The sequence below is a fragment of the Fontimonas sp. SYSU GA230001 genome (assembly GCF_040066175.1).
Taxonomy (GTDB): Bacteria; Pseudomonadota; Gammaproteobacteria; order Nevskiales; family Nevskiaceae; genus Solimonas.
Genome location: NZ_JBEAAM010000015.1, coordinates 1 through 57,671 on the forward strand (window position 1 = coordinate 1; position 57,671 = coordinate 57,671).

The 57,671-nt window shown below is 68.2% G+C and carries 48 protein-coding genes (1 of these 48 running past the window's edge); 16 read left to right on the forward strand and 32 right to left on the reverse strand.

Going from position 1 to position 57,671, the window contains the following annotated elements; genetic code table 11:
• Positions 1 to 323: 323 nt before the first annotated feature.
• The 3 genes from pgsA to uvrY are packed head-to-tail and all read right to left on the reverse strand — an operon-like array spanning position 324 to position 3,436.
• Positions 324 to 884 carry a CDP-diacylglycerol--glycerol-3-phosphate 3-phosphatidyltransferase gene (pgsA, locus tag AAG565_RS09090; protein WP_348819267.1) on the reverse strand — a complete coding sequence of 187 codons (561 nt, stop codon included), beginning with the start codon at positions 882 to 884 and terminating at the stop codon, positions 324 to 326.
• A 49-nt stretch (positions 885 to 933) separates the two neighbouring features.
• Entirely contained in the window at positions 934 to 2,751 is a 1,818-nt protein-coding gene (gene uvrC / locus AAG565_RS09095) for an excinuclease ABC subunit UvrC (protein WP_348819268.1), read from the reverse strand.
• 22 nt (positions 2,752 to 2,773) lie between these two features.
• Positions 2,774 to 3,436 (reverse strand): UvrY/SirA/GacA family response regulator transcription factor, encoded by a 663-nt coding sequence (gene uvrY, locus AAG565_RS09100; protein ID WP_348819269.1) that lies wholly within the window; start codon positions 3,434 to 3,436, stop codon positions 2,774 to 2,776.
• Positions 3,437 to 3,592: 156 nt separating this feature from the next.
• Between uvrY and AAG565_RS09105 the strand changes: the two genes are divergently transcribed.
• A complete protein-coding gene (locus AAG565_RS09105; RefSeq protein ID WP_348819270.1) occupies positions 3,593 to 5,707 on the forward strand; it encodes a PhoX family phosphatase in 2,115 nt (704 codons plus the stop codon).
• 96 nt (positions 5,708 to 5,803) lie between these two features.
• Here the strand turns inward: AAG565_RS09105 and AAG565_RS09110 are convergent, their stop codons facing one another.
• From AAG565_RS09110 to AAG565_RS09155, 10 genes are all read right to left on the reverse strand, one after another.
• Complete coding sequence (locus AAG565_RS09110; protein WP_348819271.1) at positions 5,804 to 6,835, reverse strand: BtrH N-terminal domain-containing protein; 1,032 nt, start codon at positions 6,833 to 6,835, stop codon at positions 5,804 to 5,806.
• The gene (locus AAG565_RS09115) at positions 6,832 to 7,227 is read right to left on the reverse strand and encodes a hypothetical protein (RefSeq protein WP_348819272.1); all 396 of its coding nucleotides are present in this window, start codon (positions 7,225 to 7,227) and stop codon (positions 6,832 to 6,834) included. Before AAG565_RS09115 ends, AAG565_RS09110 begins: the two co-directional genes overlap by 4 nt.
• On the reverse strand, positions 7,224 to 8,375 hold the full coding sequence (locus tag AAG565_RS09120; protein WP_348819273.1) for a beta-ketoacyl-ACP synthase III: 1,152 nt from the start codon (positions 8,373 to 8,375) through the stop codon (positions 7,224 to 7,226). Before AAG565_RS09120 ends, AAG565_RS09115 begins: the two co-directional genes overlap by 4 nt.
• On the reverse strand, positions 8,368 to 9,318 hold the full coding sequence (locus AAG565_RS09125; RefSeq protein WP_348819274.1) for a dialkylrecorsinol condensing enzyme: 951 nt from the start codon (positions 9,316 to 9,318) through the stop codon (positions 8,368 to 8,370). Before AAG565_RS09125 ends, AAG565_RS09120 begins: the two co-directional genes overlap by 8 nt.
• A gap of 86 nt (positions 9,319 to 9,404) precedes the next feature.
• Positions 9,405 to 10,991 (reverse strand): malate synthase A, encoded by a 1,587-nt coding sequence (gene aceB / locus AAG565_RS09130; protein ID WP_348819275.1) that lies wholly within the window; start codon positions 10,989 to 10,991, stop codon positions 9,405 to 9,407.
• A gap of 108 nt (positions 10,992 to 11,099) precedes the next feature.
• Positions 11,100 to 11,582: a ribonuclease E activity regulator RraA gene (rraA, locus tag AAG565_RS09135; RefSeq protein ID WP_348819276.1), complete on the reverse strand. Its 483-nt coding sequence runs from the start codon at positions 11,580 to 11,582 to the stop codon at positions 11,100 to 11,102.
• A gap of 39 nt (positions 11,583 to 11,621) precedes the next feature.
• Positions 11,622 to 12,143 (reverse strand): disulfide bond formation protein B, encoded by a 522-nt coding sequence (locus AAG565_RS09140; protein WP_348819277.1) that lies wholly within the window; start codon positions 12,141 to 12,143, stop codon positions 11,622 to 11,624.
• A gap of 69 nt (positions 12,144 to 12,212) precedes the next feature.
• Positions 12,213 to 13,745, reverse strand: coding sequence for a fumarate hydratase (locus AAG565_RS09145; RefSeq protein ID WP_348819278.1), 1,533 nt, complete (start codon positions 13,743 to 13,745; stop codon positions 12,213 to 12,215).
• Positions 13,746 to 13,804: 59 nt separating this feature from the next.
• Entirely contained in the window at positions 13,805 to 15,142 is a 1,338-nt protein-coding gene (locus tag AAG565_RS09150; protein WP_348819279.1) for a sigma 54-interacting transcriptional regulator, read from the reverse strand.
• Positions 15,143 to 15,235: 93 nt separating this feature from the next.
• The gene (locus tag AAG565_RS09155; RefSeq protein WP_348819280.1) at positions 15,236 to 16,639 is read right to left on the reverse strand and encodes a class II fumarate hydratase; all 1,404 of its coding nucleotides are present in this window, start codon (positions 16,637 to 16,639) and stop codon (positions 15,236 to 15,238) included.
• An 89-nt stretch (positions 16,640 to 16,728) separates the two neighbouring features.
• Between AAG565_RS09155 and purB the strand changes: the two genes are divergently transcribed.
• The 8 genes from purB (at position 16,729) to AAG565_RS09195 (ending at position 24,954) form a co-directional block, all read left to right on the forward strand.
• A complete protein-coding gene (gene purB, locus AAG565_RS09160) occupies positions 16,729 to 18,096 on the forward strand; it encodes an adenylosuccinate lyase (protein WP_348819281.1) in 1,368 nt (455 codons plus the stop codon).
• An 8-nt stretch (positions 18,097 to 18,104) separates the two neighbouring features.
• Positions 18,105 to 18,605 carry a hypothetical protein gene (locus tag AAG565_RS09165; protein WP_348819282.1) on the forward strand — a complete coding sequence of 167 codons (501 nt, stop codon included), beginning with the start codon at positions 18,105 to 18,107 and terminating at the stop codon, positions 18,603 to 18,605.
• A 117-nt stretch (positions 18,606 to 18,722) separates the two neighbouring features.
• Positions 18,723 to 19,262 carry a GspH/FimT family pseudopilin gene (locus AAG565_RS09170; protein WP_348819283.1) on the forward strand — a complete coding sequence of 180 codons (540 nt, stop codon included), beginning with the start codon at positions 18,723 to 18,725 and terminating at the stop codon, positions 19,260 to 19,262.
• A gap of 17 nt (positions 19,263 to 19,279) precedes the next feature.
• The gene (gene pilV / locus AAG565_RS09175) at positions 19,280 to 19,690 is read left to right on the forward strand and encodes a type IV pilus modification protein PilV (RefSeq protein WP_348819284.1); all 411 of its coding nucleotides are present in this window, start codon (positions 19,280 to 19,282) and stop codon (positions 19,688 to 19,690) included.
• Positions 19,687 to 20,751, forward strand: coding sequence for a PilW family protein (locus tag AAG565_RS09180; RefSeq protein ID WP_348819285.1), 1,065 nt, complete (start codon positions 19,687 to 19,689; stop codon positions 20,749 to 20,751). The genes pilV and AAG565_RS09180 overlap by 4 nt, the downstream gene beginning before the upstream one ends.
• Positions 20,748 to 21,347, forward strand: coding sequence for a PilX N-terminal domain-containing pilus assembly protein (locus tag AAG565_RS09185; RefSeq protein ID WP_348819286.1), 600 nt, complete (start codon positions 20,748 to 20,750; stop codon positions 21,345 to 21,347). The genes AAG565_RS09180 and AAG565_RS09185 overlap by 4 nt, the downstream gene beginning before the upstream one ends.
• A gap of 11 nt (positions 21,348 to 21,358) precedes the next feature.
• Positions 21,359 to 24,553 (forward strand): PilC/PilY family type IV pilus protein, encoded by a 3,195-nt coding sequence (locus AAG565_RS09190; RefSeq protein ID WP_348819287.1) that lies wholly within the window; start codon positions 21,359 to 21,361, stop codon positions 24,551 to 24,553.
• Complete coding sequence (locus AAG565_RS09195; RefSeq protein ID WP_348819288.1) at positions 24,550 to 24,954, forward strand: type IV pilin protein; 405 nt, start codon at positions 24,550 to 24,552, stop codon at positions 24,952 to 24,954. The genes AAG565_RS09190 and AAG565_RS09195 overlap by 4 nt, the downstream gene beginning before the upstream one ends.
• 12 nt (positions 24,955 to 24,966) lie before the next feature.
• Here the strand turns inward: AAG565_RS09195 and AAG565_RS09200 are convergent, their stop codons facing one another.
• From AAG565_RS09200 to AAG565_RS09230, 7 genes are all read right to left on the reverse strand, one after another.
• Positions 24,967 to 25,413 (reverse strand): thioesterase family protein, encoded by a 447-nt coding sequence (locus AAG565_RS09200; RefSeq protein WP_348819289.1) that lies wholly within the window; start codon positions 25,411 to 25,413, stop codon positions 24,967 to 24,969.
• Positions 25,410 to 25,613 (reverse strand): DUF1289 domain-containing protein, encoded by a 204-nt coding sequence (locus AAG565_RS09205; protein WP_348819366.1) that lies wholly within the window; start codon positions 25,611 to 25,613, stop codon positions 25,410 to 25,412. The genes AAG565_RS09200 and AAG565_RS09205 overlap by 4 nt, the downstream gene beginning before the upstream one ends.
• Positions 25,614 to 25,669: 56 nt before the next feature.
• Complete coding sequence (locus AAG565_RS09210; RefSeq protein ID WP_348819290.1) at positions 25,670 to 26,890, reverse strand: OmpA family protein; 1,221 nt, start codon at positions 26,888 to 26,890, stop codon at positions 25,670 to 25,672.
• Positions 26,891 to 26,971: 81 nt separating this feature from the next.
• A complete protein-coding gene (locus tag AAG565_RS09215) occupies positions 26,972 to 27,982 on the reverse strand; it encodes a quinone-dependent dihydroorotate dehydrogenase (protein ID WP_348819291.1) in 1,011 nt (336 codons plus the stop codon).
• Between the two features lie 2 nt (positions 27,983 to 27,984).
• The gene (locus AAG565_RS09220) at positions 27,985 to 29,979 is read right to left on the reverse strand and encodes an AarF/ABC1/UbiB kinase family protein (protein ID WP_348819292.1); all 1,995 of its coding nucleotides are present in this window, start codon (positions 29,977 to 29,979) and stop codon (positions 27,985 to 27,987) included.
• Complete coding sequence (ribA, locus tag AAG565_RS09225) at positions 29,979 to 30,581, reverse strand: GTP cyclohydrolase II (protein WP_348819293.1); 603 nt, start codon at positions 30,579 to 30,581, stop codon at positions 29,979 to 29,981. Before ribA ends, AAG565_RS09220 begins: the two co-directional genes overlap by 1 nt.
• Positions 30,582 to 30,685: 104 nt before the next feature.
• Positions 30,686 to 32,098: a 3-oxoacyl-ACP reductase gene (locus AAG565_RS09230; protein ID WP_348819294.1), complete on the reverse strand. Its 1,413-nt coding sequence runs from the start codon at positions 32,096 to 32,098 to the stop codon at positions 30,686 to 30,688.
• Between the two features lie 259 nt (positions 32,099 to 32,357).
• Between AAG565_RS09230 and AAG565_RS09235 the strand changes: the two genes are divergently transcribed.
• Positions 32,358 to 33,140, forward strand: a complete 783-nt coding sequence (locus AAG565_RS09235) for a hypothetical protein (RefSeq protein WP_348819295.1) — start codon at positions 32,358 to 32,360, stop codon at positions 33,138 to 33,140.
• A 75-nt stretch (positions 33,141 to 33,215) separates the two neighbouring features.
• On the opposite strand, the gene AAG565_RS09240 is transcribed toward AAG565_RS09235, so the two are convergent.
• Positions 33,216 to 34,517, reverse strand: a complete 1,302-nt coding sequence (locus AAG565_RS09240; RefSeq protein ID WP_348819296.1) for an adenylate/guanylate cyclase domain-containing protein — start codon at positions 34,515 to 34,517, stop codon at positions 33,216 to 33,218.
• 124 nt (positions 34,518 to 34,641) lie between these two features.
• On the opposite strand from AAG565_RS09240, the gene AAG565_RS09245 reads away from it, so the two are divergent.
• The 3 genes from AAG565_RS09245 (at position 34,642) to AAG565_RS09255 (ending at position 39,986) form a co-directional block, all read left to right on the forward strand.
• Entirely contained in the window at positions 34,642 to 36,501 is a 1,860-nt protein-coding gene (locus tag AAG565_RS09245; protein WP_348819297.1) for an ATP-binding cassette domain-containing protein, read from the forward strand.
• A 56-nt stretch (positions 36,502 to 36,557) separates the two neighbouring features.
• On the forward strand, positions 36,558 to 37,709 hold the full coding sequence (locus AAG565_RS09250; protein WP_348819298.1) for an aminotransferase class V-fold PLP-dependent enzyme: 1,152 nt from the start codon (positions 36,558 to 36,560) through the stop codon (positions 37,707 to 37,709).
• A gap of 108 nt (positions 37,710 to 37,817) precedes the next feature.
• Entirely contained in the window at positions 37,818 to 39,986 is a 2,169-nt protein-coding gene (locus AAG565_RS09255; protein ID WP_348819299.1) for a diguanylate cyclase, read from the forward strand.
• Positions 39,987 to 39,990: 4 nt separating this feature from the next.
• Here AAG565_RS09255 and AAG565_RS09260 read toward each other — a convergent pair whose 3' ends face one another.
• A complete protein-coding gene (locus tag AAG565_RS09260; RefSeq protein ID WP_348819300.1) occupies positions 39,991 to 42,300 on the reverse strand; it encodes a Tex family protein in 2,310 nt (769 codons plus the stop codon).
• A gap of 174 nt (positions 42,301 to 42,474) precedes the next feature.
• Between AAG565_RS09260 and AAG565_RS09265 the strand changes: the two genes are divergently transcribed.
• Both AAG565_RS09265 and AAG565_RS09270 read left to right on the forward strand, forming a co-directional pair.
• Positions 42,475 to 43,710 (forward strand): NADH:flavin oxidoreductase/NADH oxidase family protein, encoded by a 1,236-nt coding sequence (locus AAG565_RS09265; RefSeq protein ID WP_348819301.1) that lies wholly within the window; start codon positions 42,475 to 42,477, stop codon positions 43,708 to 43,710.
• Positions 43,711 to 43,717: 7 nt separating this feature from the next.
• Complete coding sequence (locus AAG565_RS09270) at positions 43,718 to 44,716, forward strand: hypothetical protein (protein WP_348819302.1); 999 nt, start codon at positions 43,718 to 43,720, stop codon at positions 44,714 to 44,716.
• Between the two features lie 45 nt (positions 44,717 to 44,761).
• On the opposite strand, the gene AAG565_RS09275 is transcribed toward AAG565_RS09270, so the two are convergent.
• From AAG565_RS09275 to AAG565_RS09320, 10 genes are all read right to left on the reverse strand, one after another.
• Positions 44,762 to 46,252, reverse strand: coding sequence for a hypothetical protein (locus AAG565_RS09275; RefSeq protein WP_348819303.1), 1,491 nt, complete (start codon positions 46,250 to 46,252; stop codon positions 44,762 to 44,764).
• The gene (locus AAG565_RS09280; protein WP_348819304.1) at positions 46,215 to 46,625 is read right to left on the reverse strand and encodes a hypothetical protein; all 411 of its coding nucleotides are present in this window, start codon (positions 46,623 to 46,625) and stop codon (positions 46,215 to 46,217) included. Before AAG565_RS09280 ends, AAG565_RS09275 begins: the two co-directional genes overlap by 38 nt.
• 14 nt (positions 46,626 to 46,639) lie before the next feature.
• Entirely contained in the window at positions 46,640 to 48,841 is a 2,202-nt protein-coding gene (locus AAG565_RS09285; protein ID WP_348819305.1) for a peptidase M19, read from the reverse strand.
• 98 nt (positions 48,842 to 48,939) lie between these two features.
• Positions 48,940 to 50,649, reverse strand: a complete 1,710-nt coding sequence (gene recJ / locus AAG565_RS09290; protein ID WP_348819306.1) for a single-stranded-DNA-specific exonuclease RecJ — start codon at positions 50,647 to 50,649, stop codon at positions 48,940 to 48,942.
• 9 nt (positions 50,650 to 50,658) lie between these two features.
• A complete protein-coding gene (gene thrC / locus AAG565_RS09295; RefSeq protein ID WP_348819307.1) occupies positions 50,659 to 51,780 on the reverse strand; it encodes a threonine synthase in 1,122 nt (373 codons plus the stop codon).
• Positions 51,781 to 51,873: 93 nt separating this feature from the next.
• Positions 51,874 to 53,184 (reverse strand): homoserine dehydrogenase, encoded by a 1,311-nt coding sequence (locus tag AAG565_RS09300; protein ID WP_348819308.1) that lies wholly within the window; start codon positions 53,182 to 53,184, stop codon positions 51,874 to 51,876.
• Positions 53,184 to 54,410 carry an alanine transaminase gene (gene alaC / locus AAG565_RS09305; protein ID WP_348819309.1) on the reverse strand — a complete coding sequence of 409 codons (1,227 nt, stop codon included), beginning with the start codon at positions 54,408 to 54,410 and terminating at the stop codon, positions 53,184 to 53,186. Before alaC ends, AAG565_RS09300 begins: the two co-directional genes overlap by 1 nt.
• A 70-nt stretch (positions 54,411 to 54,480) precedes the next feature.
• Positions 54,481 to 55,065, reverse strand: a complete 585-nt coding sequence (locus AAG565_RS09310) for a TlpA disulfide reductase family protein (protein WP_348819310.1) — start codon at positions 55,063 to 55,065, stop codon at positions 54,481 to 54,483.
• Between the two features lie 7 nt (positions 55,066 to 55,072).
• On the reverse strand, positions 55,073 to 56,437 hold the full coding sequence (gene ffh, locus AAG565_RS09315) for a signal recognition particle protein (protein ID WP_348819311.1): 1,365 nt from the start codon (positions 56,435 to 56,437) through the stop codon (positions 55,073 to 55,075).
• Positions 56,438 to 56,480: 43 nt separating this feature from the next.
• The gene (locus AAG565_RS09320) at positions 56,481 to 57,251 is read right to left on the reverse strand and encodes a 3',5'-cyclic-nucleotide phosphodiesterase (RefSeq protein WP_348819312.1); all 771 of its coding nucleotides are present in this window, start codon (positions 57,249 to 57,251) and stop codon (positions 56,481 to 56,483) included.
• A gap of 95 nt (positions 57,252 to 57,346) precedes the next feature.
• Between AAG565_RS09320 and ccsA the strand changes: the two genes are divergently transcribed.
• A protein-coding gene (gene ccsA / locus AAG565_RS09325) for a cytochrome c biogenesis protein CcsA (RefSeq protein ID WP_348819313.1) crosses the window boundary here: on the forward strand, positions 57,347 to 57,671 show its beginning. It continues 458 nt past the right edge of the window; only the first 325 of its 783 coding nucleotides appear in the window; its start codon is at positions 57,347 to 57,349; its stop codon lies beyond the right edge, outside the window.

The following is a 57,671-nucleotide window of genomic DNA, read 5'->3' on the forward strand; positions in this document are numbered from 1 at the left end:
CAGTTGTTCCTTTCCATCAGCAAAGCCCAGCGTCCCGCCGCCTGACAGCCCCTCACTCAGACCCACCCTTCAGGCTCATCTCTGGATTGGAAAGGACTGCACAGGATCGCATCGATCCGTCAGCTCGACTCCCGCATCAGCGGCCATGCCGCGCGCAGGTGCGCCGGCGACACGGTGTCGCGTAGCGTGGGAGCGGGAGCCGGCGCATTGACCTGCGCCGATCAGCCCGACTCCCGCATCAGTGGCCATGCCGCGCGCAGGTGCGCCGGCGACACGGTGTCGCGTAGCGTGGGAGCGGGAGCCGGCGCATTGACCTGCGCCGATCAGCCCGACTCCCGCATCAGTGGCCATGCCGCGCGCAGGTAAACCGCCATGCTCCACAGGGTCAGTGCGGCAGCGACGAACAGCAGCACATAGCCCAGGTCGTACCAGTTGATGCCGAAGGTCTCGATCTTCCAGATCATCATGCCGATCGCCGTCATCTGGAACGCGGTCTTCCACTTGCCGATCCAGCTGACGGCGACGCTGGTGCGCTGGCCCAGTTCGGCCATCCACTCACGCAATGCCGAGATCGTGATCTCGCGGCCGATGATGATGGCCACGATCAGCGCCAGCATGCCGCTGGGCTGGGCGTGCAGCAGCATCACCAGGCAGACGGCGACGAGCAGCTTGTCGGCGACCGGATCGAGGAACGCGCCGAACTTGCTGGTCTGGTTCCAGCGCCGCGCCAGCCAGCCGTCGAACCAGTCGGTGATGCCGGCCAGCGCGTAGAGCACGGTGGCGACCTGACGCGCATACGGCAGATCGACGTAGAACAGAACGAGTACCACCGGGATCACGGCAACCCGCATCAGTGTCAGGAACAGCGGCAGCGTCAGCTTCACGTCGGCGGCAGGATGGTGGCGTCCGGCAAGGATAGCGGAGCGCTGCCCGCTAGTGAAAATGCGCGTAGATGCGTTCGGCCAGCGTGCGTGAGACGCCTTCGACCCGCGCCAGCTCGTCGATGCCGGCGCGCTTGAGCTGCGCCAGACCACCGAAGGCGCGCAGCAGAGCGCGGCGTCGCGCCGGCCCCAGGCCTTCGACGTCCTCCAGTCCGGAAGTCAGACGCGCCTTGTCGCGGCGGCCGCGATGGCCGGTGATGGCGAAGCGGTGCGCCTCGTCGCGGATCCGCTGGATCAGGTGCAGGGCCGGCGAGTCGGCCGGCAGTCGCAGCGGCTGGTCCTGCTCGGGCAGGATCAGTTCCTCCAGGCCCGGCTTGCGTGTCGGCCCCTTGGCGATGGCGATGACACGCAGGTCGAGAATCTCCAGCGATTCCAGCGCCTCGAGCGCGGCATTGAGCTGGCCCTGCCCACCGTCGATGAACAGCACATCCGGCAGCGTGCCCTCGCCGTTCTTCGCCTTTGCGAAACGGCGCGCCACCGCCTGTCTGATCGCAGCGTAATCGTCACCCGGGGCGATGCCGTCGATGTTGAACTTGCGATAGGCGGCCTTGAGCGGGCCGTTCTCGTCGAAGACGACGCACGACGCGACCGTGCGTTCGCCCTGCGTGTGCGAGATGTCGAAACATTCCATGCGCTGGGGCGCCCGCTCCAGGTCCAGCGCCCGCTGCAGGTCGAGCAGGCGCTGGTCCATGCTCGCCGCTTCGAGCAGATGGGTGGACAAGGCCTGCTGCGCGGTCTGCTGCGCCATCTCCAGCAGGCGCAGTTTCGGGCCCCGCAGCGGACGATGCACGCGGATGCGTCGGTGCGCGTGCTGGCTGAGCGCCTCTTCGAGCAGGCCGGCATCGTCCGGTTCGTGATCGATGAGGATTTCCGTCGGCGGCGCCTGCTGCAGATAGTGCTGGCTCAGGAAGCTTTCCAGCAGTTCTTCCGGCGGCGTCTCCGGCGGATGCCGGGGGAAGTGGCTTCGGTGCCCCAGATTGACGCCGTCGCGCACCGACACCACGGTCACGCAGCTCGTGGCGGGATGCGAGGCGACGGCGACGACATCGACGTCGTCCGCACCGCCGGTCATGGCCTCGTTCTGCCGCACGCGCTTGAGCGCGGCGATCTGATCGCGCAGGCGCGCGGCCAGTTCGAACTCCAGCTTCTCGGCCGCCTGCTCCATTTCCGTGGTCAGCTCGCGCGCCAGCTCGTCGCCCTTGCCTTCGAGCAGGCGCTCCGCCTTGCGCAGTTCCTGGGCGTATTCCGCGGGGCTGACGAGGCCGACGCAGGGCGCGCTGCAGCGCTTGATCTGGTACTGCAGGCACGGCCGGTCACGGTGCGCGAAGAAGCTGTCGCGGCACGGCCGCAGCCGGAACAGCTTCTGCAGCGTCTGCAGGGTTTCGCGCACCGCGGACGCGCTCGGGAACGGGCCGAAGTAGCGGTCGGGCGCATTCCTGGCTCCGCGGTAGTACGAAATGCGCGGATACTCGTGCGCGCTGAAGCGCACGTAGGGATAGCTCTTGTCGTCGCGGTAATAGACGTTGTAGCGCGGCTTCAGATCCTTGATCAGCGTCGCTTCGAGGATCAGCGCCTCGTCTTCGGTGTGGGTCAGCGTGACTTCGACGCGGCGGATCTGCGCGACCATGCTCTCGATGCGCGGATTGCCGCTGGCGCGCAGAAAGTAGCTCGACACGCGCTTGCGCAGGTTGCGCGCCTTGCCGACGTACAGCAGCTCGTCGCCGGCGCCATACATGCGATAGACGCCGGGCAGCGTGGACAGCTGAGAGAGAAACGCCTTGTGGTCGAAAGGCGCTGGCGTCGGCTTCATCCGCCTGGCTGCACCGCTGCGTTCATCCGGCGGAAACGTGTTCGCTGCGCTCTTCCAGCAGGCCGTAGCGCATCGCCATGCGCGTCAGCTCGACGTCGTTGCCGACCCCCAGTTTCTCGAACAGCCGGTAGCGGTAGGTGCTGACGGTCTTCGGCGACAGGTGCAGGCGGTCGGAGATCTCCTGCGTCGAATAGCCCTTGGTCACCATCAGCATCACCTGCGTCTCGCGCTGCGACAGCTGGTCGAACGGCGACGCGCCGCTCGGCCCCTTGACCAGGCTCGCGGCGAGGTTGCCGGCCACGTCCGCGGCGACGTAGTGGCCGCCGCCGTGCACGCGCCGGATCGCGGTGACGACCTCGTCGGCCGCCGAGTCCTTGCTGATGTAGCCCGCCGCACCGGCCGCCAGCATGCGGCTCGGATACGGCTCCTCCAGATGCATCGACACGACGATGACCTTGGTCGCGGGGCTGCGCTGCAGCAGCCGCCGCGTCGCCTCCAGCCCGCCGATGCCGGGCATGTTGATGTCCATCAGCACGACATCCGGTGCCACCGAGCGCACCAAGTCGAGCGCCTCCTCGCCGCTGCTTGCTTCCGCGACCACTTCCATATCGGCGACCTCGGTCAGCACGCGCTTCAGGCCCGCGCGCACCAGACGATGGTCGTCCACCAGCATGATGCGAATCATCCGAATCTCCTTGCCACGGGCCGATCTTAACAGCGATCGGCACGGCCGAAGTCGGCGCGACGCCCCGAACGTCATGGAAACGTCCCTAAACGGTAACGCGTCCTCCCTAGCCTGCGCTTCCCTTTCGACCGTCACCCCTACAGGACAGGAGTCAACGTGAGCCATCACCCCGTGGAAGACAGCAACCGTTCCGACAATCCGCAATTCTCGTCCATCGTCGAATCCCTGATCAGCCGCCGCGGCCTGTTGCGCGGCTCCGCCAGCGCCGTGGCGTTGGGCGCCGCGTCTGGCCTGCTGCTGTCCGGCTGCAGCGACGACGGCGGCGAGCCGCGGCGTCTGGGCTTCGCGCCGGTCGCCAAGAGCCTGGAAGACCGCGTCGCCCTGCCCGCGGGCTACTCGGCGCGTGTGCTCTACGCCCTCGGCGACCCGCTGGCCGCCGGCCTGGCCGAGTATGCCAACGACGGTTCGGACGACGGCAACTGGGATCGGCGCGCCGGCGACCACCACGACGGCATGGCCTACTTCCCGTTCCCCAAGGGCAGCGGCAGCGCCACCGAGGGCCTGCTGGCCGTCAATCACGAGGCACTGACCGACATCTATCTGCACGCGAACGGCCCGACCAGCATCCAGGGCCGACGCCCGCTGGCGGAGGTCGTCAAGGAGCAGCACGCGCACGGCGTCTCGGTCATCAAGATCGCCAAGTCCGCGAATGGCTGGGCGGTGGACCGCGGCGCGGCACAGAACAAGCGCTGGCACGTCAACAGCCCGATGCAGATCAGCGGGCCCGTGGCGGGCAGTCCGCTGCTGGTGACCAAGCTCTCACCGGACGCGACGACCACGCACGGCACGCTCAACAACTGCGGTCATGGCGTGACGCCCTGGGGCAGCTTCCTGACCGGCGAGGAGAACTGGTTCGCCTATTTCACCGTCGATGCGGCGAGCGACACCCCGGAGCTGGCCCGCTACGGCATCAAGTCCAGCGCGCCCGGATTCAACTACCGTGGCTGGGACACGCCGCTGATGGCCGGCGATCTGCAGAAGCGCTTCAACCTCGCGCAGACCGGCGCGTCCGCGGCGACGGACTTCCGCAACGCAGCCCATCACTTCGGCTACGTCGTCGAGATCGACCCCTACGATCCGACGGCCACGCCGAAGAAGCGCACCGCGCTGGGCCGCTTCTCGCACGAGGGCGCGTGGTTCGCGCCGGCCGTCGCGGGCAAGCCGCTGGCGGTGTACATGGGCGACGACGCGCGCAACGAATACATCTACAAGTTCGTCTCGGCGGCCAACTGGGACCCGGCCGACGCCAACGGCGGCCTGGCAGCCGGTGACAAGTATCTCGACGCCGGCACGCTCTACGTCGCCCGTTTCGACGAGGACGGCAGCGGCACCTGGATCCCGCTGACCACCAGCAATCCCGCCCTGGCCGCCTTCAGCGCCGACGAGATCCTCATCCATACGCGCAAGGCGGCCGACGCCGCCGGCGGCACGAAGATGGACCGCCCCGAATGGGGAACGGTCCACCCGCTGACCGGCGAGGTCTATGTCACGCTGACCAACAGCTCCAGCAGCTCCAGCGGTCGTGGCCAGGGCGGCGGCAGCTCGCAGCCGCTCGATGCGGCGAATCCGCGCTGCTACGACGCCGATACCGGCAGCCTGACGGACAGCGTGAACGGCAACGTCAACGGCCACATCATCCGCTGGCGCGAGGCCAACGGCTCGGTGGCCGCGACCCGCTTCCGCTGGGACATCTACCTGTTCGGATCGCGCGCCAGCTATCCCGCCAACGTCAACGTGTCACGCCTGACCGACGACAACGACTTCTCGTCGCCGGACGGCCTGTGGTGCGATGCGCGCGGCGTGCTGTGGATCCAGACCGACGACGGCGCCTACACCCGGCCAACCGCCAACGATCCGAAAGCGACCAACTGCATGATGCTCGCGGCCCTGCCCGGCTCGGTCGGCGATGGCGCGACGGTGACCATCGGCACGCAGAAGACCTATGTCGGCGCCCTGCCCCGCTCGGAGACGCTGGCGCGCTTCCTGGTCGGCGTACCGGGATGCGAGATCACCGGCGTCGATCTGACGCCGGACTACAGGACGATGTTCGTCAACATCCAGCATCCCGGCGAGAACGGCAGCCTGACGGACTTCGAGAGCAACTGGCCCAATGCCAGCCGCAATGCGCTCGATCTCGGCACGCCGGGAGTGCGGCCGCGCTCGGCCACCATCGTCATCACGCGCGACGACGGCGGAGAGATCGGCCTCTGAAACGGCCTTGCCCCAGCCGTCCGGACGGATTCGGGCCCGCACCGCGGGCCCGATTTCTTCGCACCGGCGTGGCACCGACCCACGCCATCGCAGGGATCAGGTCGCTGAGCGCCCCTGCCCGGCCCGCCCTTTCGACCAGCGCTTGAGGTGCTCATAGACCTGCCGCTCGATCGCCGCGCAGCGCCGCAACTGCCCGGCCAGTTCGTGCAGGCCGGGGCCTTCACGTTTGCGCGAAAACTGCGCGCCGAGCAGCGCGAACTGGCGCCACTGGTCACCGGCCTCGGTCATCCGCGCCGAGGCTTCGAGCAGCGCCGGCTGTTGCAGGGCCTCGCCGCAGTCCTGCAGGAACGCGGCGTACATGAAGCGGAAGCCGCCGCCGCCGGTGCCGATCTCCTCCTGCATGCGCACGATGTTGCCGACCCACAGGCGCTGCACGCGCGGATCCGGGATCTTCCGGTCGAGCCCGGCGATACGGTCGGCGACGCGCTCGATGGCGCGCACGCCGACGATCGGCACCGGCGCGTGCAGCATCATCTTCCAGGTCTTGCCGATGCCGCGCCGCACCGCGGCGTCGAGGTCGAAATCCGCCTTGAACGCGAGCGGCCGGTACATCAGGCCCTTGGGTGCGAACACGCCCCGGGCGAAGCGCGCCTTGCGCAGATCCGCCGCCGGGCAGCGCTGCGGCCGGTCGAAGACCGGATCGCTGATCAGGTAATCGTCCCCTTCCCGGCCATAGACGACGAGGTTGTGCGCATTGAAGTGGAAGCGCATCTCCGGCGGGAAGTACGGCAGCCAGTACACCGAGGTCTGCAGACCGACCGGGCGACCGGCGGCCAGCTCGGCGTCGAGCGCCGCTTCCGCAGCGGCCGGGTCGCGGAAGGTGCGGCGCTCCATCGTCAGGCCCAGCGACTTGCGCAGGCCCTTGTAGATGCTGCCGGGCGGCATGCGGTAGGTGGTCAGCGGAAAGCCGCCGACCTTCAGGAACGGCAGATGCGCGAAGGTCAACGTGGCCGACAGGCCCAGCGCCATCGGCTCGCTGATCTTCAGGCCGTAGAAACTCAGCAGGTTGGCCGTGACGCCGCTTTCGCAATGGCCTGCGTGCTTATGCTGAAACGTATTAACAATCAAGGAACTGCCTTTAATTGTTCAAGTGAGATGCCGAGTGCATCGGCATAGCGGCTCAGGAGCCGGTCGGGCAGGCGCGCGAACACCGCCGGACGCAGGTGGCGGCGGATGCGCCAGCGCCAAAGGCCGGTGGTCTGCGCCAGGGTCGGCAGGTCCATGCGGCGGTCGTACATGTGAAATTCCAGCGGCGCGGCCTCCCCGCGCTGCACGCGGGCGCGGGCTTCGTCGGCCAGGCGCCGGAACTCGGCCACGGCGTCGCCGGTGACGGTCGCCTCGACCTCCCAGCCGCTCGAGGCGACGGTCTCGTAGCGTCCCGCACGATCGAGCGCATACATTGCCTTGCGCGCGTCGCCGAAGTGCTGGACGCGGTCCTGCGGGACCTCGTCCTCCCTCATGCGCCCACCACGCTGAAGCAGGCGAAGGCGATCGAGAAGCGCCCGCTCTCCGGCACGTAGCACAGAAGACGCTGGCCGGGGCGCAGCCGGTCCGAATGGAACAGTTCGTCGAGCATCAGGTACATCGACGCGGCGCCGACGTTGCCCTTGGCGCTCAGGTTGGTGAACCAGCGCTCCTGCGGGATCTTGAAGTGATCCGGCATCACTTCCGCCATGACGCTGCGGAAGTGCTCCGACGAGTAATGCGGCAGGAACCAGTGCACGTCGTCGAGGGCCAGCCGGCGACGCTGCAGCATCGCGCGGAACGCCTTGCCGGAGCTGACACGGATGCCTTCCTCGAGCAGGCGCACGTCCTGCTTGACCGACAGCACCGAACGCTGCGCGACCTCTTGTGCCGATCCGTACTCGCGCCAGCCGCGCAGCGTGCCGTCCTCGCGCTTCTCGGCGCCGGCGAACATGCAGGGTTCCAGCTCGTTCGCGTAGGAGTACTGGTCGATCCATTCGATCTTCAGCGACAGGCCGGCCGCGTTCGGCCGGTCCTGCAGCAGCATCGCACCGGCACCGTCGGACAGCATCCAGCGCAGGAAATCCTTTTCGAAGGCGATGACCGGGCGCTTCTCCAGCGCGGCGACGCGGGCCGCGTTCTCGGCCTCGAAGTTGCCGGCGCGCATGAAAGTGGACGCCAGCTCCGAGCCGGTGGCGACCGCGTGGCGCGCCTGGGCGCCCAGCACCGACAGATACGCGTACTTGAGCGCGGTCAGGCCGGACACACAAATGCCGGAGGTGGCCACGACTTCGCAGGGCCGCGAACCGAGCTCGCCGTGCACCATCACGGCGTGGTTGGGCATCAGCTGATCCGGCGAACTGGTCCCGCAGACCAGCACGTCGATGTCGTCCAGCGAAAAGCCGTTGCCGGCGAGCCGGCGCACCGCCTCGGCGGTGAGCTGCGCGTTGCTGTGGGTCTGTGCGCCGGTCGCCGGATCGATCGCGTAGTGGCGCGAGCGGATGCCGTTGCTGCGCAGCACCAGCGCACGTGCGCGGGACGGCCGCCCGCCGACCTGTCCCAGGACCGGCTCGATGTCGTCGTTGGCGATCGGGGCATTGGGCAGGAAGGCCGCAATGCGCGTGACATAGACGCCGTCAGCCACCCGCGTCCTCCGCGAGGCGTCCGCGCCCCGAGCCCGACGGCTGTTCGAAGTAACGTTTCTGCTCGGCCAGGCGCCGGCCGTTCAGCGCGTGGACGATGCGGCGGACCAGCATGGTCACGGGCACGATCGTCAGGATCATCGCGACCAGGAACAGCGCATAGACGGCCAGCACCGGCTTGCGCTGCGGCGCGCCCTGCGGTCCGATCGCGCGCAGCAGCCGTCCCCAGATCAGGAAGCTGCGGCGACCGATCTTCTCGCTCGGCACCAGGCGCATGTCGGCCTCGACCGCACCCAGCCCCTGCAGCACCGGCGCGCGGCCGTCGAGCCGGCCGTCCCGCAGCGCCGCGGCCAGCGCCACGCCGAAACGCGACGCTTCGCGGATGCGCTCCGGCGCGATGCCGGGTGGCGGCAGGCCCCAGAAGCCGTCGGTCCTGCCGGTCAGCATCCAGCGCGGCGTGGTGATGAAAGTCGCCAGGCTGCTGCCGGCATCGGTCAGCACGACGTTGTCGGACAGCCGCGCGCCGGCCTCGGCGAGCAGGCGCTTCACTTCCTCCTGCGCCATGTGCCACATGTTGCGGCAGGCGATGACGGTCACCACCGGCGTATCACGCAGCAGCGCACGGCCCTGGGCGGACTTGAGAAAGGCGGTGACCGGCGGCGCCGGCGACAGGAACCAGACCGTGTAGGCCAGCACGATCAGGTCGTAGCACCGGCCTTGCGGTACCGCCAGCGGCTGCAGCGGAGGCGGATCGAGATGAACGGTTTCCGGGAACTGGTCGAAGAACCGGAAGAACGGCCACGGGAACGGGTACGGCCGCACCGGTACCAGCGGGCACCAGTCCACCTCGACGCCATCGGTCCCTTCCAGTGGCGCACAGACCGAGCGCGCGACGCGCTCCAGCTGCCCCGTCTGGGAGTAATAGACCACCAGAACCCGCTTCATCCCCTTTCCCCGACAGCCTGTGGAAGCGGCAAACGACGAGGGCGCGATCATCGCGCCCTCGTCCTCACCGCATGATCCCGGCCAGTTTAGTCGAGATAGGCGTAGGCCGGCAGGGTGAGGAAGTCCCCGCACTGCGACGCGGTGGACATGCGCGCGAACATGCCGGCGGCCTCGGCGAAACGGCCCTTGTAGTAGCGCTCGTCGCCGAGCTGCTGGCGGACCGTCGCCAGTTCCTCGTCGATCATGCGCAGCACCAGCTCGCGGGTCACGGTGCGGCCGTCGGCCATCTTCACGCCGTACTTGAGCCACTGCCAGACCTGCACGCGCGAGATCTCCGCCGTCGCGGCGTCTTCCATCAGGTTGTGCAGCGGCACGCAGCCGTTGCCGCGGATCCAGGCCTCGATGTACTGGATGCCGACGTTGATGTTGTTGCGCAGGCCGCCTTCGGTGACCTGGCCCTCGGGCAGCATCAGCAGATCCTCGGCCTTGATCCTGCGGTCGGCGAACTTCTTGTCGATCTGGTTGGGCTGCGGCATGTGCTCGTTGAACACCGCCATCGCCACCGGCACGAGGCCCGGGTGCGCGACCCAGGTGCCGTCGTGACCGTTGTTGACCTCGCGCAGCTTGTCGGCGCGGACCTTGGCGAACACTTCCTCGTTCTTCGCCGCGTCCTTGGTCGGGATGAACGCGGCCATGCCACCCATCGCCTGTGCGCCGCGCTTGTGCGTGGTCTGGCACAGCAGCTTGGAGTAGCTGTCGAGGAAGTGACGGTCCATGCCGACGCTGTGGCGGTCCGGGATGATGCGGTCGGCGTGGTTCCGGAAGGTCTTGATGAAGCTGAAGATGTAGTCCCAGCGGCCGCAGTTGAGCGCAACGATGTGGTCGCGCAGTTCGTAGAGGATCTCGTCCATCTCGAACGCGGCCCAGATGGTCTCGATCAGCACCGTGGCCTTGATCGTCTTCTGCGGGATCTTCAGCAGGTTCTGCGCATCCTTGAAGATGCTGTTCCACAGGCGCGCCTCGAGGTGCGACTGCATCTTCGGCAGATAGAAATACGGGCCGGTGCCGCGCTTGAGCAGTTCCCTGGCGTTGTGGAAGAAGTACAGCGCGAAATCGACGATGCCACCGGGCGCCGGCTTGCCGTCGATCAGGATGTGCTTCTCGAGCAGGTGCCAGCCGCGCGGGCGCACGATCAGCGTGGCGATGTCCTTGTTGAGCCGGTACTCCTTGCCTTCCGGCGAGGTGTAGGTGATGCGGCGGCGAACGGCGTCCATCAGGTTGATCTGGCCGTCCATCATCAGCTCCCAGGTCGGCGCCGCCGAGTCCTCGAAGTCCGCCATGAAGCACTTCGCGCCGGAGTTGAGCGCGTTGATGATCATCTTGCGATCGACCGGCCCGGTGATCTCGACGCGGCGGTCCTGCAGGTCGGCCGGGATACCGGCGATCTGCCACTTGCCGTCACGGATCTTCTTGGTCTCCTTGAGGAACCCGAGCTTGAGCTTCTTCGCGTCCACCAGCGCCTGGCGCTGCTCACGGTAGGCCAGCAGCTTCTCGCGGATCGGGCCATGCTTGCGCACCAGCGTGGCGACGAACTTGAGCGCCTCCGGAGTCAGGATCTTCTTGTAGGCCGGGTTCATTGCGCCGAGGATTTCGACGCCCTTGACTGCGCTCATCTGAACAACCTCTCTTGATCTAAGGGGGATACTTGAAACCATAGCGCCCAGAAAAACAGGCGCGGACTTTAGCTTTTTTTGATAGTCGGGACCATGGAGAGTCCCGGCTTACCCATGGATGGGCGCATCGCTCACGACGATGCCATCCGCATCCGCGTACAGCCATGCGCCTGGCTTGAAGGTCACGCCGGCGAAGCTGACGACTTTGTCCTCGACCGCCGAGTGCAGGCCCTTTTCCGACTTGCGCGGATGCGTCCCCAGCGCCTTGACCCCGACGTCCTGCTCGGCGATCTCCTCGGAGTCGCGGACATAGCCATAGACGACGATGCCGGCCCAGTGGTTCTTGACCGCGAGCTGGCCCAGGTTGCCGCCGACCAGCGCACAGCGCGTCGAACCGCCGCCATCGACGACCAGCACCCTGCCCTCACCCGGCTTCTCCAGTGTCGCCCGCACCAGTGCGTTGTCCTCGAACACCTTGATCGTCTTGATCGGCCCGTGGAAGGCGATCCGGCCGCCGAAGTCGCCGAAGATCGGCTCGGCCACCTGGGCCTCGGGATGGGCGTCGGAAAGGTCGGTCGTGGCGTAGGTCATGGCGAGCGGAGCGGACGGGATCGGGAGGAGTGGAATGGGTCAGACGCCGATGAACGGCGAACGCCGGTCGGCGATGCGCGCGACGACCGGCATCGCCAGCGCGTAGAGCACGAAACCGATGAAGGCGATCAGCGTCCACGCCGGCAGCGAGATCCCCAGCCACGCGGCGTCGATCTTGGCGCAGTTGCCGTCGCCCTTGAGCACCATCGTCACGACTTCCATCACCGGCAGCATGCCCAGCAGGTAGTCGAGCGTGGGGCCGCAGGCCGGCACCTGGTCCGGCGGCAGGGACTGCAGCCAGACGTGGCGGCCGGCAATCGCGGCCCCGCCGGCGGAAGCCAGGGCCGCGAGGATCGCGTAGATCCAGCGGCCGCCGCGCCGCGGCGCGTGCAGCGCCGCGATCAGAAACACGATACCGGCGGCGAGCATCGCGATGCGCTGGAAAATGCACATCGGGCACGGCTCGTAGCCGCGGAAGTGCTGCAGGTAGAGCGCGAAAGCCAGGCCCATCACGCAAGCCCCGAAGCCGAGCAGCGCCAGCCTGCGAAACGAAAGGTTCATCGGCGGAAAGGAACGAAGGCGTGTGGACCAATTATCCCGCAAAGCGCACGGCGTGCGAACTGCGGGCACTCAGGCGCCGACGACGGGAATCTTGCCGATCGATGCAGCGATCTTCGCCTGCCACTGCCTGGGGCCGGTCTCGTGCACCGAGGTGCCCTGCGCATCGACGGCGACGGTCACCGGCATGTCCCTGACCTCGAACTCGTAGATCGCCTCCATGCCCAGGTCGGCGAAGCCGACGACTTTCGCGCTGCGGATCGCCTTGGCGACCAGGTAGGCCGCACCGCCGACTGCCATCAGGTAGGCGCTGCGGTGCTTCTTGATGGCCTCGATCGCCGCGGGGCCGCGCTCGGACTTGCCGATCATCGCGATCAGCCCGGTCTGCGCGAGCATCATCTCGGTGAACTTGTCCATGCGCGTGGCCGTCGTCGGCCCGGCCGGGCCGACGACCTCGTCGCGCACCGGATCGACCGGGCCGACGTAATAGATCACGCGGTTGCGGAAGTCCACCGGCAGCGTCTCGCCCCGTGCGAGCATGTCCTGGATCCGCTTGTGCGCGGCGTCACGGCCGGTGAGCATCTTCCCGTTCAGCAGCAGCGTCTGCCCCGGTTGCCAGCGCGCCACCTCGTCCCGGGTCAGCGTGTCGAGATCGACGCGGGTCGCGGTTTTCGTGTCGGGCTGCCAGGTGACCTTCGGCCAGTCCTCCAGGGTCGGCGTCGGCAGCACCGCCGGCCCCGAGCCGTCGAGGTGGAAGTGCACGTGCCGCGTCGCCGCGCAGTTCGGAATCATCGCCACCGGCAGGTTGGCCGCGTGCGTCGGATAGTCGAGCACCTTCACATCGACCACGGTGGTGAGTCCGCCCAGGCCCTGCGCGCCGATGCCGAGCCGGTTGACCTTGTCGTACAGCTCCAGGCGCAGTTCCTCGGCACGGTTCGACGGCCCGCGCACCTTGAGTTCGTGGATGTCCACAGGCGCCATCAGCGCTTCCTTGGCCAGCAGCATCGCCTTTTCCGGCGTGCCGCCGATGCCGATGCCGAGGATGCCCGGCGGACACCAGCCGGCGCCCATCGTCGGCACCGTCTTGAGCACCCAATCGACGATCGAGTCGGACGGATTGAGCATCGCCATCTTCGACTTCGCCTCGGAGCCGCCGCCCTTTGCGGCGCAGATCACCTCGACGTGGTGGCCCGGCACGATTTCGGTGTGAATGACCGCCGGCGTGTTGTCCTTCGTGTTGGTGCGCTTGCCGGCCGGATCGGCGAGCACGGAGGCGCGCAGCTTGTTGTCCGGGTGGTTGTAGGCGCGGCGCACGCCCTCGTTGACCATGTCGGTCAGCGACATCGTCGCGTCCCAGCGCACGTCCATGCCGACCTTGAGGAAGACCGTGGCGATGCCGGTGTCCTGGCAGATCGGACGATGCCCCTCAGCGCTCATGCGCGAGTTGGTCAGGATCTGCGCGATGGCGTCCCGCGCCGCCGGATTCTCTTCCCGTTCATAGGCTTCGCCGAGCGCCTTGATGTAATCGAGCGGGTGGTAGTAGCTGATGTACTGGAACGCGTCGGCGATGGACTGGATGAAATCGTCCTGGCGGATCGTGGTCATGGTCGGTAGTCGCGCGATGAACCGGGGGCGCGCATGCTACCCCGTTTTTGCGCGCCGGTTCAGGCCGCCGCGTACAGGCGATGGCTGTGATGCGTCGTCGGTTCCCAGAGGGCGATGCCGTTGTCGATCGCCGCCGCCGACAGCAGCGGCGAGGCACCCGACGCCGCGCTTTCGACGAAAGCGGCTTCGATCACGCGCACCAGCGCGCGCACGTTGCCGTGCCAGCGGCACTCGCGGATGCGTTTCCACGCCGCCTCGTCGATGCCGCCCGGCGCATTCCACGTCGTGCAGTTTTCGCCGAGGCGCGCCAGTGTCGCGGCGACCACTGCGATCATCTCCTCCTCGCGGCGACGCAGTTCGGGGACTTCGAGCACCGCGGCACCCAGGCGCGTGAACTCGTCGATGTTCACCGCCGCCTGCAACTGCGACCAGGTCCGGTTCGAGGCGAACAGCAGCGCGCACTCGAGCGGGCGCTTGGCGGAGGCACCGAACGGCAGGTACTGGCCGTTGTCCAGGGCCTCCATCAGCACTTCCATGACCGGGCCGCTGACGCCGTGCGCCTCGTCGATGAAGCAGACGCCGTCGCGGGCCTGCGTGAACGCGCCGTGACGGGCGCCGGCGCCGGGAAACGCACCGGCGACATGGCCGCACAGCAGCGACTTCACCGCCGCCTTCTCGCCGGTGTTCTCCGCGGCGAGGTTGACCGACACGAACTGCCCGCGGCCGCGCACCAGGTGATAGAAGTAGGCCAGTGAGGTCTTGCCGCTGCCGGGCCCGCCGAGCAGGTAGGCGCGTGCGATGCCGTTCTCGGCGAACGCACGGATGCGTCCGACCACCGCCTGCATCTCCGGACTGAAGACGAAGAAACTGCGGAATGCGGGACGCTCCACCTCGGCGGCCACCGGCATGCGGATGATGTTGTCCTCGATGCCATGGCGCAGCCGGTCGGGCAACTGGCGCATCGCGTCCTCGACCGTCGGCGCCAGCAGCAGACGCAGCCCGACCAGTCGGCCGCTGCGTGCGCGGGATTGCAGCCAGCGTCCCAGCACCGCGAGTTGATGACCCTGCACCGCGACGACCAGCGTCGCCGTCCTGCCCGCCTCGCGCGCGGCCAGCACACGGTCCGCGAGCGGATCGAGACGTGCGGGGTCCACGAACAGGCTCAGCGCGAATTCCTCGTCGAGCACCGCTCCGGCCGAGGCCGGTGTCCGGATCTCCTCGGCGCTGCGCAACACGCAGCTGCGCCCTGATGGCAACAGCTGCGTCACGACGCCCTGCAGCGCGGTATCGCGCAGGCCCCATTCGGCCGGGGTGTAGATCGCGAGAAACGGTACCGGCTGGCCCGTGGCGGGATCGGTGACGCGGCGGCGCAGACCGCGCCAGCTGAGGTCGAACATGAAGGCCCCGTTCGGGTCGAGACTGGCACCGCAGCCTACGCGGGCACAGGACTCGTGCCCGGCGACGGCGGCGGATCGTGCCCGTCGGGCCGATCAGCGGCGCTTGCGTCGTCCGCCGACGCCACCACGGGTCAGTTGCGCGGGATCGAGCATGCGGCGCAGCTCGGCCAGCGGGAGACCGGTTTCCTCGGCGGCGACTTCGACGATCGGCCGGTTCTCGCGCCAGGCACGCTTGGCGATCGCCGCGCCCTGTTCGTAGCCGATCACCGTGTTGGCGGCAGTGATCAGCACCGGGTTGAGCTGCAGCGCCTGCGCGATGCGATCCGCGCGGATGCGGAAACCGTCGATCGCCCGGTCGGCGAGCAGGCGCGAGGCATTCGCCAGCAGACCGATACTGTCGAGCAGACGGTCCGCGACCAGCGGCAGCATCACGTTGAGCTGGAAGTTGCCGGACTGCGCCGCGACGGTGATGGCCGCATCGTTGCCGATCACTGCCGCCGCGACCATGCACACCGCCTCCGGGATCACCGGATTGACCTTGCCGGGCATGATCGACGAACCCGGCTGCAGCGCCGGCAGCTCGATCTCGCCCAGACCGGCCAGCGGCCCGGAGTTCATCCAGCGCAGATCGTTGGCGATCTTCATCAATGCGCAGGCGAGCACGCGCAGCTGGCCGGACAGCTCGGCGGCCGTGTCCTGGCTGGACAGTGCCTCGAAGTAGTTGGTCGCGGGGCGGAAGCGGATGCCGGTGTGGCGGTACAGCCCGGCGCACACGCGCCGCGCGAACTGCGCAGGCGCGTTGATGCCGGTGCCGACGGCCGTGCCGCCCAGCGCCAGCGCGTGCAGCCGCGGCCGCGTCGCCTCGATGCGCTCGACGGCGTGCCGGACCTGCTGCGCCCAGCCGGACAGCTCCTGCTCGAAGCGCAGCGGCATCGCGTCCATCAGGTGCGTGCGCCCGGTCTTGACCTGCGTACCGACGCTGCGTGCCTTGCGCCGGATCGACGCTTCGAGCCGGCGCAGCGCCGGCAGCAGATCCTGCTTCAGCGCCAGCGCGGCGGCGACGTGGATGGCGGAAGGAATCACGTCGTTCGACGACTGGCTGCAATTGACTGCGTCGTTGGGATGTACGGGCCGCCCCAGCCTGCGTCCGGCGAGATGTGCGATCACCTCGTTCGCGTTCATGTTGCTCGACGTACCCGAGCCGGTCTGGAACACATCGACCGGGAACTGCGCATCGTGGCGGCCGTCGGCCACCTCGAGCGCCGCCGCGACGATCGCCGCGGCCTCGCGTGCGTGCAGCAGGCCCAGATCGGCGTTGACCTCCGCGGCCCTGGCCTTGATCAACGCCAGCGCGCGCAGGAAGCCGCGCGGCATGTGCCTGCCGGACACCGGAAAATTCTCGACGGCACGCTGCGTCTGCGCACCCCACGCGGCGTCCGCGGGCACGCGCAGTTCGCCCAGAGTGTCGTGTTCGATGCGGAACCTTTGGCTGGCCATCGCGTTTCTCCCGAGCGTCGCTCGGATAAAATAGCGCCGTTCGTCCAGCTCCACACCGGCTGGGCGCCACAGCCCCACCGGCATCCTTCATGAACCTGACCTCGCTGTCCGCCATCTCCCCCATCGACGGCCGCTACGCCGAGAAGACCGTCAAGCTGCGCGAAATCTTCAGCGAGTACGGTCTGATGCGCTATCGCGTGCTGGCCGAGATCCGCTGGCTGGAGACGCTCGCGGCGCACAGCGGCGTCGCCGAGATCCGCGCACTCTCGCCGTCCGCGCGCGAGAAGCTGGAACGCATTGCCGAGAACTTCACGCTGGAGGAAGCGCAGCGGGTCAAGGCGATCGAGGACACGACCAACCACGACGTCAAGGCGGTCGAGTACTACTTGAAGGAAAGGATCAGCTCGCATCCCGAGCTGAGTGACATCAAGGAATTCATCCACTTCGCCTGCACCTCCGAGGACATCAACAACCTCGCGCACGCGCTGATGCTCAAGGACGCGCGCGAGAAGGTGCTGCTGCCGGCGATCGACCGGCTGATCCAGGCCATCGTCGGACTGGCCCACGCCTACGCCGAGCAGCCGATGCTGTCGCGCACGCACGGCCAGCCGGCGTCACCGACGACGCTGGGCAAGGAGATGGCGGTTTTCGCGCAGCGCCTGCGCCGCCAGCGCGCGCAGTTCGCGCAGGTACAGATCCTCGGCAAGATGAACGGCGCCGTCGGCAACTGGAACGCCCACTACGCCGCCTACCCGCATGTCGATTGGCCGGCGATCACGCGCCGGTTCCTCGCCGATCTGGGCATCGACGAGTCGCCGGCGACGACACAGATCGAGCCGCACGACTACATCGCCGAATACTTCCACGCGCTGTCGCGCCTCAACACGATCCTGATCGACTTCTGCCGCGACATCTGGGCCTACATCTCGGTCGGCTACTTCAAGCAGAAGACCGTCGCCGGCGAAGTCGGCAGTTCGACGATGCCGCACAAGGTCAATCCGATCGACTTCGAGAACGGCGAAGGCAACCTGGGCCTGGCCAACGCGATCCTGCAGCACCTCGCCGAGAAACTGCCGATCTCGCGCTGGCAGCGTGACCTCACCGACTCGACCGTGCTGCGCAACCTCGGCGTCGGTGCCGCACACGCGCTGGTCGCCTACCAGGCGATCGGCAAGGGCATCGGCAAGCTCGAAGCCGACGCCTGGCGCATGGGCCAGGACCTCGAAGCGAACTGGGAAGTGCTCGGCGAGGCGATCCAGACCGTCATGCGCCGCTACGGACTGCCGGAGCCCTACGAGCAGCTCAAGCGCCTCACGCGCGGACAGAAGATCGGCCGCGACGCGATCCGTGCCTTCGTGTCCGAGCTGGCGCTGCCAGAGGCCGAAAAGCAGCGCCTGCTGCAGATGACCCCGGCCAGCTACACCGGCAATGCGGCCGAGCAGGCCAAAGCCGTCTGAGGATCGTCATGGCCGTCGCCGGAACACACGAACCGCCGCAGCCGCAGATCGTCGTCGGCCTTGCCGGGGCGATCGCGGCCGTCGGCGGCGTGATCGGACGGACGCGCAACGAATTGGCGATCCTGAGTTGCCGTCTCGAACCGGTGCTGTACGGCGATCAAACGGTGGTGGATGCCTTGCGTCGGCTCGCGCTGCGCCACGAGCGCGTGCGTATCCGTATCCTCGTCAATGAACCCGACCTTGCGATGCGCCGCGCGCACCGATTGGTGGAGTTCGCACGCAGAGTCACCAGTCGCATCCAGTTCCGCCAGCTGCCGGACGACCAGCGGGGGCTGGTCGAGGACTGGGCGATCGCGGACAGCTCCGCCGTCTGGCACCGCGACAATCCGGAACAGCTCGAATCACGCCTGATCGACTCCAGCCTCGAAGCGCTTCTGCGGCTACGCCGCTTCGACCCTCTGTGGGAGTCTTCGGTGCCGGCGCGGGCCTTGATGGAGTTGCACATCTGAGGCGTTGAGGCGACCGAGTCCGCCGCGTCGGCCTCCGCCCCCCCCCAAGAAAGGGGGTACCGGCCGCTGGCCGCGTGGGTTAGTGTCCCGACCATCGTGGACCGATCCATCAGGCGCATGACGCGCAGCAGCGGGTTGAACGACAGCAGGGCGCAAGGCTACACCGCCATCGAACTGCTGGTCACGATCGCCGTCCTGGCGATCATCACCGCCTACGCGATTCCCGCCCTTGGCGAGATCGTCGTTCGGAACCGGCTCGCCGTGCAGGCCAATGAACTGGTTGGAGCGCTCAATTACGCCCGCAGCGAGGCGGTCAGCCGCGGCGGGACGGTGGCGCTCTGCCCGTCTCGGCCGCCCTATACGGCTTGCGACATTTCGAGCAGTTGGTCCGAGGGTTGGGTCGTGTTCGCGGATGGCGGTGTCACCGGCGCGATCGATGATGCCGCCGATGTGCTCCGAGTCTTCGATGCACTCCAGAGCGGCAGCACGCTCGACGCGTCCGGAACGCAGGCCGTGCGCTACCTGCCAGACGGCTTTCTCGACGCCAGTGCCCCGTCCACGTTCACCCTGCGCCCTGGCCAGTGTGCTGGTCACGACCTGCGGATCATCCGGATCACGCCGCAAGGACGGCCGCAGGTCCGCACGGCTTCGTGTTGAGCGGGGCTCATCCGACGATGAATATCCACCGCGGATTCACCTTGATCGAGGTGCTGGTGACGGTCGTGATCCTCGCGATCGGCCTGCTGGGACTCGCCGGCATGCAGATCGTCACGCTGCAACGCGAGAGCGGCTCCACGCAGCGCATCGAAGCGGTCAACCGCGCCTACGACCTGCTCGACCGCATGCGCGCCAATCGCTCGCAGGCGCTGGCGGGCCGATACAACGTCGAGCTCGGAGCGACGCCGTCGGGGGCCACGCTGGCGGATACCGATGTACGCATCTGGAAGCAGACGTTGGCGGCCGAACTGCCAGACGGCGACGCCAGCGTCCTGGTCGAAGACAGCGTCGTCAGCATCAACATCGTCTGGAGTGATGCCGGCGATGCCGGCAATCCGGTGACGCTGAATCTGCGCACCCAGCTATGACCTTCAAGTCTGCCCGGTTGCGTCAACGCGGCGTTGGCCTGGTCGAGTTGATGATCGGCCTCGTGCTGGGGCTCGTGGTGATGGCCGCGGTTTTCCAGATCTATCTATCCAGCCGTCGCAGCTTCGTCGTCTCCGAGTCGCTGGCTGCACGCCAGGAAGCGGTGCGCTACGTCACGACGGTGGTGTCCAGAGACGCCCGCATGGCTGGTTACTTCGGCTGCCTGCGTCGAGGCGCCGAAATCACCAATACGCTCGATGCGGACGCCGGCGACTTCGCTTATCGATACGGGCGCTACGTCGATGGCTTCGACGCCGACGCCGAAACCTGGTCTCCTGCCCTGCCAGGTGTGCTCGTGAATGTGACACCCGGAACCGACGTGTTGACGCTGCGCGGAACGTTCGGGCCGGAGGTGTATATCGTCAAGGAGATGCCCAATACCTCGGCGGACCTCAAATCCAATCCAGTCAACCCGGCACCGTTCGCGGATGGCGACATCGCTCTGGTGACCGACTGCGCGCACGCCGCGGTCTTCCAGATCACGAGATACAACCTAAACAACTCCGGCGGGCCGAACGCGCACTTCGGCAATATCGTTCACAACACCGGCAATGCATTCACGCCGGGCAACAGGACCAAGGATCTGGGACGCCGTTACCCGGTCGGCTCACAGATCGCGCGCATCGACACCATCACGTACTTCGTCCGCGACAGCGCGAGTGGCACGGGGCCTGCCCTGTGGCGCCGCACCGAGGGTGAAGATCCTGCCGAGCGCGAACTGGCCGAGGGTGTCGAAAACCTGCAAGTGCTGTACGGAGTCGATGTCAACGGCGACCGTGCCCCGGACGCATACCGGACGGCTGCCGAAGTTGACGCTGCCGGGGACTGGGGCGCGATCGTGACACTGCGCGTCGCCATGCTCGTCGCTGGAACACGTGACCGCGCGGGTGAACGTGACCCGCGCAGCTTCGACTTGCTGGGAACGTCCGTGGGGCCGTTTTCCGACGGGCGCCTGCGCGACGTCGTCGAACTGACTCTGTCCCTGAGGAACCAGCTGCCATGACTGACATCTGCGCAACACGTGGGAGCCATCGGCAACGCGGCGTGGTCCTCGTCGTCGGGCTGGTACTCCTGCTGGTGCTGACGCTGATCGGTGTCGGCGCGATGCGCTCAGCGGTACTCGAAGAGCGTATGACCAACAACACACAGGACCTGCAGATTGCGTTCCAGTTTGCCGAAGCCGGGCTGCGCGAAGGCGAAGCTCTGCTGCAGCTGCCGACCCTACCGACGTTCAATAACACCAACGGGCTGTACGTCTATCACCCGCCGACGGACGCAGACACCCGCTATGTGGCGTTGTGGAACGACGCCGGCACACAGTGGCGCAATGCCACGATCACCGGCGATGCCGCTCTCGGCCTCGCCCATGCCCAGTACCTCATCGAACAGGTTCAACCACCGCCACCGCCTGCGGAGCCCCCGCTATCCTGCGAAGCCGCGGCGGGAGGCGGGGCGGCGGGCGGCGGCAGCTTGGCGGCGGACAGTGAAGTCCAAATCCGCACCGCGACCTGCTACCGGATCACCGCCCGCGCATGGGGCGCTACCGGTGCCAACAATGCCGAACCGATGGTCATCCTGCAGTCCACGTTCCAGCGCTGAGGAGCCCCGCGATGAAGCCCCGTTCGTTCCTTCTGCGCCTGCTCGCCGCGTTGACGGTGGCCATTGCCTCCGGACGATCCGCAGACGCGCAGATCACGCTCGCCGACACGCCCTTGTTCCTCTCCACCTCGGTCACGCCCAACGTCATGCTGCTGTTCGACAACTCCGGCAGCATGGACAACATGATGTGGACGGACGGCTTCGATCCCGGCGTTGCCTACACCGACTGGAGTCGTAGCTGCAATAGCGGGAATTCGTGCTGGAGCGCGAGTGACGGCAACGTGTTCTTAAGCGAGGTTCCGCGCGGCAACTGTCCGAGCGGATACAAGCAGGGACGGCGTTCGAACGGAAGTACGCGTTGCCTGCGTTTGCCGGACCCGGTCGGCAGCGGCAACACCCGCTACAGTGGCGCCTATCTGAACTACCTGTTCGACACCTTTGGACAGAACTGTCCGAACTCCGGCAGTTGCAGCGCCAAAAGCGTGAATCTGACCAGTGGCGTCATTCCTCTTGAAACGCGTCTGATGACCGCCAAGAACGTGTCCACGACGCTGGTCAGTGACAACGCCGAATTGCGCTGGGGACTTGCACGATTCAACCAGCCGGCCGGCAACAACGGCGCTCCAGGCGGCCGTGTCGTGCAGAACTGTGGCGCTCCGATTGCCTCGGTCAACAGCGGCATCAACGGCCTCAATGCCGATTCGAATACCCCGCTCGCCGAAACCTTCTACGAGATCACCCGTTATTTCCGCGGACTGTCGTCCTACTACAACAATGGTGTGAGCTACACCAGTCCGATTCAGTACCGCTGCCAGAGAAACTTCGTGGTCGTCGTGACCGACGGCTTTCCGACCTACGACAATACCTTCCCCAACGACGACCCGGACGATGCCGCCGACACCCTCCGTGCTCTGCCGAACTGGGACAATCTGGCACCGGCGACCACCCAATCGACTTATCCGTTGTTTCCGTCCTATTCGGATGGATTCAAACCATCCGGAGCCGAAAGCGACGAAGCCTACACGCTCTTCCTCGACGATATGGCGAAGTTCGGTTACGACACCGATCTGCGCAAATCCGGCAACGATTTGACTGGCGTCAGCTTCAACGACAGCAGCTTCCGCATCCAACGCTTGCAGACCTTCACCGTCGGGCTCGCCCTCAACAATCAGATGCTGCGCGATGCTGCGGAGTATGGCGGTGGCAAGGCCTATACGGCGAATACTTCAGCCCAACTGCGCGATGCCCTGCAACGTGCGATCAAGGAGATTGCGGCGGTCACCAGCGCTGCCGCATCCATCGCGACCAACTCGACACGGCTGACCGCCGACACGGCGATCTATCAGGCGCGCTTTCGCACCAGCGATTGGAGTGGACAGTTGCTCTCACTACCCATCAGAGCAGACGGCCAGGTCGGCGATCCCTTGTGGGATGCCGCCCAGCAGATGCCATCCGCCAGCGATCGCGTGATCACGACCTACGACCCGACCGCGCCGAACCCAGGAAAACGCTTCCAGTGGAATCAGCTCAACGCCGCACAGAAGGACGCGCTCAACCGCAACACCGCGGGCACCGCCGACGGCAACGGCGAGGCGCGGCTGAACTATCTGCGCGGTGATCGCAGCAACGAGGGTGCAGGGCTGAACTTCCGTGTGCGCAGCGCGATTCTCGGCGACATCGTCAACTCCGATCCAGCGTACGTCGGACAGCAGGATTATGGTTTCGACAAATTGCCGGCCGCTGCCGCAGAGGGCGCAAGCTACGCCGCCTTCCGCAGTAGCGCAGCCTACCGGGGGCGCCCCTCGATGATCTACGTCGGCGCCAATGACGGCATGCTGCATGGATTCCGGACGACCGACGGACGTGAGTTGCTGGCCCACGTACCGAGCCCGGTGTACGGACGACTCAGCGCGCTCACCGATCCGGCCTACAACGGCAATCACAAATATCTCGTCGATGGTTCGATCAAGACCCTCGACGCCTATGTCAGGGGCGCCTGGAAAACCATCCTGGTCGGCGCACTGGGCGGTGGCGGCCGTGGAGTGTTCGCGCTCGATGTCACCGATCCCGCGACGTTCGGCACGGGCAGCGTCATGTGGGAATTTACCTCGGCACAGGATGCCGACATGGGCTATTCATACGCTCAGCCGACGATCGCCCGCCTCAAGGATGGCCACTGGGTAGCGATCATCGCCAACGGCTACAACAGCAGCAGCGGCCGCGCGGTCCTGTTTCTGCTCGATCTCACCGATGGTTCGGTGATCAAGAAGTTCGATACCGGCGTCGGTGGCAACAATGGCCTGTCATCGCCGATTCCCGTGGATATCGACGGGGACCGCATCACCGATCTGATCTACGCCGGCGACCTCAGAGGCAACATGTGGAAGTTCGACCTGCGCAGCGCCAGCTCCGCAGACTGGCGGATCGGATTTGGCACCGCCGCAGCGCCGGAACCGCTATTCACGGCATGCAGCGCAGACCCTTGCACGAATGCCAACCGGCAGCCGATCACTGCACGACCCGAGGTCGGCTTCAACAAGGCTGAGGTGACCGGCTACGGCGGTGTCGTCGTCTATTTCGGCACCGGCCGCTACTTTGCCGTTGGTGACAACAGCAGCGGCGCTCAAACCAACACGTTCTACGGCATTTACGACATCGACGACGGCGCAGTCACCTCGGGTGTCAACGGCCGCAATGCCCTGCTCCGCCAGGAGGTGATCTCGACATCCACGCTCAACTTTCCGAACGGCATAACCGAAGACGTGAGGGTGACCAGCGCGAACAGGTCCTCCGGCGAGCGCGGCTGGTATCTCGACCTGCCCTTGAGCGGTGAACGACAGGTCAGCACGCCGATCCTCCGCAACGGCTCGATCATTTTCACGACGCTGATTCCGAATACCGCGGCCTGCGCCTTCGGCGGCGATAGTTACCTGATGGAGGTCAACGCATTGACTGGAAGCCGTCTCGATGAAACGCCGTTCGACCTGAACCGCGACCGGGCATTCAATTCGGATGATTACGCCGGTGGCTTGCCTGTCAGTGGACGTCGCTCTGTTGCCGGCATCATCAAGACGCCGGCGATCATCTCGGCGGCAACTTTCGAGATCAAACTCGCCAGCGGCACCACGGGCGGCATCGATACCACCTACGAGCCGCCAGCCAGTCCCACAGAAGGAGGGCGGCTGTCGTGGCGGCAGATACGATGAGCCGGCGCGCGCGCGGGTTCTCCCTGGTCGAGTTGATGACGGTCGTTGCGATCGTCGGCATTCTCGCGGCGATTGCGCTACCGAGTTACCAAGCCAGCGTCCGCAAGTCGCGGCGTGCCGACGCTCGCGTCGCGCTGAGCGACACCGCGCAGCGTCTCGAACGTTGCCTGACGCAGTACGGGACTTATGACAACGGCAACTGTACGGTCGCGGAGACCTTCGACAGTCCGCAAGCCTATTACTCGATTTCGGCCAACGTCGCACGCATGAGCTACACGCTCACGGCCACCGCCCAGGGTCGGCAGCTCAAGGATCGCGCCTGTGCCCGCTTCACACTCGACAGCCGGGGCGCCAAGGCGGCGTTCAACGAGGATGGCAACGCCGTGGCCGACTGTTGGTAGATTGCGCAGGCCTCAGACTGATTCTTCCGGCGCAACTCGTTCGCGTGCCCGGATCATCGCGCGCACGTTCTCGGGAATCGGCTGCGCCTTCTGGCGCGTGTAGTCGAACCAGACCACCACGCCGCGCGTGACGGCGATCAGGTGCTCGCCGACGAACATGCCGGCGAGCGTGTTCATGCTGCTGCGACCCAGGCGCGAGATGCGCAAGCCGACGCGCAGCCTAGACGGGTGATGCAGCTGGGCGAGAAAGTCGCATTCGATGTGCGCGAGGATCAGGCCGCGCGACTTCCAGAACTCGGAGTCGGAGCGCATCAGTTCGCCGAAGTAGTCCAGGCGCGCGCTCTCGTCGAAGGTGAAGAAGCGCGTGTTGTTGACGTGGCCAAGAGCATCGAGATCCGCCCAGCGCGTCTCGATCTCGATCACATGGACGAATTCATTGAGCCGGAGACGGTCTTTCATGCCTTGTTTTCCTGCATGCGCGTGACGGCTCGCCGGCGGATCTCGCGCTTGCGTTCCGGTGTCGCGGACGACCACTCGGCGATCTCCGCCAGTGTCCGGCCGCAGCCGGTGCAGACCTGCCGCGCATCGAGCGCGCAGACGCCGATGCAGGGCGATGCAACATCCTGGCCAGACGCGGAACGACCGGACGCCGACGTCATGCGAAGGACGGCAAGATGCGCGGGCACGTCCACCCGCCGGACGCGCGGCGGCGAGCTTACTCGCCGATCACCCGGAACTCGACGCGGCGGTTCTGCGCGCGGCCGTCGGCGGTGTCGTTGGACGCGATCGGACGAAATTCGCCGTAGCCCATCGCGACCAGGCGGCTGCCATCGACACCGCGCGAGATCAGGAACTGGCGCACGGCTTCGGCGCGCTGCTGCGAGAGCACGTTGTTGTAGGCGTCGTTGCCGACATTGTCGGTATGACCGCCGATCTCGATGCGCGTGCCCGGCTGCGCCTTCAGCGACTCGGCGACGGCCTCGAGCGCCGCGCGCGACGCCGAGGTCAGAATCGCATCGTCGTTGCCGAAGCTGACACCGCTCAGGACCATGCCGGTGGCCGCCGGGCAGCCGGTCGCATCGACGGTCACGCCAGGTGGCGTACCGGGGCAACGGTCCGCGGCATCGGGCACGCCGTCCCCGTCCGCGTCCGCCGACAGGTCGATCGCGCAGCCGCGCGCATCGACGGCCGTGCCGATCGGGGTCGCCGGACACTGATCGACGCCATCGAGCACGCCATCGGCATCCGAATCGGTGCCGCAGTCGCTGCGACCGGTGACCGGATCGACGACCGCGAGCGCGCAGCGCGCCGCTGGTGCCGGCGGCGGTGCGTGATCGGCGACGCTGAACAGCGGCGTCAGGGGCAGCTGCAGGCCCAGACCGAGCCGGTAGTCGATCAGCAGGTCCTCGCCGGCCACCGACTTGTTGTTGTCCTGGCCGAGCACGCGCGCCTCGGCGCGCACCGCCAGGCCGTGCCAGTTCAGCGGAATCAGCGCACCGCCCCCGAGGTTGAGGCCGAAATGCTCGTGCCGGCTGCCGGCGACGTCCTCCTGCACGACGCCCAGGCCCGCGAGCACGAAGGGTTTGAAGCGCGGACCGACGCTGGCTTCGCCGCCCCAGCCGAACAGGCCGAAGTCATAGACGAGGTCGAACATCAGCCCGCGCTGGTAGTCCGCCTTGCCGTCGATGTCCCGGTCGCGCTTGAGGGCGTGCAGCGTCGCCTCGGCGGCCCAGTTGGCATAGCCGAACTCAGTCAGCGGCCAACCGAAGCGCGCCTCGCCGCCCAGGCCATTGTCGGACTGACGGGCGCTGTCGTTGAACTCGTAGATGAACGCGCCGCCGACGTACGGAATGTCGTAATCCTCGACGGTCACGGCCTGCGCCAGCCCGGCCCACATCGTCGCCATGGCGGCAGCCGCAATCAGCTTCAGTCGCATACTTCGTCCCCACGTCGGATTGTTCTGTATGAGCCGGCGATGCTACTGGATCGCCGATTGCAGCGGCAACCGGGTTCCGCCTCAGCCGCGCAGGGCGGCGCCGCACTCGGCGATCAGCGCCGGACCGCGGTAGATGAAGCCGCTGTAGATCTGTATCAAGTCGGCACCGGCCGCGCGCTTGGCGCGCGCATCGGCACCGCCGAGAATGCCGCCGACGCCGATCAACGGATAATCCTGCCCCACGCGCTGACGCAGCCGTTGCAGCACGGCGTCGGCCAGCGGGCGCAGCGGCGCGCCGGACAGTCCACCCGCCTCGGCCGCCAGCGGCTCGTGCTCGAGGCCGGGGCGCGTGATCGTGGTGTTGGTCGCGATCAGGCCGTCGATGCCGGTCTCGCGGGCCACTGCGGCGATGCTGTCGAGCTGCGCGTCGGTCACGTCGGGCGCGATCTTGACCATGATCGGCGTGCGCTTGCCGTGTTTCTGGGCCAGCGCCTGCGCCTCGGCACGCAGCGCGCCGAGCAGGCCGCGCAGATGGGCCTCATCCTGCAGGTCGCGGAGATTCTTGGTGTTCGGCGAGGAGATGTTGACCGTGACATACGAGGCCGCCGCATAGACCTTGCGCAGGCAGTGCAGGTAATCGTCCTGGGCGCGCTCGATCGGCGTGTCGAAGTTCTTGCCGATGTTGATGCCGAGCACGCCGCGGTAGTCGGAGGCCGCGACCTGCAGCAGCAGATGATCCACGCCCTTGTTGTTGAAGCCAAGGCGGTTGATCAGGGCCTGATGGGCCGGCAGCCGGAACATGCGCGGCCGCGGATTGCCGGGCTGCGGTCGCGGCGTCACCGTGCCGACCTCGACGAAACCGAAACCCAGCGCCTGCCAAGCGCTCAGGCACTCGCCGTTCTTGTCGAGGCCCGCGGCCAGACCGACACGGTTGGGAAAACGCAGGCCGAGCAGTTCGACCGGCGACGCCGGGACAGGCTTGCTGAACGGCGCGGTCGCCAGCCGCGGAAAACGACGGAACAGGCGCAAGGTCAGCTCGTGCGCGGTTTCCGCGTCGAGCTGGAACAGGACGTCGCGGGCGATGCGGTACATGGTCAGACCGGTGGCGAAGACAGCGCGGCGAAACGCGGCGGTGCGATCCTGGAGCGCACGAACTCTGGCAGCGGCAGCCAGCGCGCCAGCCGCATCCGCAACTGCGTCAGCTCGTCATGCAGCCGGTCCTGCGTCAGCGTCACCGGCAGCCGCGCCAGGCCGCGCGCCAGATCGGCCGCGAGCCGGCGTTTGGAGTCGTTCTCGTACAGTGACCCGAAACTGCCTGCCGCCGCGAATAGCGCGCGCGACAGGTGCAGATAGTCGCGGTTGATCACCACGCCGGCCTGCTGGGTGTTCGACATCAGGTGCAGCACCGCCTGCCCGCGCGCGTGCAGTCCGTCGAGACCGCCGCGGCGCAGTTCGAAGACGAAGTTGCGCTTGGTCAGCGGCGTCACGCCCTTCTTGCGCAGGGTGTCGTCGAGCGCCGCCTTGATCTCGGCACGGCGCGCGGCGTTGGCTTCCGGCTGCGTGCTGACCCGGATCAGGGTATCGGCGAGCATCGAGGTGTCGGCGGTGACCGCGGCTGCGAGATAGTCCCAGACCGCGCCCCATTTGCCGTCGAGCGCGACGACGTTGCCCCAGTCGATCAGGTGCAACGCGCCGTCGGAACCGACCATCACGTTGCCGGGATGCAGGTCGCCGTGCATCTCGCGGTGCACGAAGACGTGATAGAGCAGCGTGTACAACAGGCGCTCGGACACGCTGCGCTGGAAGCGGCGGCGCTCCGCCGAGGGCATGCGCTTGAGCGCGCGCGTCAGGCTCGCGGCATCGGACAGGAACTCCATCTCGATGATGCGCTGGGTATGGCCGTACAGCTCCGGCACCTTCCACATGTTCGACTTGAGGCTGCGCTGGTAGAAGCGCAGGTGGTTCTGCGCCTCCTGCGCGAAATCGAGTTCTTCCATGAAACCGGCGACGAACTCGTCCACCTGCTCCTGCATCGCGCGCAGGAACGGCGTCAGCTTGGAATGCGGCGCCCAGTACTGCGAGGACATGATCGCCAGGCCGAGCACCAGCTTGCCGATCGCGAACTCGCGGTCGATGTTCTGGCGACCGACCTTGATCACGACCGGGCGCAGGACCTCGCGGCCGTCCTCGATGAAGGGCTTCTTGGCGAAATAGACCGAGCCGATCGAACCGGAGCGCACCGGCCGCGCCGGGTCGAAGTCCAGATAGAGCTTGTGCGGCGGCTTGCCATAGCACTCGACGAAGGCCTGCACGACCTCGTCCTCGCTCATCGCCGGCACGTCCTCGTGGAACACCGCCAGCTCGCGGGCGATCTCGTCGGGCAGGAAGTCCGCGTTGGCCGCCGCGACCTGCGCCATCTTCACGAAGAACGGACCGAACTCGCGCACCATCTGCGCGACGATCTGCGCCTGCGCCTTGAAGTCCTTCGGATCGGCCTGGAAGAACGGCTTGATGTAGCGCAGCGCACGGATCTGCCGGCGCACGATCAGCACGTCGTTGCGGATCAAGGCCGCGCGCCGCAGGATCTCGTTGAGCTGCCACTGGTTGAAGCGCCGACCGGCCTTGAGGATGTTGACGATCTCGACCAGCAGCGGCTCGTAGGTACGGATCACCAGCCGCACCATGTCGAGTGTCAGCTCGCCCAAGCCCTTGAGCTCCGGCGACGAGAACAGTTCGTTGAAGAACTGCCAGAACTCCTGGACCAGCTGCTCGGGCACCGGCACCGGCGAGCGCGCGACGACCTGCTCGACCATGAAGCGGATCAGGTCTTCGGTCGATTGCTCGTTGGGAATCAGATGGCGGCTGCGCAGATAGGCGGTGAGCCGCTCGGTCTGATGCAGCAGAGGGTGCCGGTAGAGACCGTCGAAGGCGCGGTCGATCGCATCCCCGAGTTCGTCGCGGGTGATGTCCGGCTCGGCGGCCAGCAGCCGCAGCAACGGACCGAAGCCCCTGGAGACCTGGTACGTGGAAACGGTGAGCGTGCGCAGCTCGCGCAGCAGTCCGGCCGACGCCTTGTCGTCCTTCGCCATCAGGGCAGATTGAGCATGTGGCCCAGCTTGGCCGCCTTGGCCGCGAGATAGCGCTCGTTGTGCGGGTTGCGTCCGCTCTCCAGCGGCACGCGCTCGACCACTTCGATGCCGTCGGCGCGCAGCGCGTCGAGCTTGCGCGGATTGTTGGTCATCAGGCGGATGCGCAGCAGGCCGAGCTGGCGCAGCAGACCGACGGCAACGCCGTATTCGCGGGCGTCGGCCGGAAAGCCCAGCTGATGGTTCGCCTCGACCGTGTCGGCACCCTGATCCTGTAGCGCGTAGGCGCGGATCTTGTTGCCCAGGCCGATGCCGCGGCCTTCCTGGCGCAGGTACAGCACCGCGCCGCGCCCCGCCTCGGCGATGCGCTGCAGCGCCGATTCGAGCTGCGCGCCGCAGTCGCAGCGCTGCGAAAACAGGGCGTCGCCGGTCAGGCACTCGGAGTGGACCCGGACCAGCGGCGGCTCGCCGGACAGCTCACCGAGCGCCAGCACGACATGCTCCTTGGCATCGGCGCCGCGGAACACCAGGATGCGGAACTCCGCGAACGGCGTCGGCAGCCGCGATTCGGCAATCAATTCAAAGGGCTTGGCGGACTTCGGCAAGTGGGGCTCGCTTGATGGCCGGCGGCGCTGGTGCGCCTGGCCATTGGTATCCAATGTCGCGGGGACCGGAGTGTACCGGTCCCCGCGCTTGAAAGGCAGCCGCCTTAGGCGCCGAACCAGTTCTGCCCGCAGACGCGCAGCGTGCGGCCGTTGACCCCCGCGGCGGCCGGCGACGCGAGGAAGGCGACCGCCTCGGCGATGTCCTGCGGCAGACCGCCCTGCGACAGCGAGTTGATGCGACGGCCGACCTCGCGCGGACCGACCGGCATCGCCGCCGTCATCTGCGTTTCGATGAAGCCCGGGGCGACCGCGTTGATCGCGCCGCCGCGCTGGGCCAGCGTCTCGGCCATCGCATCGACGTAGCCGATCACGCCCGCCTTGGTCGCACCGTAGTTGGTCTGGCCGGCGTTGCCGCCGATGCCACCGATCGACGAGATGCAGACCACGCGCGCGCCGCCGTTCAGCCCCTTCTTCAGCAGCCCCTCGTTGATGCGCAGGATCGCGGCGAGGTTGATGTTCAGCACCATGTCCCACTGCTGCGGCGTCATGTTGCGCAGCATCTTGTCACGCGTCACGCCGGCATTGTGGACGACGATGTCCAGGCCCTCGGTCTCCGCGGCGATGCGCTCGGCCGCGTCCGGCGCGGTGACATCCAGCGCCAGCCCGCGCCCGCCGATCTTCGCCATCGTCTCGCCGAGCGCACCTTCCTGCGACGGATGGTCCATGCCGATCACCCGCGCGCCCTCGCGGGCCAGCACCTCGGCGATCGCCGCGCCGATGCCGCGCGCCGCGCCGGTCACCAGCGCCGTCTTGCCCTGCAGGCTGCCGGGCAGCGCCACGGCCGTGGCCTTGGCATGGGCGCCGACGGTCAGCAGCTGGCCGGACACGTAGGCCGAATGCACGCTGAGGAAGAAGCGCAGCGGCGCGTCGAGCCAGCCCTCGCCGCCGGTTTCCACTTCGATCAGGTTGCAGGTCGTGCCGTTCTTGCCGACTTCCTTGGCCAGCGAACGGACGAAGCCGCGCAACGCGGTCGCTGCGGTCTTGCGGCCCACGTCGATGCAGGACTGCGGCGCGCGCGACAGGACGAGGATACGGCCGTTGCCCGGCACGTTGCGCACCAGCGGCTGGAAGAAGTCATAGACCTCACGCAGCTGCGCCGGGGACGCGACTCCGCTGGCATCGAAGACCAGCGCCTGGCTGCGCGGCTCGCCGCTGTCGGGTGCCGGATTGCCGGCCAGCGCCACGGACATCTGCGCGGCGGCCGCCTTGATCGGCGCCAGTCCGGCGTGCTCCGGCACGATGCGCAGGATGGCGCCCATGCCGCTCAAGGCCTTGAGCAGGGGCGCCGCGAGTGCCGCACCGCTGTCACCGCCGAGCACGACCGGCGTCGCCTCCAGGGGCCGGTCGGCCCAGGGTGCATCGGCGCGGCGCAGGCGCGGCGGTGTCGGCAGACCGAGCATCGACGCGAGGCTCTTGCCGAACGGGGAATGGGTGAATTCGAGATAGCGATCGTTCATCGCCCGGACCTCTGCAGTGGGGAAAGTCTTGAGGCTGCGGATTATCGCAGCGCACCGATGCCGGCGACACGGCGCCGGCACGCACCGCCACCGCCCCCACCGCCATTGACGCGCCGCGGGCTCTGAAGGATAGTTCGCCGTCCGTGGCTTTCGGGCCACTCGCGTCGGCGCCCGGTGTCCGGGGGAAGATCGCGGCAGACCGCCGTGGCAGGACAGCGCCGAGCCTCGACAAACACTTTCTGGAGGGTTGGGAGCATCCATGAGCGCAAAAGGCTTGACCATGTCCGTGGTCGCCGTGGCCGTCGCCGCAGGAACCTATTTCGGGCTTGAAGCCGCGTTCCCGCCCGCTGCCAGCAAGAATGCCCGCGACTCGAACGGCGCCGCCGTCGATCGGGTGTTCAAGGGAACCCTCGACACCTCCAGGCTCAGCGGCGCCGAGGCCGCGCAGGCGGTCGTCGAGCAAGAAGCCGGTACCGCAGATGCCGGCGCGGGCACGGAAACGGCGGACAGCGGCGGCTACGCCGAGGAATCGGATGGCAGCGCCGTGGACACCGCCCCGGCACCGGCCGCATCCACGTCCGCGGATGACTCGGCCTACGCGCCGGAACCGGAACCCGCACCGACGCCGCTGCCGACGCCGCGTCCCGAGCCGGTCACGCCGGCCGCCAAGCCCGCACCCGCCAAGCCGGACGGCGCCGGCGCGGCGGCCCCCGCCCCCAAGCTCGCGCAGTGGTGGGGGCCGGAAGCGGACGACCGGCTGTCGATCGTGTACGCTGGCTCGGCCGCGTACACGCGCGCCATCGTGCTGATGCTCAACGGCGCCTTCGACGACACCGCGTCGATCGAACAGAACGTGCGCGTCACCGACGCCGCGGGCAAGACCGTCGCCGGCAAGTGGCAGATCGGCGCCAACAACAAGCGCATGCTGCTGCTGCCGGTGGACAAGCCCGGCATCTATACCGTCAGCGTGAAGGCCGACTTGGCCGACCGCAGCGGACGCAAGCTCGGCAAGGCGCAGAAAGGGCCGGTGCGCGTGCAGTAGCCGCCGCCCGCGTTTGCGCAGCTCAGGCTGTCGGATCGGGCCGCCCGGCGAAGTGCCGCGCGGCCCGATCGCGTTTCAGGACGACGTGCCGGTCGCTGCGTGCTCCTGCAGCACGTAGGTCGTGACCAGCCCGTCGATGCCACGCACGGCACGCCGCCGTCGCGTCGCCGGGAGCGACTCGCCGCTTTCGAGCAGCGTCGCCTCGTCGATGTGGATCTCGCCGTCGGCGGCCTTGTCGCACAGGCGCGAAGCGAGGTTCACCGCCGGCCCGACGGCCATGTATTCGTAGCGTCCGCCCTCGCCGACGATGCCGACCGCGACGCTGCCGCTGGCGACGCCCACGCCCAGGCCGAGCTCGCCCGAATAGCGCTTGAGGATCGGCCGCACGCGCGACTGCAGGCGACGCGCGAGGCGGATCGCGCGCTGCGCGCGGTCCTCGTATGGAACCGGCGCACCGATGAGGATCAGCGCGCCATCGCCGGCCAGGTCCTTCACCGTGCCGCCGAACTCCTGCGCGGCCGAACCGACGGCCGCATAGAACGAGCGCAGCAGGCGCATGACCTGCTCCGGCGTGTGCGCCTGGGCATGACGCGTGAAACGGCGGATATCGACGCTGACCACCGACACGTCGCTGCGCTTGCGCGCCATCGCCTGCCGCAAGCCACGTTCACGGACCAGCTCGGCGACCTGCGGCGACAGGAAACGGGCCATGAAGCTGCCGCGCGCACCCAGGATCATGTAGTAGCGCAGCGAACCGAACAGGAACATCACCTCGCCGACCGCGAGCGCCAGCGGCGAGACGCTCGACGGCAGCACCAGCGCCACCGCGAGGAACGGCATCGCCGCGAGCGCCGCGAGGATGCGGATCTGCTCGGCGCGATCCGGCCGGCGCAGCATCAACAGGACGCCGGCCGTCATCACCAGCGCGCCGGCGCCCAGCATCGGCAGCAGAAACAGTGCGAACATCGGGTCCGGGAACCGATGTTCGGCGACGGCCAGTGCCAGTTCCCGATAGCGCAGCTCCGGCAGCAGTGCCACGAATCCCGCGTAGCTCGCCGACAGGATCTGGGCCGCACGGATGAGCTTGTCGCGGCGCGGCGAACCGGCGGCATCCGGCACGGTCTGCGACACCCGCAGGCCCCACTCGCAGGCCGCGACGAAGGTCGCCGAATCCAGCAGACCCACGCCGCGAACCCACCACGGCAGGGGCGACAACGCGATGGCCGAAGCGGTCTGCGCATTGGCGTACACCGCCACGCCCAGCAGACCGAGGAACAGCCCGAGCCAGCGGCTCGTCGGCGTCGCGCGGTCGGTGAGCCAGAACGCGAGCCCCATGCCCAGGGCGATGATGGCGACAACCTCGTGTCCGCTCGTCATGGCGGTGCTTGGATCGGGAAAATGGCGGCTCACTGTAGCCAAGTTGATTTTTCCGTGAATCTCGATGCCGATCGGCGGACCGTGCGGCGCCGCTAAACTGTGCGCCCATCACGCCCGCCTGCCCATGCTGCTCGGACTCAAGAACGTTTCACTGCGGATCGCCAACACGCAATTGCTGGACCAGGTCGATTTCACGCTCGAGGCGCGCGAGCGCGTCTGCCTGGTCGGCCGCAACGGCGCCGGCAAATCGACACTGCTGCGCGTGATCGCTGGCGAGCAGGCCATCGACGACGGCGAGATCGTCCGTGCGCAGAACCTCGTCGTCGCGCGTCTGCAGCAGGACGTACCCGCCGCTGACGCCGGCTCGGTGTACGACATCGTCGCCGATGGGCTCGGCGAGCTGGGCCATCTGGCGGCGCGCTACCACCGGCTGGCACATGCGACGCAGCCCGACCTGGCACAGCTGGCCCGACTGCAGGCGCAGATCGACGCCCATGGCGCGTGGACGGTGGAAAACCGCGTGCAGGCGGTGATCTCGCGACTCGATCTGCCATCCGACGCGGCGTTCGCATCGCTGTCCGGCGGGCAGAAGCGCCGCGCCCTGCTCGGCCGTGCGCTGGTCGCCGAACCGAACGTCTTGTTGCTCGACGAGCCGACCAACCATCTCGACATCGCCAGCATCACCGCACTGGAAGATCTGCTCGCCGACTTCGATGGCGCATTGATCTTCGTCAGTCACGACCGCGCCTTCGTGCGCCGGCTGGCCACGCGCATCTGCGACCTCGATCGCGGCCGGCTGAGTTCCTGGCCGGGCGGCTGGGATGCCTATGTGAAGGGCAAGGCCGAGGCCCTGCACGCCGAGGCGCGCGAACAGGCCCTGTTCGACAAGAAGCTCGCGCAGGAGGAGGCCTGGATCCGCAAGGGCGTCGAGGCGCGACGCACGCGCAGTGCCGGCCGCGTCAAGGCACTGCTGCAGATGCGCGAGCAGTTCCGCCAGCGGCGCGTGCGCGAAGGCGACGTCCATCTCGTCGTCCAGGACGCGGAGCGTTCCGGCCGCCTGGTCGTGGAGCTGAACAACGTCAGCCACGGCTACGGCGACCGCGTGCTGATCCGCCGCCTGTCGACGCTCGTCCTGCGCGGCGACAAGGTGGGCATCATCGGCCCCAACGGCGCCGGCAAGACCACCCTGCTCAACATCCTGCTGGGCCGCCTCACGCCGGACAGCGGCGAGGTGCGTCTGGGCACCAAGCTGGAGATCGCCTACTTCGACCAGTTGCGCAGCCCGCTGCGCGACGAGGACAAGACCGCGATCGACGCGATCGGCGATGGCCAGGAGTTCATCGAGATCAACGGCGCACGCAAGCACGTCATCAGCTATCTGCAGGACTTCCTGTTCACACCGGATCGCGCACGCGTGCCGGTGCGCGTGCTGTCCGGCGGCGAGCGCAGCCGGCTGCTGCTCGCGCAGCTGTTCTGCAAGCCGTCGAACCTGCTGGTGCTCGACGAGCCGACCAACGATCTGGACATGGAGACGCTGGACCTGCTCGAAGAGCGCCTGATCGAGTACGGCGGCACCGTGCTGCTGGTCAGCCATGACCGTGAATTCCTCGACAACGTGGTGACCCGCAGCCTGGTGTTCGAGGGGGATGGCCGCATCGGCGACTACGTCGGCGGTTACGCGGACTGGCTGCGTCAGCGCCCGTCCCCTGCACCCGCGCCGTCCGCGCCGAAGCCACCGGCCGCCGCGCCGCCATCGACGGCGTCGCGGCTGAGCACCAGGGACCGGCGCGAGCTCGACGGCCTTCCGCGCAGGATCGAGCAGCTCGAAGCCGAACAGACCGAACTGGCCGCACGCATGACCGCCCCCGGCTTCTACGAACAGCCGCGCGAATCGATCGCGGCTGTCGAACAGCGCCTGGCGCAGATCGAGCGCGACCTCGCCGCCGCTTACGCGCGTTGGGAGGCGCTGGAGGCCCTGCGCTGAGACACGGCTGCGCCGATGCGGTCACAATGGCGGCGGCCCGGAACAGGAGACTGGCCTTGACGCTCGACGCCGCGCCGGTGGATCCCGGCGGCCTGCTGGAATACTCGGTGGTCTTCACCGGCCGCTCGCTCAATCACATGTCGCGTCCGTTCCAGCAGGTGATGCGCGACATCTCTGCCCTGCTGCGGCAGGTCTATGCCGCCGAAGCCGTCGCCGTGGTGCCGGGCGGCGGCACCTACGGCATGGAGTCGATCGCGCGTCAGTTCGCCGACGGCAAGTCCTGCCTGATCATCCGCAACGGCTGGTTCAGCTATCGCTGGAGCCAGATCCTCGACATGGGGCGGCTCGCGGCGCGCAGCACCGTACTCAAGGCAAGCCGCATCGACGACGCGCCGCAGTCGCCATGGGCACCGCCGCCGATCGAGGACGTCGAAGCGGCGATCGCGCGCGACCGGCCCGATGTCGTGTTCGCGCCGCACGTCGAGACGGCATCGGGCATCGTTCTGCCCGACGAATACCTCGATCGCGTCGCCCGGGCGACGCACGCGCACGACGGCCTGTTCGTGCTCGACTGCGTGGCCTCCGGAGCGCTGTGGCTCGACATGCGCGCGCGCGGCATCGACGTCCTGCTGTCGGCGCCGCAGAAGGCGTGGAGTGCCTCGCCGTGCAGCGGCCTGGTGATGCTCGGCGCCGAGGCCCTGCGCCGGCTGGAACAGACCCAGAACAGCAGCTTCGCGCTCGACCTGCGCAAGTGGCTGCAGATCATGCAGGCCTACGAAAACGGCGGCCACGCCTATCACGCGACGCTGCCCACCGACGCGCTGCGCCGCTTCCGCGACGCCGCGCAGGAAACCGTCGGACTGGGTCTGCACGCACTGCGCGATGCGCAATGGCTGCTCGGGCGGCGGGTGCGCGCGATGCTGGCCCGGCATGGATTCCGCAGTGTCGCCGCACCCGGCTTCGAGGCACCCGGCGTGGTCGTCAGCTACACCGACGATCCGCTGATCAGCAGCGGCGCACGCTTCGCCGCCGCCGGCATACAGAGCGCGGCCGGCGTACCGCTGATGTGCGACGAGCCGCCGGACTTCCGCAGCTTCCGCATCGGCCTGTTCGGCATCGACAAGCTGCGCGACGTCGAGGGCACCGTGGCCCGGCTCGAACCGGCGGTGGCCACACTCGCCGGTCGACCCGCCTCGAAGCCCGCCTGAGCGCCGCGGCGATGATGCCGCCGGGCGGGCATCGCTTGACGCAGGTCAGCGCCGAACCCGCGCGTCCGGCCACACTGGACGAGGATGGTGCGACAGTGGGCAGACCGCATGATTGACACCCGGCCCGGGCAACGAACGGCACGCACGGCGCAGCTGACCGCGGGATTCGTCCTGGCCGTCGGCCTGGCGATCTGCGCGAGCTGGTTCCTGGGCGTCGAACACTACACGCGCCTCGTCGCCAGTTCCTCGACGGTGCGCTTCAACACCGGACTGCTGTTCGCGGCGGCCGGCGTGAGCCTTGTCTGCGCGCTGCACGGACGCCGCGCGATCGCGCTGGCCGCTGCGGCGCTGGTGGCGGCGCTGGCGGGACTGACGCTCGCGGAGTACCTGACCGGCGCCGACTTCGGCATCGATCATTTCTTCATGCCCGCACCGACCGCGGTGGACGCATTGCCTTCGGGACGCATGGCGCTGAACACGGCGGTGTCCTTCACGCTGGCGAGCGCCGCGGCGCTGCTGATCGCCTACCGCCAGCAGGCGGTCTGGTCGAACAGCATCGCCTCGATGCTGGGCGCCCTGGTCATGTCCATCGGCCTCATCGCGCTGATCGGCTACTCCGCGGAGCTGCGCACCGCCCTGCAGTGGGCCGGCAACACCCGCATGGCGCTGCTCACCGCGGTCTGCTTCGTCGCCCTCGGGCTGTCCATCCTGCTGACCTCGGCCCACCTCGGCGGGCACCGGACCTGGCAGGACCTGCCCTGGCTGGCATCGGCGACCGGCGTCGGCCTGTCGGCCCTGTCCGCGCTCGGCTGGCACGCCGTCCGCTCCGCGCAGGGGATCGCGCAGGAGCGGATCGCCGATCTGCTGCTGATCCTCGGCCTCGGGGCATCCATGCTGGTCGCCGGCGTGATCGCGCAGATCCGTCATCGCCGCCGGCAGTCGCAGGAACTGGCGCGCACCAACGCGATGTTGCAGGCGCGGTCAGCGGAAATCGAGGATCTGTACGAACGCGCCCCCTGCGGATACCACTCGCTGGATGCCGACGGGCTGATCATCCGCATGAACCAGACCGAGCTGGACTGGCTCGGCCATGCGCGTGCCGACATCGTCGGCCGCAAGCGTTTCAGCGAGCTGCTGACCCCGGCGAGCCAGGCGATCGTGGCCGAGAGTTTCCCCCGCTTCAAGAAGGCGGGCGCAGTCCGCGATCTCGAACTCGAACTGGTCTGCCGCGACGGCCGCGTCCTGCCGGTGATCCTCAGCGCGACGGCAGTTTACGACGCCGCCGGGCACTTCCTGCACAGCCGCAGCACGGTCTTCGACATCAGCGAACGCAAGCGCATCGAACAGGCGCTGCGCGACAGCGAACACCGTCTGCAGCTGCTGCTCGACAACTTGCAGACCGCGGTCGTCGTCCACAATCCCGACACCTCGATCCGCTTTGCCAATCCGTCGGCGGCGGCGATCCTCGGACTGTCGATCGAACAGCTGCTCGGCCGGACGTCGATCGACCCCGCCTGGCATTTCGTGCGCGAGGACGAATCGCCGATGCCGGTCGAGGAGTATCCGGTCAGCCGCGCGATCCACAGCCGCGCCGCACTGCACGATTACGTGGTCGGGGTCCGCATCGCGCCCACCGAGCCCACCCGCTGGGTGCTGACCAACGCCATTCCGGACATCGACGCGCATGGGCGGATCACGCAGGTCGTCGTCTCGTTCATCGACATCTCGGACCGCAAGCGCCACACCGACGAACTGCAGCAACTCGCGGTGACCGACACCCTGACCGGTCTGGCGACCCGCCGCCACTTCGTGGCCACGGCGGAGCTGGAGTTCGCGCGCAGCCGGCGCAACCGCAACGATCTGGCGGTGCTGATCCTCGACCTGGACCACTTCAAGCGGGTCAACGACCGTTACGGCCACGCCGCCGGCGACGCCGTCCTGCAGACCCTGGGCCGGATCATCCACCAGACCCTGCGGGCCATCGACCTCGCCGGCCGCCTGGGTGGCGAGGAGTTCTGCGTGCTGTTGCCGCAGACCACCGAAGCGGAGGCGCTGCGGGTTGCCGAACGCCTGCGCGCCGCCATCGAAACGCGCACGATCGTCCTGCCGGACGGTCAGACCCTGCACGTCACCGCATCGATCGGCGTGGCGTCGCTGGAGGAAGCCGACGCCCGCCTGACCGACCTGATCGGCCGCGCCGACCAGGCGATGTACGCAGCCAAGTGCGCCGGGCGCAACCGCGTGCGCAGCCTGCGCGAGTCGGCCGCGGCCGGCTGAATCGCTACTCGCGCTTCAGCGCATCCGCCAGCGCGGCGCCGAGCGAACCCTGAGCCGGCCTGGCGGCCGACGGCGTCCGGCGGTCGGGTGCGCGCGGTGCAGCACCGCGCGCAGCACCCGCCGCGGCGCCGCCATCGTCCTTCTTCATCGACAGGGCGATGCGCTGACGCTTGAGATCGACATCCACGACGCGCACCCGGACGATCTGGCCGGCCTTGACGACGTCGCGCGGATCCTTGACGTAGCGGTCGGCGAGCTGCGAGACATGGACGAGGCCATCCTGGTGCACACCGATATCGACGAACGCGCCGAAGGCTGCGACGTTGGTCACCGTGCCTTCGAGCCACATGCCGGGGCGCAGATCGGCCAGTTCGTGCACGCCGTCCTTGAACACGGCGGTGCGGAATTCCGGGCGCGGATCGCGGCCCGGTTTCTCCAGTTCCGCGAAGATGTCGCGTACCGTCGGCAGGCCGAAGCGTTCGTCGGCGAACTGACGCGGATCGAGCTTCGCCAGTGCCCTGGCATCGCCCATCACGGCGCGCAGGTCGCGCCCGCAGGCCTTGAGGATCCGCCCGGCGAGCTCATAGGCCTCGGGATGCACCGCGGACGCATCGAGCGGCTCGTCGCCGCCGCGGATGCGCAGGAAGCCCGCGCACTGCTCGAAGGTCTTCGGGCCCAGGCGCGGCACGTTCAGCAGCTGCCTGCGGCTGCGGAACGCGCCGTTCTGGTTGCGGTGACAGACGATGGACTCGGCCAGCGAGCCGCCCAGGCCGGAGACCCGCGCGAGCAGCGGTGCCGACGCCGTGTTGAGATCGACCCCGACCGCGTTGACCGCGTCCTCGACCACCGCATCGAGCGACTTCGCCAGGCGGTACGGATCGACGTCGTGCTGGTACTGGCCGACGCCGATCGACTTCGGGTCGATCTTGACCAGTTCGGCGAGCGGATCCTGCAGGCGCCGCGCGATCGACACCGCACCGCGCAGCGACACGTCCAGGTCCGGAAATTCGAGCGCCGCGGTCTCCGACGCCGAGTACACCGACGCACCGGCCTCGCTGACGACCACCTTGCGCGGCCGCGGCTCCGGCAGCGACGTCAGCAGATCCGCCACCAGTTTCTCGGTTTCGCGGCTCGCGGTGCCGTTGCCGATCGCGATCAGCTCGATGCGATGGGCCTGGATCAGGCGCGCCAGCTCGGCCTGCGCACCGCGCACATCGTTGCGCGGCTGGAACGGATAAATGGTCGTCGTCTCCAGCAGCTTGCCGGTGCCGTCGATCGCGGCCACCTTCACGCCGGTGCGGATGCCGGGATCGAGACCGAGCGTCGGCTTCGAGCCGGCCGGCGCGGCGAGCAGCAAGTCCTTGAGATTGCGCGCGAACACCTCGATCGCCTCGGCCTCGGCGCGGCTGCGCAGCTCCATCATCAGATCGACGGACAGGCTCAGGGACAGCTTCACGCGCCAGGTCCAGCGCACGACCTCCAGCAGCCAGGCGTCGGCCGCTCCACCGTCGGCGCGAATGTTCCAGGCCGCCGCGATCATGCGCTCGACCGGCTTCACCGGCGCCGGATCATCGGCGTCGATCTCGATCTCGAGCATCAGGATCTCCTCGTTGCGGCCGCGCATCATTGCCAGCGCGCGGTGGCCGGCGACCCTGGCCCAGGGCTCGCGATGGTCGAAATAGTCCGCGTACTTCGCGCCGGCGTCCTCCTTGCCTTCGAACACCTTGGCGCGCAGCACGCCGCGGTCACGCAGGTACTGGCGCAGCTGACCCAGCAGCGCGGCGTCCTCGGCGAAGCGCTCCGTCAGAATGTCGCGCGCGCCTTCGAGCGCCATCTTCGCGTCCGTCACCTCACCCTGCACGTGAGCCTGCGCGGCGTCGAGCGGAATCAGCGAGCGGTCGCCGAGCAGCAGATCGGCCAGCGGCTCGAGGCCGCGCTCGCGCGCGATCTCGGCGCGCGTGCGGCGCTTGGGCCTGTAGGGCAGATACAGGTCCTCGACCTCCGCCTTGGTGGTGGCGGCGATCAACCTGGCTTCGAGTTCCTCGGTCAGCTTGTTCTGCGCGCGTATCGACTCGATGACCGCGGCGCGGCGGTCTTCCAGTTCGCGCAAGTAGCCGAGGCGTTCCTCGAGCTTGCGCAGCTGCGTGTCGTCGAGGCTGCCGGTCGCCTCCTTGCGGTAGCGCGCGATGAACGGCACCGTCGCCCCTTCGTCGAGCAGACCCACCGCGGCTTCCACCTGACGCGGCTGCGCGCCGATCTCGACGGCGAGCGTCTGCAGGATGTGGCGGCGGATGCGTTCGGCAGATGCGGACATGCGGCTTCGATCGGGTCGTGATAAAGGTCCGCGACGATACCGGCTTCGCGTGGCCATTCCAATCCGGATGAGCGTGCCGTGCAGGCCCGGCCGCCAGCCCCCTTTGACCGGCGCGCGAATGCCGCCGATGATGCGCCGGCTTAAGTTGACGCCGCCCCCATCACGAGCTTGTGCATGTCCAAGTCAAACAGCCCCCTCGCCCGTCCGCTGACCTTGCCCAACGGCGCCTTGCTGCCCAACCGCCTGGTGAAATCGGCGATGAGCGAAGGCATGGCGACGATGGACAACCGCGTGACGCCCGCGCTGGTGCGCCTGTACGAACGCTGGGCACGCGGCGGCACGGGCCTGTTGATCACCGGCAACGTCATGATCGACCGGCGCGCGCTCGGTGAGCCCGGCAATGTCGCGCTCGAGGACGACCGCGACATGCCGCTGCTGCGGCAATGGGCCGAGGCGGCCACGGGCAACGGCGCGGCGATCTGGATGCAGCTCAACCATCCCGGCCGCCAGTCGCCCAAGGGTCTCAACCGCGAGAACGTCGCCCCCTCGGCGGTGCCGTTCGGCAAGGACCTGCAGGCGATGTTCGCACCGCCGCGCGCGCTGCGCGGCGACGAGATCGAGGACATCATCCGCCGCTTCGCCACCGGCGCGCAGCTGTGCAGGGAAGCCGGCTTCACCGGGGTGCAGATCCACGGCGCGCACGGCTACCTCGTCAGCCAGTTCCTGTCGCCGCTGACCAATCAGCGCACCGATCAATGGGGCGGCAATGCCGAGAACCGGCGCCGTTTCGTGCTGCGGGTACTCGCGGCGATGCGCGAACGGGTCGGCAGCGACTTCCCCATCGGCATCAAGCTCAACTCCGCGGACTTCCAGCGCGGCGGCTTCGAGGAGTCGGAATCCCTGGACGTGATCGCCGCGCTCGCCGACGCCGGGATCGACCTCATCGAGATCTCCGGCGGCACCTACGAGGCCCCGGCGATGGCCGGTCTGCGGGCATCGACCCGGGCGCGCGAGGCCTATTTCCTGAGCTTCGCCGAGAAGGTGCGCAAGCGGGTGTCCACGCCGCTGCTGGTCACCGGCGGCTTCCGGACGCTGCCGGCGATGCGCGAGGCGCTCGAATCCGGCGCGCTGGACCTGATCGGGCTGGCGCGTCCGCTGGCGATCGAGCCGGATGCGTCACGACGGCTGATCGCCGGCGAGGAGACGCGGTTCAAGGTGAAGCCGATCAAGACGGGGATCGGCATGGTGGACCGGGCCGGCCTGATGGAAGTGATGTGGTACAGCCGCCAGCTCAAGCGCATGGGCCGCGGCGAGGAGCCCAGACCCAACGAATCCGCGCTCGTCTCGCTGGCCTGCAACCTCGCCGGAAACGTCCGCGGCACGGTGCAGACGCGCCGCCTGCGCGCCTGAGCGCGGCATGACCGGCACCGCGGGAATCGACTGGCACGGCGCGCGCTATCGTGCCGGCCAGGAGCAGGGCCACTACGAAAGCTGGTTCCTGCGCGCCAATCATCCGCAGCGCAAGCGGGCCTTCTGGATCCGCTACACGATCTTTTCGCCCAAAGGCCGGCCGCAGGATGCGATCGGCGAGCTGTGGTGCGTCGTGTCGGACGGCGAGCGCGGCCGCCTGTATGCGGGCAAGCGCGAAGTACCGATCGACGACTGTGCCTTCGCCGCGACGGGGCTCGACGTCCGCATCGGCGATGCCCGCCTGCACGCCGGCGCGCTCGCCGGCGCGGTCGCGGCACCGCAGACCCTGCGCTGGAACCTCCGCTACGCCGGCGGCGGCGCACCGGCGGTATTCCTGCCGCAGCATTACTACGCGGCCCCGCTGCCCAAGGCCAAGGCGGTCACGCCGCGCCCCTTCGCGCGCTTCGACGGCACGCTCGACGTGGACGGCGAAACCTGGACGATCGACGACTGGATCGGCAGCGAAAACCACAACTGGGGCAGCAAGCACACCGACACCTACGCCTGGGGCCAGATCGTCGGCTTCGACGACGCGCCCGACGCCTTCCTCGAGGTGATCACCGCGCGCATCCGGCTCGGCCCGCTGTGGACGCCCTGGCTGACCATCCTGCTGCTGCGCCTCGACGGCCAGGACCATCATCTCAACACCATCCGCCACGGCCTGCGCGCCCAGGGTCGGTGGCGCTACTTCGACTGGAGCTTCGACAGCGCCGCGCCCGGCCTCCGCGTCCACGGCCGCATCTGCGCCACGCCGCAGGATTTCGTCGGCCTGACCTACTACAACCCGCCCGGCGGCAGCCACACCTGCCTGAACTCCAAGGTCGCGGCCTGCACGCTGACGGTGGAACGCGACGGCAAGCCGCCGCTGACGCTCTCCACGGCGCATCGGGCGGCGTTCGAAATCCTGACCGACGACACCCGCCACGGCATCCCGGTCAGGTGCTGAGGCATCGATCCCGGCGTACCGGACCTCGGGGAAGGCGCGCGGCGCTCAGCGCCCCTGCTGGATCGGCTGCGCGAGGATCCACAGGCCGGCGGTGGTGAAAGCCACCATCAGCACCAGCATCGGCAGCTGGCTCAGCAACGCCCGCCCGCGGCCGGGGAACAGGCGCAGGGCTTCGAGGTGTGCGATCCAGACGCTGACGACGTGGCCGAACAGGATCAGCCCGACCTGCGTGTGCCAAACGGTCCCCAGGTCCGGCAGGATCGGTGCGCGGAACAGCCCGGCGGTGCCGAACAGGTTCCAGCCCCGGCCGAACGGGTCGGACAGCAGGCTGACGATCTTCACGCCCTGCGTCAGGATCAGCGTGTAGTAGTGCGTCACGTTGTACACCAGCGCGATCGGCAACAGCGAGTAGCCGAAGCTCAACGCCAGCTCGTGCAGGCTGTGCCGGCTGCGCCCCAGCCATTTCGCCAGCGCGACGAACAGCAGGTACACCGCCAGATAGAGGAAGGGCGACAGCACCAGGCACAGCGACTCGTAGGCGAGGTAGTACGGCCGCAACTGCACGTAGGCGTGGATCGGCGGCTGTCCGAGCCACGCGGTCAGCAGACCGGTCGGATCGGTCCAGAACCAGCGGTACCACGGCACCGTCGCACGCAGCCCGTCGAAAGCGGTGGACGAGAGCATGAACAGCACGAACACCAGCAGGCTCGTGCTGTCCGCCTTCTCCTCCAGCAGGCCGGCGAAGGGCGCGCGCAGGCGCACGCCGCGGCCGGGGACGTAGTCCAGCGGCGCCATGCGGCCCAGCAGCCGCAGGAACACGCCGAAGAATTCGCCGTAGCGGAACCAGTCCGCGGCGCCGAACAGCCACACGGCGGACAGGTTCAGCAGCGTGTAGCCGGTCAGCCAGCCCGCGAGCGACTGCGGCCGTGTGAAACCGAACAGCTCGACCCAGATGAACACCATGTACAGCGCGAGCGCGGGCCAGTAGGCAAGCTTGCGCGGATATCGAATGCGGCCGCGCGTGAAATCCGTCCACACCCGCCCGACCAGGGCCGCGAGCGTCCGCCACGGATTGAGCAGGGCATAGACATCACCAACCAGTGCCGTCAGCCAGGCGAAACCGAGCACGAACACGACCCAGAAAAAGGTCATGTTGAAGTTGCGGTACGGATCGCGCGTGCCCCAGAAGCCGGTCAGCACGCACAGCAGCAGGCCGGACAGCGCGAGCGCGCGCAACAGCTGCGGCACGTGCAGGCGCCGCAGGCCGCGCAGTGCGAGTACGCCGGACTGCTGGCCTGACGCTGCGGGCGCCGCTGGCGCCGGCGCGGTGCCGAACCAGGCCACCACCAGGAAGGACAGCACCAGCGCCGCCGCCGCACCGTAGGCGTACATCCAGAACGGCACCGGCAGGTTGTAGATCCGCCCGAAGGAATGGGCGGCGGCCGTGGACGGCAGGGCGGCGCCGGCCAGCACCAGCGCCGCCGTGCACGAGCGGATCTCAACGCGGGCTGACTTCGAGCACGCCGACTTCGGCATGGACGTGATGCAGCTCGATCTCGAAGCGGCCGGCGTGCTCGGCGACGAAGGCCAGCGTCGCCGGCTCGCCGGCCTTGAGCTGCAGCGACAGGTCGTAGCCATGCAGGTGCAGTTCGTCGTCCTTCGCGCTGGTGACGATCAGCTCGACCGGCTCCCCCTGCCGCACGTGCAGCACGCCGTCGCTGCCGGGCGCGGCGGGAATCGCGAGACTGAAGCGACGCGGCTGCGGCACCGGCGCGGGGCTCGCCCCTGCGGCGGCGACGACCGCCGCCGGAGCGGAAACCGGAACCGGCGTCTCCGCGGGCGGACGCAGCACCAGCCACAGCGCGGCGAGCACCGCGACCGCGGACACGCAGAACAGCAGCAGACGCATGAACGTCCCCGGCCTCAGCGATTGACGGTCTGCTCCCACATCCGCAGGTAGGCCTCGGCCGAGTTGTACAGCGCGTCCAGCGCCTCGCGCCCGCCTTCCAGACGGATCTCCTCGACGTAGTCCGCGACCATGCCGTAGTGCGCAGTGCCGACCTCGTCGATGTTCCAGGTCTTGCCGCTCTCCGGAACCGTCTGCAGCTTGAAGGTCACCGGCGCAAAGCCGCTGAACTGCGGACCCCAGTCCTCACCCTGGAACAGCGTGAACGGATACTGCACCGGCGTCGCGCCCGCGCCGCGCGGCCCGGCGCGATTGGCGATGCCGTTCGCGTCCATGCCGTAGCCGAGCGCGATCGGATCGCTGCGGCCGGACGCCTGCCACACCGGCTTGAGCTTGTTGAGGAAATCGACGTGACCCTTGCCGTTGGGCTTCATCGGATAGATGAGACCGCCGATGGCGAGGATGTCGCGGGCCTGCTGCATCGAGATGCCACCGTGGCCGCCGTGCGCCGAGATCAGCGGGTACGGCGGGGTCTGCGCCTTGGCCATGTCGATCATGTCCTGCTTGATCGACAGCTCGGCGTGGTCGATGTCGATGATGAACTTCTTCTCCATCAGCTTCTGCAGCGCGTAGCGGCCCAGCTCGGTCATGCCGCGCGCGTTGCACTGGCGGCGATCCGGCGGGTAGATCGGCGCCGGTCCCTGCAGCAGGCCGATCACGGCCGAGCTGAGCGGATCACTGCCGGTGCCCGGCACGGCCGTCGTCATGTAGGCGCCGGCGTTGTAGAAGTAGGCCTCGCCCTCGCCACCGTCCGGGCAGTCGTAGGTATCCCAGAAACGGCGGGTGCCATAGAAGCCGACCAGGTTCAGCGCGTCGCCATTGAAGATGCCGGTACCGCCCAGCGCGCTGTTGACGTCGTGGTACGGGAAGATCTCGCGCACGCCGAGATTCCACACCTCCTCGATCTCGCGGTCGATGTCCTCCTTCGTGCAGCCCGGCGTTTCGGTGCCGAGCAGCGGATTGAAGGTGACCGTGCAGTGGAACACGTTGGAGAACTCCAGGCCGGGAACCACGGCGAGCTTGCCCTCGTTGATCACGCGGCGCGCCTCGACCGGATCGCCGACGATGCGGAACCAGCCCTTGCCCGGTCCGCCTTCCTGCGCATCGACGTAGTCCTGCAGCTGCTTGAGGTACTTGACCTGGCCGATGCCCAGTTCCATGTCGCGGCACTCGTAGAGCGCGGCTTCCGGCTTGACCGTGGACATGTAGATCCGAGCGACCTCGCACAGCGCTTCGATGTTGGTGCCCTCGGACACCATGATGCGCAGGCCCGCCTTCCACGCGCGCTCGACCCACTTGTAGTACATCGCCTGGTGCAGCTGCGAATCCGCGGCCGGCCAGTCGACGAACGTCGGCCAGCCCTGGGTGTCGTGCGTCTTCAGCGGCGTCATGTCGAGGATCAGGGCCTCCGGATCGCGCGTGCCGTTGGGACCGTGGAAGTCCTCGCAGTCCTCCAGCGCGTGCGGCACGCCGAAGCGGTGGAACATCTGGCCGTACATCGCCCCACCCGCCGAGGGACCGACGATCTCCTTGCCGTCGGACATCTCGTGCCCCATCGCCATGTGCGTGTGCACCTCGGCGAAGCCGACCACCGGCTGCTCGATGCCGCGGCCCTTGTACGTGGTGCCAACGACATCGTCGTCGATCTCGGGATAGGCCGTGCATCCGCCGACCGGAACGAAGGCGAACTGCCCCGGCGTCGCCGCCAGCGCCAGTCGGCCTTGTGCGTCGGTGGCCAGGCTCTGGTTCGCGCCTTCGAGCAGTGCCGTGTAGCGGCCCGAGGCCGGCGCCTGCACGACCCAGTTCGACATCGCCGACGGCGCGGTCGCCGCCGTGACCGCGCTGCCGCTGCCGGCCAGCAACGACCGATCCGCGGCATAGAACAGGTACTCGCCGAGCGCCGTCGGCTTCATGTAGAAACGCTCGGCGGCCGCGGCGCTCGCGGCACTGGCGGCATAGCCGTTGCCGTCGCGCACGACGAACGTGCCCGAGGTCAGGGACTTGAGGGCGAAGCAGCGGTTGGCCAGGTCGAAGCGTGTCGCCGGCGCCTGCTGCGGGCCTGGACCCTCTGCGCCGTTACCACCACCGCCACCACCGCCACAGGCGGACAAGGCGAGAGCGAGCATGACGGACGCGGCGCTGGGGATGGGATGACGCAAGGGAGGCTCCGGATCGTGGTTGTCGCGACCGCGCATCCTAGGCAGGCAGCGCCTCGGCGGCCAGAGTAGAAATAGCCTAAGCGCCGCCCCGATCCGTGTCAGACATCGCCGACATGGACCAGCCGCAGGTCGAGACTTTCGGTGCCCTGGTAGCGATTGACGCCGAGCGTGAACAGCGTGTGCAGCGCTCCGGACGTGCGCAGGCGGCCGGCGCCGCCGAAGTCCATCGCCGCGACCGTACCGCCCTCGTGGCGCAGCCGGTAACGCACGTGGCTGGCGTCGGCGCCGACGCAGCGCGCCTGCTCGATCTCGAAGCGCCCCTCGAACAGCGGCTCGGGGAATCCCTGACCCCAGGGGCCGGCCTGTTCGAGCGCATACGCGGTGTCTATCGTCAGTTCGCCGCTCGCGAGCTCGCCGTCGGTCTCGATCACGCGCTGCAGGACGGCCGCGTCCATCTGTGCCGCGCAGGCCGCGTCGAAGGCCGCGGCGAAGCGTTCGAGATCGGCTTCGGCCAGACCCAGACCGGCCGCCATCGCATGGCCGCCGAAGCGCCCGATCAGGCCCGGATGCTGCGCATCGACCGCGGCCAGCACGTCGCGCAGGTGCAGACCCGGGATCGAACGCCCCGAGCCCTTCAGCTCGCCGGGTTGCTGCGCGCGCGCGAAGGCGATCACCGGGCGGTGGCGCAGTTCCTTGACCCTGGCCGCGACCAGGCCGACGACGCCCTCGTGCCAGTCGGGATGGAACAGACACAGGCCGAACGTTCCAGCGCCATCGACCCGTTCGAGCGCGTCCAGCTGCATCTGTTCCTGGATCTCGCGGCGCTCGCGGTTGAAGCGATCGAGCGCGATCGCCAGCGGCTCGGCCGTTTCCAGGTCCGGCGCCAGCAGGCATTCGATACCGCTGCGCATGTCGTCGAGGCGCCCGGCGGCGTTGAGACGCGGACCGAGCGCGAAGCCCAGGTCGATGGCGGCGATGTTCTGCGCCGCGCGCCCGGCCTGGCGCAGCAGCGCCTGCACCCCCGGACGTGCGCGGCCGGCGCGGATCCGCCGCAGCCCCTGCTCGACGAGGATGCGGTTGTTGCGATCCAGGCGCACGACGTCGGCGACCGTGCCGATCGCCACCAGATCCAACAGCTCCGCCAGATTCGGTTCACTGCGCACGGCGAAGCAGCCGCGCCGGCGCAGCTCCGCGCGCAGTGCGAGCAGGACGTAGAAGACCGTACCGACCCCGGCGAGCGCCTTGGACGCGAATCCGCAGCCCGGCTGGTTGGGGTTGACGATCGCGTCCGCGGCGGGGAGCCCGGCGCCGGGCAGATGGTGGTCGGTGACGATCACGCTCAGGCCCAGCGCGCGTGCGCGCTCGACGCCCGCGATGCTGGCGATGCCGTTATCGACGGTGACGAGAACCGTCGCGCCGGTTTCGGCGGCCCGCTCGGCCAGCGCCGGCGACAGGCCATAGCCCATGCGGAAACGGTCGGGAACGACGTAATGCACCTCCACGGCACCCAGGGCACGCAGACCGAGCACGGCGACCGCGGTCCCGGTCGCGCCGTCGGCGTCGTAATCGCCGGCGATGACGATGCGCTCGCCGCGCTGGATCGCATCGCCCAGGCGCGACGCTGCCGCTTCGATGCCGCGCAGGCCCTCCGGCGGCAACAGGTCGCGCAGTTCCAGCGACAGCTCGCCGGGCTCGACCCCCCGCGCGGCATAGACCCGGCGCAGCACCGGGTGCAGCGCCGCCGGCAGCCGTTCGGGCGCGCCCGGCGCGCGGCGGCGGATCAGCGGGATGGCATCGGACGCGGGCATGGCCCGCGCCTACATGCGGGCCAGCAGTGCCTTTTCGACGGCCGCACGCTCGGCCGGCACGCGGATCAGGTCCTTGAGACCGTCCTTCATGACGATGTCCGGGTCCTTCAGGCCGTTGCCGGTGAGCGTGCAGACCACCGTCGAACCGGGCTTGATCTTCCCGGCCTTGATGTCGTGCAGCGCTCCGCACAGTGAAGTGGCCGAAGCCGGCTCGCAGAACACGCCCTCGCGCGCCGCCAGCATCCTCTGCGTCGCCAGGATCTGCGCGTCGCTGAACTCGTCGAACCAGCCGTTCGAGTCCTTCTGCGCCGCCCAGGCCAGATCCCAGGACTGCGGGTTGCCGATGCGGATCGCGGTCGCGACGGTCTCCGGTTCGGCGACCGGGCCGCCGCGCAGGAACGGCGCCGCGCCGGCGGCCTGGTAGCCGACCATCACCGGACGGTGCGGCGTCACGGCCGTGCGGTCGTAGCCGGCGCCGGCGTCGAAGGGCTTCGAAGCCGCGGTGCGCTGGCCGGCCATCTCCGAGTAACCCATCCAGTAGGCGGAGATGTTGCCGGCATTGCCGACCGGCAGGCAGTGGTAGTCCGGTGCGCGGCCCAGTTCCTCGACGATCTCGAAAGCAGCGGTCTTCTGGCCCTGCAGGCGATACGGATTGATCGAGTTGACGATCGCCACCGGCGCGGTCCGCGCGACTTCCTTGACCAGGCGCATGCCGTCATCGAAGTTGCCCTGGATCTGCACGACGACCGCGCCGTGCACGACCGCCTGTGCCAGCTTGCCGAGCGCGATCTTGCCTTCCGGGATCAGCACGAAGGCGGTGATGCCGGCACGCGCGGCATAGGCGGCCGCAGCCGCCGAAGTGTTGCCGGTCGAGGCGCAGATGATCGCCTTGCTGCCCTCGTGCACGGCCTGCGTCACCGCGACGGTCATGCCGCGGTCCTTGAACGAGCCGGTCGGGTTCAGGCCCTCGAACTTCACGTACAGCGCGCCGTCGAAGCCGGCGTCGCGCGCGACATGGTCGATGCGGATCAGCGGCGTGCGCCCTTCCCCAAGCGAAATCGCGCGTGCCTCGGGCGCGAGCGGCAGACGGCGACGGTAGTGTTCGATGAGGCCGGTGTAGCGCATGGTCATACAGGGATCGTCAATGGGGAAACGGGAATCGCAGAAGCAAGAAACCGGAGCGCCGTTGACGATTCCCGATCTCGTTTCCCGATTCCCGGCGGTTCAGCCGAACTTCTCGACGCGGAAACGCGCGGCGCCCGCGCGCACGAACGGCAGCTTCTGCATCTCGGCGAGGGCGTCGTCGAAGCGGTGTTCCGGGATCACCGAGGTGATCAGCGCCACCGTGGCGTCGTCGCCGCCGCGCGGCTCGCGCTGCAGGATCGCCTCGACGCTGATGTCGTGCGCGGCCAGGATCGCCGTGAGCTGCGACAGCACGCCGGGCTCGTCGGCGACGCGCAGGCGCAGGTAGAACGGGCTCGCCGTGTCGCGGATCGGCAGCACCGGCAGCGGCCGCAACGCGTCAGGCTGGAAGGCCAGCGCCGGCACGGCGTGGCGCGCGTCGGCCGCCAGTGCGCGCGCGACGTCGAGGATGTCGGCGACGACTGCCGAGGCCGTGGCGTCGCCGCCCGCGCCGCGACCGTAGAAACCAACCTGCCCGACTGCGTTGCCGTGCACGACCACGGCATTGAGCACGCCATCGACCTTGGCCAGCAGCGTGTCGTCCGCGATCAGGGTCGGGTGCACGCGCAGTTCAACGCCGTCCCCGCAGCGCTTGGCGATGCCGAGCAGCTTGACGCGGTAGCCGAACACCTGGGCGATCTTGATGTCCTCGGGCGTGACCTTGCCGATGCCCTCGCGCGCGATCCTGTCGAAGGACAGCGGCATGCCGAAGGCAATCGCCGCGAGAATCGCCAGCTTGTGCGCGGCATCGACGCCCTCGACGTCGAAGGTCGGATCGGCCTCGGCGTAGCCGAGTCGCTGCGCGACCGCGAGCGCGTCGGCGAAGGACTCGCCCTTCTCGGTCATCTGCGTGAGGATGTAGTTGCAGGTGCCGTTGATGATGCCGGCGACGCTGTCGATGACGTTGCCGGCCAGCCCCTCGCGGATCGCCTTGATGATCGGGATGCCGCCGGCCACCGCGGCCTCGAAGGCCACGACGACGCCGGCCTTGCGCGCCGCGTCGAAGATCTCGTTGCCGTTCTCGGCGAGCAGCGCCTTGTTGGCGGTGACCACCGGCTTGCGCCGCGCGATCGCCGCCAGCGTCAGCTCGCGCGCGACGGTCTTGCCGCCGACCAGTTCGACGACGATATCGACCTCGGCCTCGCGCGCCAGCCGCAGCGGGTCGTCCCACAGGCGCACGCCGGACAGATCGCAGTCGCGCGCACGCGTCAGGTCGCGCGCCGCCGCGTCGGTGACGAGGACCGGCACGCCGACGCGGCGCGTGATCTCGGCGGCGTTGTTCTTGAGCAGACGCAATACGCCCTGCCCGACGGTGCCCAGCCCCACCACACCGACTTTCACTGACGTACTCATCACACGTTCTTGAGCATTTTCTTGATGCCGCGGATCGCCTGGCGCGTGCGGTGCTCGTTCTCGATCAGCGCGAGGCGCACATGACCATCGCCATATTCGCCGAAGCCGATGCCGGGCGAGACTGCGACCTTGGCCTCCTGCAGCAGCTTCTTCGAGAACTCCATCGAACCGAGATGCCGGAACGGTTCGGGGATCTCGGCCCACAGGAACATCGTCGCCTGCGGCTTCTCGACCTTCCAGCCGGCGGCATTGAGCCCCTCGCAGAGCACATCGCGGCGGTGGCGGTACATCTCGCAGATCTCGGCGACGCAGTCCTGCGGTCCTTCGAGTGCGGTGATCGCCGCAACCTGGATCGGCGTGAACATGCCGTAGTCCAGATACGACTTGATGCGCGCCAGCGCGGCGACCAGCGTCGGATTGCCGGCCATGAAGCCGACGCGCCAGCCCGGCATGTTGTACGACTTCGACAGCGTGAAGAACTCCACCGCGATGTCCTTGGCGCCCGGCACCTGCAGGACCGATGGCGCCTTGTAGCCGTCGAAGACGATGTCGGCATAGGCCAGGTCGTGGATCAGCCAGATCTGGTGCTCGCGGCACAGCGCGACCGCCTTCTCGAAGAACGCCAGATCGACGCATTGCGTCGTCGGGTTGCCCGGGAAGTTGAGGATCAGCATCTTCGGCGCCGGCCAAGTCTCCTTGATCGCGCGCTCCAGTTCCTCGAAGAAGTCCACTTCCGGCGTCAGGCGCACGTGGCGCACGTCGGCGCCGGCAAGCACGACGCCGTAGGGATGGATCGGGTAGGCCGGGTTGGGCACCAGCACGACGTCACCGGCTGCCAGCGTGGCGAAGGCCAGGTGCGCGAGACCTTCCTTCGAGCCGATCGTCGCGATGATCTCGGATTCCGGATCGAGATCGACGTTGTAACGGCTCTTGTACCAGCGGCTCATCGCGCGGCGCAGGCGCGGCACGCCCTTGGACACCGAATAGCGGTGGGTGTGCGTACCTTCCTCGTCGTGGTGCTCGGGCTTGACGTAGTCCGAATCGGTGCCGCGCACCGCCGCCTCGACCAGCTTGTCGACGATGTGCTTGGGCGTCGGCTGGTCCGGGTTGCCCATGCTGAAGTCGATGATGTCTTCGCCGCGGGCTCGGGCCGCCTTCTTCAGATCGCTGACGACGTTGAAGACGTAGGGCGGCAGGCGCTGGATGCGCGGAAAGTCGGTGTTCACGGCGGTCTGGGGGGCGTGGCGATCCGCGGGGATCGGAGATGCGGCGAAAGGTCGGTGCAAAGGGCCGGTATTATGGGTCGGGCCGTGGCGCTTGCATAGAAACCGCGGCGTCCGGCGGACGCGAGTCCGTCGGCGAATGCCGGTCACGCAACAGCTCGAAGACGCGCTGGCGCAAGTCTTCGCCGAAACCCGGACCGTAGCCGTGATAGATCTGCCGGATCTCACCGCTGCGATCGACCAGGAAGGTCGCGGGCAGCCGCCACACGCCGTAGTTGGCCGACGCGATGCCCAGGGTATCGACCACGACCGGGTAGCTGACCGGGCGCACGCTCAGGAAGCGCCGCGCATCCTCGACCCGCTTGTCCAGGCCGACGCCGAGGATCTCGAAATCCGCACCAAAGCCGGACTTGTGGACCTCATGGCGCAGCGCCTGCAGCCGCGGGATCGACTCGATGCAGGGCCCGCACCACGACGCCCAGAACTCGACGACCAGCACCCGCCCGAGCAGTGTGCTGACGCGCGTGCCCTCGGGACCGTTGATCACGATGCCGGCCGCCTCGGGCGCGCGCACCCCCGGTCCGATCGAATCGGCCGCCGCCGGCGCGGTCCACGATGCCAGCACCGCCGCGAGCAGGGCCGCGCCCGGGAAACGCATGCGGCGCTCAGCGCCGGGGCATCATGCCGGGCGGCAGACGGCCGCCCATGGCGCGCATCAGCTTGCCCATGCCGCCACTGGCGACCTTCTTCATCATGTCGCGCGTGGTCTCGAACTGGCGCAGCAGGCGATTGACCTCCTGCACCTCGACGCCACTGCCGGCGGCGATGCGGCGCTTGCGCGAGGCCTTGATCAGGTCGGGGAAACGCCGCTCCTGCCGCGTCATCGAGTTGATGATGGCGACGGTGCGCCGCACCTGCTTGTCCATGTCCACGTTCTTGAGCTGGGCCTGCATCTGCGCGCCGCCCGGCAGCTTGTCGAGCAGGCTCGCCATGCTGCCCATGTTCTGCATCTGCAGCATCTGCTCGCGGAAGTCCTCCAGGTCGAAGCTCTTGGTCTTCTTGAGCTTCTCGGCGAGCTTGATCGCCTTGTCCTGATCGACCTTGCGGACCGTCTCCTCGATCAGGCCGAGCACGTCGCCCTGGCCGAGGATGCGCGCGGCGATGCGGTCCGGATGGAAGACTTCGAGCTTGTCGGACTTCTCGCCGACACCGAGGAACTTGATCGGCTTGCCGGTGACCTGGCGCACCGACAGCGCGGCGCCGCCGCGCGCATCGCCATCGACCTTGGTCAGCACCACGCCGGTCAGCGGCAGCACGTCGGCGAACGCGCGCGCGGTCCGGGCCGCGTCCTGGCCGGTCATGCTGTCCACCACGAACAGCGTCTCGACCGGATGGAGCGCGGCATGCAGCGCGGCGATCTCGCGCATCATGGCCTCATCCACCGTCGTGCGGCCGGCGGTATCGACGATCAGCACGTCGGCGTACTGCTTCTTTGCCTCGGCCAGCGCGGCCTGCGCGATCGCCACCGGATCCTGCCCGGCAGCCGACGGGAACCACTCGACGCCGACCTGCCCGGCGACGATCCGCAGCTGCTCGATGGCTGCGGGACGATAGACGTCGCAGGAGACGACGATGACCTTCTTCTTCTCGTGCTCCTTGAGCAGGCGCGCGAGCTTGCCGGTGGTCGTCGTCTTGCCCGAACCCTGCAGGCCGGCCATCAGGATGATCGCCGGCGGCTGCTGACGCAGATTGAGCGGTTCTGCGGACCCGCCCAGCGTCTCGGTCAGCTGGCGCTGCACGACACGCAGGAACTCCTGCCCCGGTGTCAGCGACTGCGTGATCTCGACGCCCAGCGCCCGGGTCTTGACCTGCTCGACGAAATCCTTGACCACCGGCAGCGCGACGTCGGCTTCGAGCAGCGCCATGCGCAGCTCGCGCGCCGCGGCATTGATCTGCTCCTCGGTCAGCCTGCCCTGGCCGCGGATGGCATCGAGCACGCGCGACAGGCGGGAAGTGAGGTTTTCGAACATGGGCGATGGATCAGGCAGGCCGGGCGCGCATTGTAGCGGCCGCTCAGTCGAAACTGATCGTGTCCCCGCGTTGCAGATGCACGTAGTCCCAGCCGCGCAGCGCGGTACGGCACTGCTTTTCGATGACCGGCTCGCAGCCGGGTTTGTGATGGGTCAGGTAGAGCTTGGGCCGGTGGCGCAGCTTCTGCAGCTCGCTGCCGAGCAGGCTCGGCGTGAAATGCTTGGCGGCATAGCCCAGTGCCGCCTGCTCGTCGGGAAACGCGATCTCGATCACGAGCTTGTCGAGGCGCGGCAGTCCGTTGAGAAAGCTCCACATGCCGTCGTCGGCATAGGTGTCGCCGGTGAACGCGAACACGCCGCGCCGGCCTTCGATCGCATAACCGACCGCCGGCACCGTGTGCAGCACGCGGAATGCCGTGAGCCGGTGCCCGCTATCCAGATCGAAGCGCTCGCCGACGCCGATGACCTGCCACTTCAGCAACGGGTGGGCTTCGTCCGGCAGGACGGAAAAGTCGGGCCAGATCTTCCAGTTGAAGATGTGCTCGCGGACGATGCCCAGCGTCTCGGTGGTCGCATGGACCTCGATCGGCCGGTCGATCAGGTCGAACAGGTTGTCCGCCATGAACGCCAGTCCGCAGACGTGATCGAGATGGCTGTGGGTCAGGAAGATGTGCCGGATGCGTCGCTGCTGGCTCAGCGTCAGGTCACCGACGCCGGTGCCGACGTCGATCAGCAGTTCTTCGTCCACGAGCAGGCTCGTGGTCCGCAAGCCCGGACCGACGCCACCGCTACAGCCGAGGACCTTGATCCGCATGCACGATTGTTCTTGCGTCTGGCAGTCGATGCTAGCACAGCACCCACTGCCGGCCGCGAACCGCAGGGCCGCATTCCGGCTAAGCTTCGCCGACCATGATCCTGAATGTCATCGCCCTGGCGATCTACTGTGCGGCTGCCGTGAGCCAGTACCGCGATCGCCGCCTGCCCGGCGAGCGCTGGTTCGTGCTGCCAGCCCTGCTCCTGCACGCCACGGCCCTGAGCCGGCACGTGCTGCAGGGCGGGACGATCACCATCGGCATCAACGAGTCCCTTTCGCTGTTCGCCTGGCAGTCCGCGTTCCTGCTGTGGGCGCTGTGCTTCCGCGAACCGCTGCGCGCGCTCGGCACCGTGGTCTATCCGCTCGCCGGCGTGGCCGCCGTGCTCGCCAGCCACTGGCCGACGCCGGCCAGCGACATCC

Excerpts from the sequence above, each read along its gene's own strand:
- uvrC (WP_348819268.1), bottom strand. The coding sequence starts at position 2,751 with ATGAAGCCGACGCCAGCGCCTTTCGACCACAAGGCGTTTCTCTCTCAG.
- uvrY (WP_348819269.1), bottom strand. The coding sequence starts at position 3,436 with ATGATTCGCATCATGCTGGTGGACGACCATCGTCTGGTGCGCGCGGGC.
- AAG565_RS09115 (WP_348819272.1), bottom strand. The coding sequence starts at position 7,227 with ATGAGGGAGGACGAGGTCCCGCAGGACCGCGTCCAGCACTTCGGCGAC.
- AAG565_RS09125 (WP_348819274.1), bottom strand. The coding sequence starts at position 9,318 with ATGAAGCGGGTTCTGGTGGTCTATTACTCCCAGACGGGGCAGCTGGAG.
- aceB (WP_348819275.1), bottom strand. The coding sequence starts at position 10,991 with ATGAGCGCAGTCAAGGGCGTCGAAATCCTCGGCGCAATGAACCCGGCC.
- rraA (WP_348819276.1), bottom strand. The coding sequence starts at position 11,582 with ATGACCTACGCCACGACCGACCTTTCCGACGCCCATCCCGAGGCCCAG.
- AAG565_RS09140 (WP_348819277.1), bottom strand. The coding sequence starts at position 12,143 with ATGAACCTTTCGTTTCGCAGGCTGGCGCTGCTCGGCTTCGGGGCTTGC.
- AAG565_RS09145 (WP_348819278.1), bottom strand. The coding sequence starts at position 13,745 with ATGACCACGATCCGCCAGGACGATTTCATCCAGTCCATCGCCGACGCG.
- AAG565_RS09150 (WP_348819279.1), bottom strand. The coding sequence starts at position 15,142 with ATGTTCGACCTCAGCTGGCGCGGTCTGCGCCGCCGCGTCACCGATCCC.
- AAG565_RS09155 (WP_348819280.1), bottom strand. The coding sequence starts at position 16,639 with ATGGCCAGCCAAAGGTTCCGCATCGAACACGACACTCTGGGCGAACTG.
- purB (WP_348819281.1), top strand. The coding sequence starts at position 16,729 with ATGAACCTGACCTCGCTGTCCGCCATCTCCCCCATCGACGGCCGCTAC.
- AAG565_RS09165 (WP_348819282.1), top strand. The coding sequence starts at position 18,105 with ATGGCCGTCGCCGGAACACACGAACCGCCGCAGCCGCAGATCGTCGTC.
- AAG565_RS09170 (WP_348819283.1), top strand. The coding sequence starts at position 18,723 with ATGACGCGCAGCAGCGGGTTGAACGACAGCAGGGCGCAAGGCTACACC.
- pilV (WP_348819284.1), top strand. The coding sequence starts at position 19,280 with ATGAATATCCACCGCGGATTCACCTTGATCGAGGTGCTGGTGACGGTC.
- AAG565_RS09180 (WP_348819285.1), top strand. The coding sequence starts at position 19,687 with ATGACCTTCAAGTCTGCCCGGTTGCGTCAACGCGGCGTTGGCCTGGTC.
- AAG565_RS09185 (WP_348819286.1), top strand. The coding sequence starts at position 20,748 with ATGACTGACATCTGCGCAACACGTGGGAGCCATCGGCAACGCGGCGTG.
- AAG565_RS09190 (WP_348819287.1), top strand. The coding sequence starts at position 21,359 with ATGAAGCCCCGTTCGTTCCTTCTGCGCCTGCTCGCCGCGTTGACGGTG.
- AAG565_RS09195 (WP_348819288.1), top strand. The coding sequence starts at position 24,550 with ATGAGCCGGCGCGCGCGCGGGTTCTCCCTGGTCGAGTTGATGACGGTC.
- AAG565_RS09200 (WP_348819289.1), bottom strand. The coding sequence starts at position 25,413 with ATGAAAGACCGTCTCCGGCTCAATGAATTCGTCCATGTGATCGAGATC.
- AAG565_RS09205 (WP_348819366.1), bottom strand. The coding sequence starts at position 25,613 with ATGACGTCGGCGTCCGGTCGTTCCGCGTCTGGCCAGGATGTTGCATCG.
- AAG565_RS09210 (WP_348819290.1), bottom strand. The coding sequence starts at position 26,890 with ATGCGACTGAAGCTGATTGCGGCTGCCGCCATGGCGACGATGTGGGCC.
- AAG565_RS09215 (WP_348819291.1), bottom strand. The coding sequence starts at position 27,982 with ATGTACCGCATCGCCCGCGACGTCCTGTTCCAGCTCGACGCGGAAACC.
- AAG565_RS09220 (WP_348819292.1), bottom strand. The coding sequence starts at position 29,979 with ATGGCGAAGGACGACAAGGCGTCGGCCGGACTGCTGCGCGAGCTGCGC.
- AAG565_RS09230 (WP_348819294.1), bottom strand. The coding sequence starts at position 32,098 with ATGAACGATCGCTATCTCGAATTCACCCATTCCCCGTTCGGCAAGAGC.
- AAG565_RS09235 (WP_348819295.1), top strand. The coding sequence starts at position 32,358 with ATGAGCGCAAAAGGCTTGACCATGTCCGTGGTCGCCGTGGCCGTCGCC.
- AAG565_RS09240 (WP_348819296.1), bottom strand. The coding sequence starts at position 34,517 with ATGACGAGCGGACACGAGGTTGTCGCCATCATCGCCCTGGGCATGGGG.
- AAG565_RS09245 (WP_348819297.1), top strand. The coding sequence starts at position 34,642 with ATGCTGCTCGGACTCAAGAACGTTTCACTGCGGATCGCCAACACGCAA.
- AAG565_RS09255 (WP_348819299.1), top strand. The coding sequence starts at position 37,818 with ATGATTGACACCCGGCCCGGGCAACGAACGGCACGCACGGCGCAGCTG.
- AAG565_RS09260 (WP_348819300.1), bottom strand. The coding sequence starts at position 42,300 with ATGTCCGCATCTGCCGAACGCATCCGCCGCCACATCCTGCAGACGCTC.
- AAG565_RS09265 (WP_348819301.1), top strand. The coding sequence starts at position 42,475 with ATGTCCAAGTCAAACAGCCCCCTCGCCCGTCCGCTGACCTTGCCCAAC.
- AAG565_RS09270 (WP_348819302.1), top strand. The coding sequence starts at position 43,718 with ATGACCGGCACCGCGGGAATCGACTGGCACGGCGCGCGCTATCGTGCC.
- AAG565_RS09275 (WP_348819303.1), bottom strand. The coding sequence starts at position 46,252 with ATGCCGAAGTCGGCGTGCTCGAAGTCAGCCCGCGTTGAGATCCGCTCG.
- AAG565_RS09280 (WP_348819304.1), bottom strand. The coding sequence starts at position 46,625 with ATGCGTCTGCTGCTGTTCTGCGTGTCCGCGGTCGCGGTGCTCGCCGCG.
- recJ (WP_348819306.1), bottom strand. The coding sequence starts at position 50,649 with ATGCCCGCGTCCGATGCCATCCCGCTGATCCGCCGCCGCGCGCCGGGC.
- thrC (WP_348819307.1), bottom strand. The coding sequence starts at position 51,780 with ATGACCATGCGCTACACCGGCCTCATCGAACACTACCGTCGCCGTCTG.
- AAG565_RS09300 (WP_348819308.1), bottom strand. The coding sequence starts at position 53,184 with ATGAGTACGTCAGTGAAAGTCGGTGTGGTGGGGCTGGGCACCGTCGGG.
- AAG565_RS09310 (WP_348819310.1), bottom strand. The coding sequence starts at position 55,065 with ATGCGTTTCCCGGGCGCGGCCCTGCTCGCGGCGGTGCTGGCATCGTGG.
- ffh (WP_348819311.1), bottom strand. The coding sequence starts at position 56,437 with ATGTTCGAAAACCTCACTTCCCGCCTGTCGCGCGTGCTCGATGCCATC.
- AAG565_RS09320 (WP_348819312.1), bottom strand. The coding sequence starts at position 57,251 with ATGCGGATCAAGGTCCTCGGCTGTAGCGGTGGCGTCGGTCCGGGCTTG.